A 57092-nucleotide genomic window follows, 5' to 3' on the forward strand; every position below is an offset into this window, starting at 1 on the left:
CGACAACGTGACCATGGACGTCACGCTGATCGTGCCGGTGGCCATGGAGGAGAAGCTGCGCTTCGCCATCCGCGAGGGCGGCCGAACCGTCGGCGCCGGCGTCGTCGCCGCCATCAACGCGTAGTCGCTCGAGCGATTCGGCACGGCCGGCGGTCTTCGCCGGCCGTGTCTCGTCGCGGAGGCCGCGGGATCGGCTCGCGACCCCGTTGTCACCGCCTGACATCGGCATTCCATCCCTCCCTGCCGACCCCGAGCTTGACAGGGAGCCGTCGGTTTATTTTCCTGCCATCCGCGACGAGCCGCGGAGCCCCAGGAATGAACACCGCCATCGGGTTTCCGTGGCCGACGCGCCGCCTGTGGCTCGCCGCCGCCGCGAGCGCGATCCTGATTTGCCCGGCCCGTGCCGACGCCCTGAGCGACGGACGCTTCCGCGACGAGGTGGCGGCCATCCTGCGGGCGATCCGGCCGGGCGCGGAGATCCGCCGCGACCGTGATCCGGGACAGATCCTGGTCGGCCGCAGCACGATCGCCCTCACCAACCTGTATCCGCGGGTCGCCCCGCTCGCCGGCGACGCGCGCAGGCGGATGATCGAAGCGTATCTCGTCACCGCGCTGAAGGACATGGACGCGGCGCCGTCGCCCGGCGAGCCGAGCCTCGCGGCGATCCGGGCGCAGCTGCGCCCGCAGCTCCTGCCGCGCGCGATCCTCGCCCAGGTGCCGGACCTCGCCACGCGGACCTTCTCGGAGACCCTGGTCGTGGCCTACGTCATCGATGGGGCGGACCGGATGCGCTACCTGACCCGGCCGATGCTCGAAGGGTGGGGCGTCGATGCCGCGGCGATCCGAACCGCCATCGAGGTTCCGGCGCTGGCCAACCTCGCCGAGGCCTCGAAGGAGGCCGCGTTCGCCCTCGCGGTCGACGGCGGCACCCCCATCCTCGCCATGACCAATGCCGGCGATGACTACGACGCCGCACGGCTGATGTTGCCCGGCTATCTCGACGAGATCCGCACGGCGCTGAAAGCCGATGGCATCACGGTCGCGATCCCGACCCGCGACCTGCTGATGGCGTGGCCCGCCGACAGCAAGGCCCGCATCGCCCTCGCCGCGGAGGTGCGCGACCGGCTGCGGAAGGGCCCTTACGGCCGCAGCGACGAGCTCTTCCGCTTCGACCGAACGGGACTGCGCCCGCTGACGGCGGCGGAGCGGGCCGATCACGGTCGGTGACGCATTTCCGGCGTTCCCGGCTCTTGCATCCCGGCGCCCGATCGGGCATTGGGCGTCGCGATAGGAGTGTAGCTCAACTGGTCAGAGCGCCGGTCTCCAAAACCGGAGGTTGCGGGTTCGAGTCCCTCCACTCCTGCCAGTCTGCATTTCCTGCCGTTCCAAGCCACGCTCCTGACGCTCGCGACGCGCCGCGGCTGTCGACAACCCCGACGACTTGCGCTAGAGCGGGCGCACTCCGAGATCGATGTCGGCTGTCGGTTCGGGCTCGTTCGGGCGAGCTTCCGAACCCGTCGTCATTCTCGAAACCCGGTTCCTGACGCCATGGCATCGAACGAAGCGACCAAGAAGGCCGATCCGGCGCGCAGCCCGGTCCGCGGCGCGGCTTCCCAGCCGCCGCAGCGCAACGCTCCGCCGGCCCGGCCCGCGCCGAAGCGCGTCGGCCCGCTGGAGTTCCTCGGGCAGGTGCGCGACGAGGGCCGCAAGGTCACGTGGCCGACCCGCAAGGAGACCACGGTCACCACGATTATGGTCTTCGTGATGGTGGTGGTCGCGAGCCTGTTCTTCACGGTGGTCGACCAGGGCCTTCGCTACCTCGTCGGCCTGATCCTGGGCCTGTAGGCAACACACACCGTCCGCGGGCCCCGGCCCGACGCGAACATGCAGGAGTCGATCAGAACCGTGTCGAAGCGCTGGTACATCGTCCACGCCTACTCGAACTTCGAGAACAAGGTCGCCCAGTCCATCAAGGATCAGGCGGCCCAGCGTGGGCTCATGGACCTCTTCGAGGAGGTGATGGTCCCGACCGAGAAGGTCGTCGAGGTCCGCCGCGGCCGCAAGGTCGACGCGGAGCGGAAGTTCTTCCCCGGCTACGTGCTGGTGAAGTGCGACCTCACCGACGAGGTCTACCACCTGATCAAGAACACCCCGAAGGTCACGGGCTTCCTCGGCGCCGACAAGTCGAAGCCGGTGCCGATCCCGGACGCCGAGGCCGAGCGGATCAAGGGCCAGGTCGCCGAGGGCGTCGACCGTCCGAAGCCGTCGATCTCCTTCGAGATCGGCGAGACCGTCCGCGTCGCCGACGGCCCCTTCGCCTCGTTCAACGGCACCGTCGAGGAAGTCGACGAGAGCCGCTCGCGCCTGAAGGTCGCCGTGTCGATCTTCGGCCGCGCCACCCCGGTGGAACTCGAATACGCCCAGGTCGAGAAGGCCTGACGTAGAGCGGATCGGGAGGAGCGAATAGCGGATCGAGGGCACCGCGCCCTTTCGGATCGGCCGATGCGATGCACCGGCCTACCCATTCCGTCTTCGCTGCTTCCTGTTCGCGAAAGCCCGCGGAAGGCCCGCCCGGTTCGCCGCCGGGGCCAACGGTCCGCACCGCGACCTGCAACCGCCCGTCCGACCGAGCCTCAGGCAGCCCGGCGGCGCGCAATCATTTGGGAGCAGTCCCATGGCGAAGAAGATCACGGGCTACGTGAAGCTTCAAGTCCCGGCCGGCGCCGCCAACCCGTCGCCGCCGATCGGTCCCGCGCTCGGTCAGCGCGGCCTCAACATCATGGAATTCTGCAAGGCCTTCAACGCGAAGACCGCGCAGATCGAGAAGGGAACCCCGATCCCGGTCGTGATCACGGCCTACCAGGATCGCAGCTTCACCTTCGAGATGAAGCAGCCGCCGGTCACCTTCTTCCTGAAGAAGGCCGCGGGCCTGAAGATCGGCAAGAAGCCGGCCTCCGGCTCCAAGACCCCCGGCAAGGGCCCGACCGTCGGCAAGGTCTCCGAGGCGCAGCTTCGCGAGATCGCCGAGAAGAAGATGCCCGACCTGAACTGCGATTCGGTGGATGCCGCCGTCGCGATGATCCGTGGCTCCGCGCGGGCCATGGGCCTCGAAGTCACCGCGTAAGGGGAGGGCACCATGGCACACGAAGGCAAGCGCATCCGCGCCGCCCGCGAGGGCATCGACCCGACCAAGCTCTACGGGATCGCCGAGGCGATCGCGATGGTGAAGGCCAAGGCCAATGCCAAGTTCGACGAGACCGTCGAGGTCTCGATGAACCTCGGCGTCGACCCGCGCCACGCCGACCAGATGGTCCGCGGCGTCTGCAACCTGCCCAACGGCTCCGGCCGGACGGTGCGGGTGGCGGTGTTCGCCCGCGGCGCCAAGGCGGACGACGCCCGGGCGGCCGGTGCCGACATCGTCGGCGCCGAGGACCTGCTCGAGATCGTCCAGGGCGGCAAGATCGAGTTCGATCGCTGCATCGCCACCCCGGACATGATGCCGCTCGTCGGCCGGCTCGGTAAGGTGCTCGGCCCCCGCGGCCTGATGCCGAACCCGAAGGTCGGCACCGTCACCATGGACGTGAAGTCCGCGGTCGCCGGCGCCAAGGGCGGCTCGGTCGAGTTCCGCGTCGAGAAGGCGGGCATCGTCCACGCCGGCATCGGCAAGGTCTCGTTCGACGAGGCCAAGCTCGTCGAGAACATCAAGGCGTTCGCCGACGCGGTGGCCAAGGCCAAGCCCGCCGGCTCCAAGGGCACCTACATCCAGCGCATCGCCGTCACCTCGACGATGGGCCCGGGCGTGAAGGTCGAGCCGGGCTCCGTCCTCGGCGCCTGACCGTCCCGCTACGACGACACGATCGAAGCGCCCGGCCCCTGCGGCCGGGCGTTTTTCGTTGCGCGTCGTGCCGGGTCCCGGACAGCCGAAGCATCGGCCGAGGGTGATCCGGGACCCTGCGCAGACAGCCCCGCGGAGCGGCCCCCGCACCCGGCGATCACGATGCAGATTGCCGCGGCGAAGGGGGGCGCCAACGGTCGCAGCTGTGCTAAATAGAGCGCCATGCGATGCAACCTCTCCGTTCAGACCCAGCGACGCATCCTGTGCGTCTTCCCCGCCTACACGCCGTCCTTCGGGACCTTCTCCCACGCCTACCCGCTGATGGGCGGCGTGAAGGCCTTCATGCCGCCCCAGGGCCTGCTGCTGATCTCGGCCTACATGCCCGAGACCTGGGAGTGCCGGTTCGTCGACGAGAACATCAAGCGCGCCACCCCTGAGGAGTTCGCCTGGGCCGACGCGGTGTTCGTGTCGGGCATGCACATCCAGGAGCCGCAGATCCACGAGATCGCCAAGCGCGCGCACGCCGCGGGCAAGGTGACGGTGCTCGGCGGCCCCTCGGTCTCCGGCGCCCCCGAGAAGTATCCCGACTTCGACTACCTCCACATGGGCGAGATCGGCGACGCCACGGACGCGCTCGTCGCGATCCTCGACTGCGACCTGGCGCGGCCCCCGTCCCAGGTCCGGCTCGAGACCAAGGAGCGGCTGCCGCTCTCGGACTTCCCGGCGCCGGCCTACGAGGCGGCCCCGCTGAAGCGCTACCTGATCGGCTCGCTGCAATTCTCCTCGGGCTGCCCCTACCGCTGCGAGTTCTGCGACATCCCGCAGCTCTACGGGCGCCAGCCGCGGCTGAAGAGCCCCGAGCAGATGTGCGCCGAGCTCGACGCGATCATCAGCCAGCCCGGCCACCCGGCGGTGGTCTACTTCGTCGACGACAACTTCATCGCCAACCGCAAGGCGACACGGGACATGCTCCCGCACCTCGTCGCGTGGCAGAAGAAGAACGACTACCCGCTCCAGTTCGCCTGCGAGGCGACCCTCAACATGGCCAAGCAGCCCGAGATCCTCGAGCTGATGCGGCAGGCGAACTTCATGACCGTGTTCGTCGGCATCGAGACGCCGGAGGAGGACGCGCTTAAGGGCATCGACAAGACCCACAACGCCGCCGTGCCGATGTACGGCGCGATCGAGACGCTGAACTCCTACGGCCTCGAGGTGACGTCGGGCATCATCCTCGGCCTCGACTCCGACTCGGACGCCTCCGAGCAGTACCTGATCGACTTCATCGACAAGTCGGGCATCCCGGTCCTGACGATCAACATCCTCCAGGCCCTGCCGAAGACGCCGCTTTGGGACCGGCTGCAGCGGGAAGGGCGCCTCGTCCACGACGCGGCGCTCGAGTCGAACGTCCTGTTCAAGCGCCCGCACGACACCGTGGTGTCGAGCTGGCGCCGGGCGATCGCGCACGCCTACGCGCCGGAGAAGATCTTCGAGCGCTTCAAGCACCAGTGCGCGACGACCTACCCGAATCGCATCGTCACCCCGACGAAGGGCAAGCTGACCTTCACCAACCTGCGCCGCGGGCTGATCCTCGGGTTCAACATCATCACCCGGGTGGGCATCTTCTCGGATTACCGCAAGCCGTTCTGGTCGGCGGCCGTCTACGCCCTGAGGCGTGGGCAGATCGAGGCGGTGTTCAACATGGGCTTCGTCGCCCACCACCTGATCCGATTCACCCGCGAGGCCCTGCGCGGCGAGCACAACGCCTCGTTCTACGCGGCCAAGGCCGCCGAGACCGAGGCGGCGCGGCAGCGCTCGTGGTGGGAGAACGCGCGCAAGCGCTTCGTGCCGGAGCGCGAGGCCGCCTAACCGAGCGGGCCGACCGTCGAGACGTTACCGGGCTGTGTCCGAGACGGCGATGCGGTAGCGCCACGGCGGCGCTCCGAGCCCCAACACCGAGAGCGTGTTCCATCGGGCGAGGAGCCGATGTGCGAGCATCGGGCCCAGGATGCCGAAGGCCGTCCCCGAGATCAGGTAGACCATGGGGTCGGGCGGAACGTGCAGGCGCGTCATGGCCACGCGCAGGCCGGCCGCGGCCAGCGAGTGCATGACGAAGATCGAGAGCGAGAGCAGGCCGACCGTGGCGAGCGCGCCGCCACCGATACGCTTACTCACCCACACGACGCCGAGAATGCCGAGACAACAGGCAGGTAGCGCCGCTAGCGCCATCGGGCTGAAGCCGGAGACCGTCCAGGCCCCCACGACCGCCAGGGCGAAGCCCGTCCAGATGAGTGCGATCCCCGACAGGCTCACCGGCGTCCGCCAAGCCGCCACGGCGTGCCCGGCATAGGCACCTGCGAGATAGAACGGAAGGTTGTGCAGGGTCAGCGCGAGGCTTGGAACCTCCGGGAGTTGAAAGAAGATCACGAATCCCGCCGCCGCGATGGCGGCGAACAGTCTGCGATCGGGAATCATGGCGGCCAGCACGTGGCAGATCAGAAGGGCGTAGAGAAACCAAAGCGGTCCGAGGGGACGGTACGGGAAGGCGAGAAGGTCGGCGGGAGTGACATGCGTGTTGATGTCCTGCGCCAGCAGGATCATCACGCTGCCCTGGATGAACGTCCAGATCACGTAGGGAAGGCCGATCGTCCAGAGCTTGGCTTGGAGAAACGGCACCCGTCCGCGTCGCAGGCTCCCGGGCAGGTTCAGTCCGGCCAGGAAGAAGAACAGCGGCATGTGGAAGGTGTACAGACCGAAATCCACCCACTGGGTCGCGGATGTGTCAGGCACGATCCCCGCCTTGACGGTTCCCCGGAGGACGTGGCCGAACACGACCAGAATGATCCCGATGCCGCGCGCGACGTCGATCCAGTCCTGCCGTTGTACGCGCTGCATGGGACTCGCCTCGAGGTCGGGCTGCGCGGCACACGGCCATGACGACGCCCGAACCTTCAGCGCAATCGGTCGAAATCCCGCAGCCCGGTGGAGAGCTTATCAAGCGTCGGAAAAGGCCGACCATCCGCACCGAATCGCAAATCCAACGCAGAGTCCGTCCGAGAAGCCGCTCGGAGCCATCGACCGGCTCGGGTAGGAGTTCGGCCACCCGAGGACACCGCGCGTTTGCCTAAGTCGGAAAAGTCGCGTCTCGGCCCTTGGCAGGCGGCTTGCTTGGCTCTATACACCGCGCTCCACGCAATTTTCATGTTTGTTCAGGGAGCCCGTCCGCCCGGTCGGGTTCCGTATCGAGACGCCGCCTGGGTGACCGGGCGTCGATGGCCGGCAGGACCTGAGGGGTGAAAACCTTTGAGGGCCGCGTCCGGCCATGTCCTGTCCGAGACTGCAGGTGCCGGTTCGCCGGCTTAATCCCCCAACCTGCACAGACGGGGAAGACCGCATTTTCGAAGCGCCCGACCGATGAGGGACGGCGTGAAGGCATCGGTTTGAACCATCTCAGCCCTTAGGCATCGCACCCCTCGCGGGGGCGGCACCGGGGGACAGGGCCGTGAAGCGTCGTCCAGGACGTTTTCGGCTTCCATGAGGCCGAAGATCCGTCCCGGGCGGCACGTGCAACCGGCGGACCCATTCTCGGGTTCCGCCCAACCGGAGAGAGCCCCAGTGGACAGGACAGCAAAAGCTGATCTCGTCTCGACGCTCAACGGCGTGTTCGCAAAGAGCGCCGTCGTCGTCGTGGCCCACTACAAAGGCCTCACGGTCGCCGAGATGCAGAAGCTGCGTTCGCAGATGAAGCTCGCCGGCGCCACCGTGCAGGTCGCGAAGAACAGCCTCGCCAGCATCGCTCTCGATGGCACGGACGTCGCCTCCATCAAGCCCCTCCTGAAGGGCCCGACCCTGCTCGCCTATTCGAGCGATCCGGTCGCGGCCGCCAAGGTGGCGGTGGATTTCGCCAAGGCCAACGACAAGCTCGTGATCCTCGGCGGCGCCATGGGCGCGACCGCTCTGAACCCGGACGGCGTGAAGGCCCTCGCCTCGCTCCCGTCCCTCGACGAACTGCGCGCCAAGATCGTGGGCCTCGTCCAGGCTCCCGCGACCAAGATCGCCCAGGTCGTCAATGCGCCGGCGGCCAAGCTCGCCCGCGTGTTCGGAGCCTATGCCACCAAGGACGAAGCGGCCTGACGGTCGTTTCCCCTTTCAAACCCATCCCTTCACACCGATATCGTTAGAGGATCATCACCATGGCTGATCTTGCCAAGCTCGTCGACGACCTGTCGTCGCTGACCGTTCTCGAGGCCGCCGACCTCGCCAAGATGCTCGAGGAGAAGTGGGGCGTCTCGGCCGCCGCCGCCGTCGCCGTAGCTGCCGGCCCGGCCGCCGGCCCGGCTGCCGCCGCCGAGGAGCAGACCGAGTTCACGGTCATGCTCACTGCCGCCGGCGACAAGAAGATCGAGGTCATCAAGGAGGTCCGCGCGATCACCGGCCTCGGCCTCAAGGAAGCCAAGGACCTCGTCGAGGGCGCCCCGAAGGCCGTCAAGGAGTCGGTCGCCAAGGACGAGGCCGAGAAGCTCAAGGCGCAGCTCGAGAAGGCCGGCGCCAAGGTCGAGCTCAAGTAAGCCGCGATGGGCCGATCCCCGGCCCGTCACCGCGCGGCCGGTTCCCTCGGGAGCCGGCCGTGACCGCAGCCCGCGGGTGTTCGCACCCGCGGGCTGAGGCCGCTTCGGCGGCCGGCGGACCCTGAGACGGGTCCCGGCTCGGAACGAGCCGATCGAGATCATGAATTCGGGTGGCGCGGTCCGGCGGGACGCGAGCCATGGCCCGGCGCGGGAGTCGGCGAGACTTCCCCGGGCGACCAGGACGCGAAGATGGTGGAGCGAGGTCACATGGCCAATACGCTGGTCGGTCGCAAGCGCATTCGGAAGTTCTTCGGCAAGATCAAGGAAGTCGCCGAGATGCCGAACCTCATCGAGGTTCAGAAGGCGTCCTACGACCAGTTCCTGATGATGGACGAGCCCGAGGGCGGCCGCGGCGACGAGGGCCTGCAGAGCGTGTTCCGGGGCGTGTTCCCGATCTCGGACTTCTCCTCGACGGCGCTCCTCGAATTCGTCCGCTACACGTTCGAGCAGCCGAAATACGACGTCGACGAGTGCCGCCAGCGCGGCATCACCTTCGCGGCCCCGCTGAAGGTGACCCTGCGGCTAATCGTGTTCGACGTCGATCCCGACACGGCGGCCAAGTCGGTCAAGGACATCAAGGAGCAGGACGTCTACATGGGCGACATGCCCCTGATGACGGAGAACGGCACCTTCATCGTCAACGGCACCGAGCGCGTCATCGTCTCGCAGATGCACCGCTCCCCGGGCGTGTTCTTCGACCACGACAAGGGCAAGACCCACTCCTCGGGCAAGCTGCTGTTCGCTGCCCGGATCATCCCGTATCGCGGCTCCTGGCTCGACGTCGAGTTCGACGCCAAGGACATCGTGCACGTCCGCATCGACCGGAAGCGCAAACTGCCGGTGACGTCGCTGCTCTACGCGCTCGGGCTGTCCGGCGAGGAGATCCTGTCGACCTTCTACAACAAGGTCGTCTACGACCGGGACGGCGCCGACTGGCGCGTGCCGTTCGACGCCGAGCGGCTGAAGGGCTTCAAGGCCTCGGTCGACCTGATCGACGCCGATTCCGGCGAGGTCGTGCTCGAGACCGGCAAGAAGCTCAACGCCCGCAACGCCCGCCAGATCGCCGAGAAGGGGACCAAGTTCCTCAAGGCGACCGACGAGGACCTGGTCGGCCAGTACGTCGCCGAAGACCTCGTCGACGTGAACACCGGCGAGATCTGGGCCGAGGCCGGCGAGGAGATCTCCGAGAAGCTGCTCAAGAGCCTCGAGGAGGTCGGCGTCGCCGAGATCCCGGTGCTCGACATCGACCACGTCAACATCGGCCCCTACATCCGCAACACCCTCGCCGTGGACAAGAACTCCGCCCGCGAAGGCGCGCTGTTCGACATCTACCGCGTCATGCGCCCTGGCGAGCCGCCGACCCTGGAGACGGCCGAGGCCATGTTCCACTCGCTGTTCTTCGACAGCGAGCGCTACGACCTGTCCGCCGTCGGCCGCGTGAAGATGAACATGCGCCTCGACCTCGACGCCGAGGACACCGTCCGCACGCTCCGCAAGGAGGACATGCTGGCGGTCGTCATGGCGCTCGTCGAGCTGCGCGACGGCAAGGGCGAGATCGACGACATCGACCACCTCGGCAACCGCCGGGTGCGCTCGGTCGGCGAGCTGATGGAGAACCAGTACCGCCTCGGCCTGCTCCGCATGGAGCGCGCCATCCGCGAGCGCATGTCCCAGGTCGACATCGACACGGTGATGCCGCAGGACCTGATCAACGCCAAGCCCGCGGCGGCCGCGGTGCGCGAGTTCTTCGGCTCGTCGCAGCTGTCGCAGTTCATGGACCAGACCAACCCGCTCTCCGAGGTGACGCACAAGCGCCGCCTCTCGGCGCTCGGCCCGGGCGGCCTGACCCGCGAGCGTGCCGGCTTCGAGGTGCGCGACGTGCACCCGACCCATTACGGCCGGATCTGCCCGATCGAGACGCCGGAAGGCCCGAACATCGGCCTGATCAACTCGCTCGCGACCTTCGCGCGGGTGAACAAGTACGGCTTCATCGAGACCCCGTTCCGCCGGGTCAAGGACGGCGTCGTCACCAACGAGGTCTCGTACCTCTCCGCGATGGAGGAGGCGAAGTACTACGTCGCCCAGGCCAACGCGCAGATGGACGAGAACAAGAAGCTCACCGAGGAGCTGGTGGTCTGCCGCCGCGCCGGCGACGTGATCGTCGTCGGGCCGGAGCGCGTCGACCTGATGGACGTGTCGCCGAAGCAGCTCGTGTCGGTCGCCGCGGCGCTGATCCCGTTCCTCGAGAACGACGACGCCAACCGCGCGCTGATGGGCTCGAACATGCAGCGGCAGGCGGTGCCGCTGGTGCGCGCCGACGCGCCGTTCGTCGGCACCGGCATGGAGGCCGTGGTCGCCCGCGACTCCGGCGCCGCCATCGCCGCCCGCCGCTCCGGCATCGTCGACCAGGTGGACGCCACCCGCATCGTCATCCGCGCGACGGAGGAGGCCGACGCCACCAAGCCCGGCGTCGACATCTACCGCCTGCAGAAGTTCCAGCGCTCCAACCAGTCGACCTGCATCACGCAGAAGCCGCTGGTGCGCGTCGGAGAGCCGGTGAAGAAGGGCGAGATCATCGCCGACGGCCCGTCCACCGAGTTCGGCGAGCTCGCGCTCGGCCGCAACGTCCTCGTCGCGTTCATGCCGTGGAACGGCTACAACTTCGAGGACTCGATCCTGCTCTCCGAGCGGATCGTGAAGGATGACGTGTTCACCTCGATCCACATCGAGGAGTTCGAGGTGATGGCCCGCGACACCAAGCTGGGCCCGGAGGAGATCACCCGCGACATCCCGAACGTCTCGGAGGAGGCTCTGAAGAACCTCGACGAGGCCGGCATCGTCTACATCGGCGCCGAGGTCCATGCTGGCGACATCCTCGTCGGCAAGATCACGCCGAAGGGCGAGAGCCCGATGACGCCGGAGGAGAAGCTCCTCCGCGCGATCTTCGGCGAGAAGGCGTCCGACGTGCGCGACACCTCGCTCCGGGTCCCCCCGGGCGTGACCGGCACGATCGTCGAGGTCCGGGTGTTCAACCGCCACGGCGTCGACAAGGACGAGCGCGCCCAGGCGATCGAGCGCGAGGAGATCGAGCGCCTCGCCAAGGACCGCGACGACGAGCAGGCGATCCTGGACCGCAACACCTACGCCCGCCTCTCGGGCGTGCTGATCGGCCAGGCGCCGATCGCCGGGCCGAAGGGCTTCAAGAAGGAGACCACGCTGACGCGTGAGCTCATCAACGAGTACCCGCGCTCGCAATGGTGGCAGTTCGCCGTCGTCGAGGACCGTCTCATGACCGAGATGGAGGCGATGCAGAAGCAGTACGACGAGTCGAAGAAGCGCCTCGAGCAGCGCTTCCTCGACAAGGTCGAGAAGCTGCAGCGCGGCGACGAGCTGCCCCCCGGCGTGATGAAGATGGTCAAGGTCTTCGTCGCGGTGAAGCGCAAGATCCAGCCGGGCGACAAGATGGCCGGCCGCCACGGCAACAAGGGCGTGGTCTCGCGGATCGTGCCGATCGAGGACATGCCGTTCCTGGAGGACGGGACGCATGCCGACATCGTGCTCAACCCGCTCGGCGTGCCCTCGCGCATGAACGTCGGCCAGATCCTCGAGACGCACCTCGGCTGGGCCGCGGCCGGCCTCGGCCGCAAGGTCGGCAAGGCGGTCGACGCCTACCTGAAGAGCCAGGACATCGGCCCGCTGAAGGAGGAGATGCAGGCGATCTACTCCCCGTCGGAGCTGGAAGGCCTGTCGGACGAGGACATGGCCGAGGCCGCCAACAACGTGCGCCGCGGCGTGCCGATGGCGACCCCGGTGTTCAACGGCGCCAAGGAAGCCGACATCGAGACCATGCTGGAGATGGCAGGGCTCGACCGGTCGGCCCAGTCGACGCTCTACGACGGGCGCACCGGCGAGGCCTTCGACCGCAAGGTGACGATGGGCTACATCTACATGCTGAAGCTCCACCACCTCGTGGACGACAAGATCCACGCCCGCTCGATCGGCCCGTACTCGCTGGTCACCCAGCAGCCGCTCGGCGGTAAGGCGCAGTTCGGCGGGCAGCGCTTCGGCGAGATGGAGGTCTGGGCGCTGGAGGCCTACGGTGCGGCCTACACGCTGCAGGAGATGCTCACGGTGAAGTCGGACGACGTGGCCGGCCGCACCAAGGTCTACGAGGCGATCGTCCGCGGCGACGACACCTTCGAGGCCGGCATCCCGGAGAGCTTCAACGTGCTGGTGAAGGAGATGCGGTCGCTCGGCCTCAACGTCGAGCTGACGTCATCCAAGAAGGCCGCCAACGACGCCCTGGAGCCGCCGGCCGACGCGGCCGAGTAGCCGAAACAAGACACCTCCCGTGCCGGCGCCAGCGCCGGCACGGTTCGAGCGGGGAGGGGCGGAGCCTCCGGACGGGCCGACGGCCAGCGGCGCCTTTGAAGGGCGCGGCGCCGAGTTGATTTCAGGACGTGGACGGCGCCGGCACAGGGCGCGCGTTCCCGTCAAGCAAGGAGCGGATCATGAACCAAGAGGTCATGAACCTTTTCAACCAGCAGGCTCAGCCCCAGAGCTTCGACCAGATCAAGATCTCGATCTCCAGCCCCGAAAAGATCCTCTCGTGGTCCTACGGCGAGATCAAGAAGCCCGAGACGATCAACTACCGGACCTTCAAGCCGGAGCGTGACGGCCTGTTCTGCGCCCGCATCTTCGGGCCGATCAAGGACTACGAGTGCTTGTGCGGCAAGTACAAGCGCATGAAGTACAAGGGCGTCATCTGCGAGAAGTGCGGCGTCGAGGTCACCCTCGCGCGCGTGCGGCGCGACCGCATGGGCCACATCGAGCTCGCCGCCCCGGTCGCCCACATCTGGTTCCTGAAGTCGCTGCCGAGCCGCATCGGCCTGCTGCTCGACATGCCGCTCAAGGATCTCGAGCGGATCCTCTACTTCGAGTCCTACTGCGTCATCGAGCCGGGCCTCACCCCCCTCAAGGAGCGCCAGCTCCTGTCGGAGGAGGAGTATCTGCGCGCCCAGGAGGAGTACGGCGAGGATTCGTTCACGGCGATGATCGGCGCCGAGGCGATCCGGCGCATCCTGCAGGAGCTCGACCTCGACGGCATCGCCGACTCGCTGCGCGAGGAGATCGCCACCACGACCTCCGAGCTGAAGCCGAAGAAGCTCCTGAAGCGCCTCAAGATCATCGAGGCGTTCCAGATGTCGGGCAACAAGCCCGAGTGGATGATCCTGACCGTCGTCCCCGTGATCCCGCCGGACCTGCGCCCGCTGGTTCCGCTCGACGGCGGCCGCTTCGCCACGTCGGACCTGAACGACCTCTACCGTCGCGTGATCAACCGCAACAACCGCCTCAAGCGTCTGATCGAGCTGCGCGCGCCCGACATCATCATCCGCAACGAGAAGCGGATGCTGCAGGAGGCGGTCGACGCGCTGTTCGACAACGGCCGCCGCGGCCGTGTCATCACCGGCGCCAACAAGCGCCCGCTGAAGTCGCTCGCCGACATGCTCAAGGGCAAGCAGGGCCGCTTCCGCCAGAACCTGCTCGGCAAGCGCGTCGACTATTCGGGCCGCTCGGTCATCGTGGTCGGCCCGGAGCTGAAGCTGCACCAGTGCGGCCTGCCGAAGAAGATGGCGCTCGAGCTGTTCAAGCCGTTCATCTACGCGCGCCTCGACGCCAAGGGCTTCTCGGCCACCGTCAAGCAGGCCAAGAAGCTCGTCGAGAAGGAGAAGCCCGAGGTCTGGGACATCCTCGACGAGGTGATCCGCGAGCACCCGGTGATGCTCAACCGCGCGCCAACGCTCCACCGCCTCGGCATCCAGGCGTTCGAGCCGAAGCTGATCGAGGGCAAGGCGATCCAGCTGCACCCGCTGGTCTGCGCCGCTTTCAACGCCGACTTCGACGGCGACCAGATGGCCGTGCACGTCCCCCTGAGCCTCGAGGCTCAGCTGGAGGCGCGCGTCCTGATGATGTCGACCAACAACATCCTGCACCCGGCCAACGGCCAGCCGATCATCGTGCCCTCGCAGGACATCGTGCTCGGCCTGTACTACCTCTCCATCGTCGGCGAGGGCCTGGTCGGCGCGTTCCAGCCCGACCACAAGACCAACCCGATGCAGGGCGTCTACGGCGACATGGGCGAGCTCGAGCACGCCCTGGCCGCCAAGTCGGTGAAGCTGCACTCGAAGATCAAGTGGCGCTGGAAGGGCATCGGCCCCGACGGCGAGCCGCTGACCAAGACCTACGACACCACGCCCGGCCGGGTGATCCTGTCCGGCGCGCTGCCGCTGCACGCCAAGGTGCCCTTCGACGTCGTCAACAAGCTGATGACCAAGAAGGAGATCTCGTCGATGATTGACACCGTCTACCGCCACTGCGGTCAGAAGGAGTCGGTGATCTTCTGCGACCGAATCATGGCGCTCGGCTTCAACCACGCGTTCAAGGCCGGCATCTCGTTCGGCAAGGACGACATGGTCGTGCCGGAGAACAAGTGGACCATCGTCGACACCACGCGCACGCTGGTGAAGGACTATGAGCAGCAGTACAACGACGGCTTGATCACCCAGGGCGAGAAGTACAACAAGGTCGTCGACGCCTGGGCCAAGTGCTCGGACAAGCTCGCCGCCGAGATGATGCTCCGGATCTCGACCGTCCAGAAGGACGACCAGGGCGCCGACAAGCAGATCAACTCGATCTACATGATGAGCCATTCCGGTGCGCGCGGCTCGCCGGCCCAGATGAAGCAGCTCGCGGCGATGCGCGGCCTGATGGCCAAGCCCTCGGGCGAGATCATCGAGACGCCGATCATCTCGAACTTCAAGGAAGGCCTCGACGTGCTCGAGTACTTCAACTCCACCCACGGCGCCCGCAAGGGCCTCGCGGACACGGCGTTGAAGACCGCCAACTCTGGCTACCTGACCCGCCGCCTCGTCGACGTGGCGCAGGATGCGGTCATCCGCGAGGTCGATTGCGGCACCACCAACGGCATCAAGATGCGCGCCATCATCGATGCCGGCCAGGTCGTCGCGACGCTGGCGATCCGCATCCTCGGCCGCGCCACGGCGGAGGATCTCGTCGCCCAGGACGGCACGGTCATCGTCAAGACCGGCGAGACCATCGAGGAGCGCCACCTGCCCGCCATCCAGGCGGCCGGGATCCAGGAGGTGAAGATCCGCTCGGTGCTGGTCTGCCAGACCCGCCAGGGCGTCTGCGCCACCTGCTACGGGCGCGACCTCGCCCGCGGCACGCCCGTCAACATGGGCGAGGCCGTCGGCGTCATCGCGGCGCAGTCGATCGGCGAGCCGGGCACCCAGCTCACCATGCGCACCTTCCACATCGGCGGCGCGGCGCAGATCGCGGATTCGTCCTTCATCGAGTCGAGCTTCGAGGGCACGATCAAGATCCGCAACCGTGCGATCGCCAAGAACTCGGACGGCGACCTGATCGCCACCGGCCGCAACGTGGCGGTGGTGATCGTCGGCGCCGACGGCACGGAGCGGGCGGTGCACCGCCTCCAATACGGCGCGCGCCTGCGGGTCGACGACGGCGACAAGGTCAAGCGCGGCCAGCGCATCGCCGAGTGGGACCCCTACACCCGCCCGATCATCACCGAGACGGACGGCGTGGTGATGTACGAGGACATGGTCGACGGCCAGTCGATCACCGAGACCACCGACGAGTCGACCGGCATCGCCAAGCGCGTCGTCATCGACTGGCGCGGCTCGGCGCGCACCTCGGACCTCAAGCCGGCGATGGTGGTCGTCGATGCCGAGGGCAAGCCGGTCAAGCTGCCGCGCGGCTCGGACGCCCGCTACTTCCTGCCGGTCGACGCCATCATCGGCTACGACCCGGGCGGCTCGGTGAAGGCCGGCGACATCCTCGCCCGCGTCTCCACCGACTCGGCCAAGACCCGCGACATCACCGGCGGTCTGCCGCGGGTGGCGGAGCTGTTCGAGGCGCGGCGCCCGAAGGACGCGGCGATCATCGCCGAGAAGTCGGGCACCATCGCCTTCGGGCGCGACTACAAGAACAAGCGCCGCCTGTCGCTGACGCCGCACGACGGCTCGGAGACGGTCGAGTACCTGATCCCGAAGGGCAAGCACATCCACCTTCAGGACGGGGACGTGGTCGAGCTCGGCGACTACATCGTCGACGGCAACCCGGCGCCGCACGACATCCTGGCGATCAAGGGCGTGGAGGAGCTGGCCGCCTACCTCGTCAACGAGATCCAGGAGGTCTACCGGCTCCAGGGCGTGTCGATCAACGACAAGCACATCGAGGTCATCGTCCGGCAGATGCTGCAGAAGGTCGAGATCACCGACGGCGGAGACTCGGACATCCTGGCGGGCGACCAGATCGACCGCACGGAGCTGACCGAGGTCAACGAGAAGCTCCTTGCCGAGGGCAAGAAGCCGGTCCAGGGCGTCCCCGTCCTGCTCGGCATCACCAAGGCGTCGCTGCAGACGAAGTCGTTCATCTCGGCGGCCTCGTTCCAGGAGACCACCCGGGTCCTCACGGAAGCCGCGGTCAACGGCAAGATCGACCACCTGGAAGGCCTCAAGGAGAACGTCATCGTCGGCTCGCTCATCCCCGCGGGCACCGGCTCGATGGTGGCCGACATCCGCGCGGTGGCACGCCGCCGCGACAGCATGATCCTCCAGCAGAAGGCGTCCGACAGCGGCGCCCGGCCGCTGGGCGAGCTGCCCTCGGCCGCGGCCGAGTAGGCCGCGAAGCGATCCACGACCTGCGAAAGGGCGGCCCGGCGGGCCGCCCTTTTCGTTTCGGGGGCTGGACGATGCCGGCCGAAGGTCGGGGCCGCGGCAAGCGGAACCATGACCTTGGCCGTTCGTTCTGAGATCATGGAACACGTCAAGTCCACAATCCTCACGACCGCCGTGCTCGTTACGGGATTGATCACCGCCGCGCATGTTCTGCATCCGCGCGATCCGGCTTTCGAAACGCGCCGCGGACACCCCGTCGTCGCGTCCGCCGAAGCCGCGACGGCCTGGAGCGATCCGCCGGCGCGCGTGTCGCAGGCCGAGACGGCGGAAGCGACGCTGGCGCGTCCCGCCTCCTTCACCCTCCTGCCCGTCGCGATGACGGCGAGCCTATCGGGGCTCGAGGATCAGCCGCAGGCGCGTCCGGTGCGGAAGGCCGAGCACGTCCATGCCCGCAGGGTGGCGCAGCCCAATGCGAGCGGCCGGCCGGCCGCGGCCCGGATCGAGCAGCAGGCCCCGAGCCCGGTCGCCTCGGCGACGCAGCCGGGCAAGCCGGTGGAGGGCGATCCGATCGGCGACCTGATGAAGGCCCTCGGCCTCAATCGCGACAGCGAGGGCTGACGCACACCTTCACGGCCGGCCCTCGGGCGGACATGAGGATTGCAGGCGGCTTCGGTCGATCCCGCCCCCCGGTGGATCCATTCGCACCGACGTGGGCCGGTTCCTCGCGCGGCCACAGGCAGCGCGGACCTGCGACGGGGTCGTCCGATCCGGCTCGCTCAACACTTCTTGCCGAGCTCGGTGGCGATGTCCTTGATCATGCGCCCGGCCTTGCGGTGCGCCGTGGTCAGCTGGTCCTGCGTCACGCCCCAGCGCTTCACCCAGTACTCGACCGCTTTCCGCTCGGAGAGATCGAGCCGGTCCTTGTCGATGAATCCGCGCTTGTCCTTGAGGCCTGGCATGGTCGCTTTCGAGAACAGGGTCGCCGCCGGGATCGTATCCGCCCGGCATGAGCGACGCAGGGCGGCACGGCGCCGGGGCACGATCCGTCGCGGATGGATCGGGACGACCGGTCGGTCGATGGCGATGTTTCGGCGGTGCGGCGGGACCGGTCAAGGGTTTCACCCTTGACGGGGCATCTCGGACTTCGCCGAAGCCCCGCCGGGTGCCGGAGCCCGGCGCCTGGGCCTCGCGGCGTGCCGAGCGGTGCAAGCGGGCTGCCCGCGCCCCTCGGGCAGCCCTGGCGCCTCTTCGGCTACCAGCCGCCGTAGCCGTGCGGCCGGTCGCAGTGCCAGCGGTCGCCGTATCCGGCGGCGCGATAGCCGTAACCTTCCGCATCCGTCTCGTCGGAGCGCACGACCCGCGTGGTCCGGTAGACCACCTCCTCGTCGTACGCGCGGACGACGCGAGCGGGCCGATAGCGCACCACGGGGCGCGCATCTGCGTAGCCGTAGGCGGGCGCCGCGTGCGCCTCCGCGGCAGCGGCACCGAGGAGTGCGCCCGCGGCGAGCCCGCCGATCAGGCCGGCCGCGAGGGCACCGCCGCCCCGAGCCTCGGCTGCGGTGGTTCCGAACCCACTCGCCGCGAAGAGCACGGCGGCTGTGACGGCAGCAATCTTCTTCATCGCCCATCTCCTGACACGTCGCGGGGCCGGCATTGTGCCGAAGCCCCGGTCTCGACTGTCAGGAGAAGAATGGCAGGGTATCCCTGGACCGACGCTGAAGCCCGTCGGCAGCAAGCGTTCAGCTTCCTCGACCGCGGTGGGCGAACGCCGCCCGGCGGCGCCGAAATGCCGGCGGAGAAGATCGCAGGATAGACGACGTCAGCAGGACGCCGCGACGCATCGGCCGCGCACGAGATCTATCGATCATCGGCGTTTCAGGAGCGCTTATCAGTCAGCCGTGATGTCCGTGCGGAGAATCAGGGCCCGGCGTTCGGGCGCCTTCGAATGCGGGCTCTCGTGTGAGCCGCGAAGGGCGCCGTCGTCGAAGAGCGCGGCCGCCCACAACCCGTTTTCATGCACCGACGCTTCGACGTACGACATCGAAACGTTGGTGCGGCCAAGAGGACTCGAACCTCCACCCCTTGCAGGACTAGCACCTCAAGCTAGCGCGTCTACCAATTCCGCCATGGCCGCATCGGCACCCGTCGGGTCCCGTTCGCTTCTCCGAGATCCGGGTCCGCTGCGGCGGCCGGCGTCTCGGGTGAGCGGCGCAGCGGATACCAGATCGATCCCGATCCGACAAGCGCCGCAGCGCGGCAATTCGGTGCCGCGGCCGAAGTTATGATGCCGGCTCCAGGCGGCTTTCCAGGAACGGCACGGCGCCGTCGCCGATGGTGACGCCCGGCGTGCGCACCGAATCCGCCTTGCGGATCAGCTCCGTCACCTCGATCGAGATGCGGTTGCCGGTCACCACGATCTGGCCGCGGGCCACGGGATGGTCGTTGGCGAGGATCTCGACCAGGTCGGTCTCGGTCGCCTCCAGCTCGATCACCGCGCCGCGTCCCATGCGCAGCAGCATGTGCAGCGGCATGCGGGAGCGCCCGAGCACCACCGTGAGATCGACCTTGAGGTCTTCCAGAACCGCCACGCGTCCACCGCCCCTATGCGCCTTGCCACCGGCACGGACCGGTGGAAGGAGAGCATTCCCGACGAAGGGTGAAGCCTTGGTAAACACCGCGCACCGTCTCGCGATCGCGCCCGACACCTTCCTGCCGCGGGCGGGCTCTCCGCCGGTGGGCTGGCGGATCAGCGACGCGCCGGTCGCGTACGAGGAAGCCGTCGCGTGGATGGAGGCCCGCGCCGAGGCGATCGCGCGCGGGCTGGCGCCGGAATGCGTCTGGCTGCTGGAGCACCCGGCGCTCTACACCGCCGGCACCTCGGCCCGCGAGGCCGACCTCGTCGCGCCGGCGCGGCTGCCGGTGTACCGGACCGGGCGGGGCGGGCAGTACACCTATCACGGCCCCGGCCAGCGGGTCGCCTACGTGATGCTCGACCTCAACCGCCGCCGCACGGACCTGCGCGCCTACGTCGCCTGCCTGGAAGCCTGGATCATCGCGACGCTCGAGGCCTTCAACGTCCGGGCCGAACGCCGCGAGGACCGCGTCGGCGTGTGGGTGCGGCGGCCGGAGAAGGGCCAGGAGAACGGAGACGCCGTCGAGGACAAGATCGCGGCGATCGGCATCCGCGTGCGGCGCTGGGTCAGCTTCCACGGGATCAGCCTCAACGTCGAGCCCGACCTCGCGGACTTTTCCGGCATCGTCCCCTGCGGCATCCGCGGCCACGGCGTGACCAGCCTGGCCGACCTCGGCCGCATCGTCGCGATGCCGGAGGTCGACATGCAGCTGCGGGCCGGGTTCGAGGCGGTGTTCGGGGCGACCGTGGACGAGGCGGAATAGCGATCAGAAATCCGCGTGCAGCCGGGTGGCGAAGAAGTCCGCCGGGCCCCGGTCGCGGTTGTAGGCGGGGTTGATCACCCGCTGATAGTCGAAGGTCAGGGTCACGGTCTTGGTCAGGCCGATGGCGTAGTAGGCCTCGAGCGCCCGCTCGGGGGCGTAGTTCAGGCGCCCGTCGCCGATCAGCAGGCCGAGGCCGCCGGTGGCGAAGTAGGCCTGGTGCGCCTCGGTGAGGCCGTTCACCGTGGCGCCGAGGCCGACCGTGTCGCCTGCCCGGCCCCAGGCGGTCCCCTTGAGCGAGACGCCGCCCGACGCGCTCCGGTCGACGTCGGTGAAGGACAGGCTCTCGTTGCGCCCGTCCGACAGGCTGACGCGGGCGAAGACGCCGAGATCGGCCGTGACCGCCTGCTCGAGGTTGACGTAGCCGCCGGTCTTGCGCCGCGGGCGGCGGGTGGCGGCGACCGCGTCGTTGACGTCGTCGAAGACGCCCAACTGCGTCAGCGCGACGACCTGCCGATAGCGCGCGGTGTTGCCCTGGTTCGAGAAGAAGCCGATCCGCACCCGGCCCGGCTGCTCCAGCGCGGGCAGGACGTAGCGCCCCTCGAACTCGATGTTGGCGCCCTGGCGGTCGAACACCCGCGGGTCGAGCACGTCGCTCGACGGTTCCTTGGGCACCTGCGTGTAGGCGGCGCGCACCGCGAACTCGGCGCGGTTGTACTCGACGTAGACGCCTTGCGTGAAGCCGGGGAGGTTGGCCGGGAAGTCCCAGGCCGAGGCCGCCCAGAGCGACCAGTTCATGAAGTCGACGCGCGGATCGTGGGCGTAGACGTTGCCGTCGAAGAAGTCGCCGAGCGCGAACTTGCCGGCGACCACCGTGATCCGCTCGACGTCGCGGCGCGTGGCGACCTGGTTCGGGCCGTCGGGCACGTCCTCGGTCTCGCCGCCGAGGCCGAAGGTCTGGCGCACGAAGTAGCGGTTCGAGCGCAGCTTCGGGAACGGGGCGCCGGCCTTCTGCGCCTCGCCGTTGACGAAGCCGGCGACGCCCAGGGTCCGCGACAGGCCGAAGCCCTGGCTGAATTCCGGGTTGTAGTAGAGCTCGGTGCCCTCCCACAGCTTGAAGCCGACGAAGGCGGTCGCCGTCGTGGTCGCCTGGGCCTGGTGCGGCACCAGGCTGTTCGGGCCGAGATAGGGCGAGCGGAACCCGGTCACGCCCTGGTTGATGAAGGTGGTCTGGCCGTGGAGCGAGAACCGGCCGGTGTCGCCGTTGTCGGGGTCGTGCGGGGCCGCCTCGTCGGGCTCGGGCGGCAGCCGCAGCCCCGCCGGATACCAGGACAGCCGCGCCAGCATCTGGTTGGAGGTGACGTGCGCCTGCGTCGACACCGGGCCGAGGCCGGGCACCGCGCCGAGGTCGAACCGCCCGGTGCTGCCGAGATCGATGTAGCGGTAGTCGAGGCCGAGGGCGAGGTGCTCGGTGATCGCGTACTGGACGCCGGCCCCGAGGGTGAACCCGAGGGTTCCCCGGTCGGTCCTGGCCGTCACGGCGGGACCGCCGGCACGGTCCGGATAGGTGGCGAGGAACCGCGTCTCGGCGCCGGCGAGGCCGAAGGTCGCGTAGATCAGCGCGCGCTCGAAGGCGAAGCCGAGGCGGGCGCGCAGGGCGCCGTAGAGGTCGGTCTTGGCGCGGATGACGTCGAAGACCGGGTCGAACCCCTCGTAGCCGAAGCCGGCGGCGGTCGAGGCGACTGGGCGCTTGAGGTTGGCGCCGGCGATGTCCGCCTCCAGGCCGTAGAGCCACGGGCCGGCCTGCCAGTTCCAGCCGCCGAACACGCCGCCGACGGCGGTGGTCGCCTCGCGGCTGCGGTCGGCGCGGCCGGTGGCATCCCCGGTCTTGAACGGCGGCACGGGGCGTCCGCCGATCGTGGTCGATTCGAAGCCGAGGGCGCCGAAGGAGCCGCCGGCACTGCCCTCGAGCCCGAGATAGCCCCCCGACCAGTCGACGAAGGCGGGCGCCGGCGCGCGCGCGACCGCGAGATCGGCGCCGAAGGCCTGCGCCGGAAGGAGGCAGGCACCGATCAGCCAGGCCGCGCGGCGACCGGCGACGCCCATCGATCCGGCGCTGTCCGCCTCGCCCCGATGCCGCATCGCCCTGATCCCCCGCACGTTCCGATGCGAGGTATAGCATTGGCTATAACTGCGGCAATCCCGGCCCTGCCGGCCTGCGCATTCCCGATCGCGACGTTGCAAAAATGCCCCGCGCTCGATGACGCGCGGATGACGCCGGTGTCGGTCAGGCCGGGCCCGTCGCGACGGGACGGCTCGGATCGCCCCCCCACTCGGACCACGACCCGTCGTAGAGCGCGCGGGCTGGGCGGCCGAGGCGGTCCAGCGCCAAGGCGACGATCGCCGCGGTGACGCCTGAGCCGCAGGTGGTGACGATCGGCCGGTCGGGGTCGACGCCGTTCTCGGCGAAGACCGCGCGGAGCGCGTCCGGCGCCTTGAGGTGCCCGTCGGTCAGCAGCGCGGCGTAGTGCAAGTTTCGGGCGCCGGGCATGTGGCCGGGGCGGACGCCGGGGCGGGGCTCCGGCTCCTCGCCGCGGAAGCGGGGCGCGGAGCGGGCATCGACCACCTGCGCGGTGCCGCCGGCCAGCGCGCGGGCGACGTCGGCCGCGTCGGCGACGGCGCCGTGGTCGAGCCGGGCGGTGAAATGGCGCCGGTCGCGGACCCGCGGCTCGCCCTCCTCGGTCGGGTAGCCGGCCGCGACCCAGGCCGGCAGGCCGCCGTCGAGCACGCAGACGTCGCGGACGCCGAAGGTGCGCAGCATCCACCACACGCGCGGCGCCGAGAACAGGCCGTGCCCATCGTAGACGACGATGTGCAGCCCGTCGCCGATGCCGAGCGCCCGCATCCGCGAGGCGAACACCTCCGGGCGCGGCATCATGTGCGGCAGGCCGGATTCGGTGTCGCTCATCGCGTCGATGTCGAAGCGGACCGCGCCCGGAATGTGGGCGGCGCGATACTCCGCCTCCGGGTCGCGCCCGGCGGCGGGCAGGTACCAGGAGGCGTCGAGCACCACGATGTCGGGCGCATCCAGGCGCTGGTGCAGCCATTCGGTCGAGACGAGCGCGGTGTCGGCCATGATGCGTCCGGGAAGTCGTTGCGGGCGATGTCGGCGCCACTCAATCACAGGGTGGAGACGGATGCACTCCCCGCCGAACGGTGCGCGGTCGCGAGGGCGGGCTTCGTCGGGAAGCCGGCCCGGGCGTCGCCGATCCGCCGCAACCGTCGCGGATCCCGTGCCGATGCTCCATGCTGCAGGGCAAGACATCGTGTCGCGCCGGTGCCGCCGGCTTACGTCCGCGTCAGACCCTGAAGGCTGTGCGCGGTTGCAAGATGCGCGGGGCGGTCTTGTTTCCGCGGAGAACAAGACCAGTTATAACAACACCATGACACTGTCGCGCCGGCATTTTCGCCGGACCCGTATGGACCGAACGTCTCGAAGGCACGGAGCATCGTGCGTTGCGGGATCGCTCGATACGGTGCGGCGTTCTCTCACCACCCCCCTGCCGGGCGGCCGTCGGCGCCAGCATGAGATTCCGCGAGCTTTAGTGCGATGAACCAACTCGTCCGCATGTCCCAGATCGGCGAAGCAGAGACCATCACCGAGCCGTCCGCCGAGTTGCGCGTGCCGTTCGCGCAGTCGGGCGCCTTCGTGTGCAAGTTCATCATCGGCGAGCCGAACGATCGCGCGATGTGCTGCGGCGCTCCGGTCGCCGAGGGGAAGAGTTGGTGCGCCTTCCACCGCCGCATCGTGTTCGAGCCGACCCGCCCCGGCCGCATCCGCTGAGCCCAGCGGCCGGCTTCGAGGACTGCGCGAGCACGGCGCGGTTGTACGCGGATCCTCGGCGCCCTCGTGATCGAACGAGGGCGCCCGCACGCTAGTCCAGCCCGTCATCGTCGTCGTAGGGCCGGTAGCTGCGCACCATCCGCCCATCCGGATACTGCACCGAGCGGGAACGCACGACGAGGTAGCCGGCGGCCTGCGCCGCCGCGATGCGGCGCATCCGGTCGTCGCCCTCGGCGAAGATCGGGTTGCGCTCGCCATCGCCCGGGCCCACCACCCGCCCGACCGGCAGCGGAGCGTACGGGTAGGGCGGCGCTGAAAACGTCCGGGGCGTGTAGGCCCGCGCGGCGACCCGGCGCATCACCGGCCGCGCCGCCTCGCGACGCTCGACGACGCGCGGGGTCGCGATCCGAGCACGTGGTGTCGCGGCGATCACCTGCGGATGCGTGCGCCGGACCTCGCGCACCCGCTTGCGCACCGGCACGGCCGCCTGGCGGGCCGGCGAGGACGCCGGTGCCGTGGCCTTGCCCGCCGTCTCCGACCGGCTCGACGCGGCTCGTTCGTCCGCCGATCGGCTCGCGCTCGCTGTCGGCTCCGTCACCGGAGCGGCGGGGATTGCCGCGGCCGGCGGCGCGGCGGGCGTGGTGCTGCGCGCCGGCGGATCGGTCCAGGCGCCGTTGGGGGCGGTCTGCGCGCAGGCGGCCGTCGTGCCGAGCGCCAGGCTCAGCATCAGGGTCGCCCTGAGGATTCCACCGGCTCCGATCGACATCGCGCACTCCCTGGCGGATGGCGGCGGCAGCGCGGACGACGCTGCCTGCCTCGGCACAATTCTTACCGAGATCTTACGACAGCGTCCACGAGGATTGTCCTCGCCCGGTGCTGCGCGGCACGCGATCAACAACGTACCCGCGGCGACCAGTGCACGGCGATCGGGCCTGCGCCCGAATGCCGTCCGGCGCTACTCCGCCGGCACGCCGTGCCCGCCCGGCGCCCGCACCGCCGGGGTCGCGGCATCGGCCTTCTCGCCGGCGAGCACGTCCTTGCGGCGGAAGAGCCGCATCACGACCACGAAGAACACCGGCACGAAGAACACCGCCAGGATGGTCGCCGAGATCATGCCGCCCATCACGCCGGTGCCGATCGCCTGCTGGCTCTTCGAGGCGGCGCCGGTGGCGATGGCGAGCGGCACCACGCCGAAGATGAAGGCGAGCGAGGTCATCACGATCGGGCGGAACCGCAGCGTCGCCGCCTCGATCGTCGCGTCGACGATCGAGGTGCCCGGCTTCCACAAGTCCTTGGCGAACTCCACGATCAGGATCGCGTTCTTGGCCGACAGGCCGATGATCGTGATTAGCCCGATCTTGAAGTAGACGTCGTTGGGCAGGCCGCGCAGGTAAACCGCCGCCACCGAGCCGATGACGCCGAGCGGGATCACCAGCAGCACCGAGACCGGGATCGCCCAGCTCTCGTAGAGCGCGGCCAAGCACAGGAACACGATCAGCACCGAGAGCGCGAGCAGCAGCGAGGCCTGGGACCCGGCCTGCTTCTCCTGCAGCGACTGGCCGGTCCAGGTGTAGCCGAAGCCCTTGGGCAGCTGGCCCATCAGCCGCTCCATCTCGGCGATCGCGTCGCCCGACGTGTAGCCGGCGTTGGGCTCGCCGGTGATGCGGACCGACTGGTAGCCGTTGAAGCCGACGATCTGCTGCGGCCCGACGCTCCATTTCAGGTCGGCGAAGGAGGACATCGGCACCATCGTGCCGGAGGCGTTCTTCACCCCGTAGTTCAGGATGTCGGTCGCCTGCATCCGCTGGAGATCCTCCGACTGGACGATCACGCGCTGCATCTTGCCCCGGTTCGGGAAGTCGTTGGTGTAGACCGAGCCGAGGTTGACCTGGATCGTCGCGTTGATGTCCTCGAACTTCACCCCGAGCGCGGCGGCCTTCTCGCGGTCGATGACGAGCTCGGCCTCGGGCGCCGGCGGCAGGCCCTCGATCTTCATCTTCTGCAGCACCGGGCTCTGCATGGCGAGCTTCAGGAGCTGTTCCTGCGCGGCGAGCAGCGCCGAGTAGCCCTTCTGCGCCCGGTCCTGGAGGCGGAACGAGAAGCCGGCGGCGTTGCCGAGGTTGTCCACCGGCGGCGGCTCCTGCGCGTCGACGATCGCGTCGCGATAGCCGGAGAGCGCCTTGTTGGTTCCGGCCACGAGCGCCGAGGCCGCGTTCGCCGCGTCGCGCTCGCCCCAGGGCTTCAGCGTCACGAAGGCCTGGCTGGTGTTCGAGCCCTGGCCGGAGAACGAGAAGCCGTTCAGCATCGTCACCGTGGCGACGCCGGGCTGGGCCAGCAGATGCTCCTCGACCTTGCGCACGGCGGCCTGCGTCCGGTTGAACGAGGCGCCGGGCGGGGTCTGGATGTCGACGGTGAAGAAGCCCTGGTCCTCCAGCGGCAGGAAGCCCTCGGGCAGGCGCGCGAAGGCGAAGGCGACGCCGGCGACGAGCGCGAGGTAGACGATCATCACCCGGCCGGACTTCTTGATGAACCACGCGGTGCCGCGGCCGTAGCGCTTGGTCTCGCGGTCGACGATGCGGTTGAACCAGCCGAACACGCCGCCCTTGGAATGGCCATGGCCCTTCGCGACCGGCTTCAGCAGCGTCGCGCACAGGGCGGGGGTGAGCGAGAGCGCGAGCACCGCCGAGAACGCGATCGAGGTCACCATCGCGATCGAGAACTGGCGGTAGATGATGCCGACCGAGCCGGGAAAGAACGCCATCGGGATGAACACCGCGATCAGCACCAGGGTGATGCCGATGATCGCCCCGGTGATCTGGTCCATCGCCTTCTTGGTCGCGTCCTTCGGCGACAGGCCCTCCTCGGTCATGATGCGCTCGACGTTCTCGACCACGACGATGGCGTCGTCGACGAGGATGCCGATGGCCAGCACCATGCCGAACATCGTCAGCACGTTGATGGAGAAGCCCGCGAGCAGCATCGTGCAGCAGGTGCCCATCAGGGCGATCGGCACGACGATGGTCGGGATCAGGGTGTAGCGGATGTTCTGCAGGAACAGAAACATCACCACGAAGACGAGCACCACCGCCTCGACGAGGGTGTGCAGCACCTTCTCGATCGAGGCCTTCACCGCGGGGGTGATGTCGTAGGGGATGTCCCACTTCAGGCCCGGCGGAAAGAACTGCGACAGCTCCTCCATCTTCTTGCGGATGGCGCCCGCCGTCTCTAGGGCGTTGCCGTCGGGCGCCAGCGTCACCGAGATGCCCGCGGCCTGGCCGCCGTTGAGGCGAGTCGAGAACTGGTAGGCGTCGCCGCCGAGCTCGATCCGCGCGACGTCGCGCAGGCGCACGTTCGAGCCGTCCGAGTTGGCGCGCAGCACGATCGCGCCGAAGTCGTCGACCGAGGCGAGCTGGCCCTTGACGATGATCGGCGCGGTGATCGCCTGGCTGTACGGGCTCGGCTGCGCGCCGACGGCGCCGGACGCCACCTGAATGTTCTGGTTGCGGATCGCGTCCGTCACGTTCTCGGCGGTGAGCGAGAGCCCGCGCAGCTTGTCCGGGTCGACCCAGATGCGAAGGCTGCGCTCGGTCGAGTACAGCGTCGCGCGCCCGACCCCGGGAATGCGGCGGATCTCGTTGATGACGTTGCGGATGAGGAAGTCGCCGAGCCCGATCTCGTCCATCTTCCCGTCGGTCGAGACCAGGGTGATGATGTTGAGAGTGGCGGCCGACGCCTCCTCGACCAGGATGCCCTGCTGCCGGACTTCGGCCGGGAGGCGCGCCTCGACGCGCTTGAGGCGGTTCTGCACCTCGACCGAGGCCAGCGCCGGGTCGGTGCCGGGCTGGAAGGTCGCGGTGATGTTGACCGCGCCGAACGAGTCGCTCGTCGACTCGAAGCTCATGATGTTGGCCGCGCCGTTCAGCTCGTCCTCGATCAGCCGGGTCGTGCCGGTGTAGAGGCTCTCCACCGAGGCGCCGGGATAGGCGGTCGACAGGGCGATCGCCGGCGGCGCGATCACCGGATACTGCGCCACCGGCAGCAGCGGCAGCGCGAGCGCGCCGCCGAGGATGATGAACAGCGCGACGACCCAGGCGAAGACCGGCCGGTCGATGAAGAAGCGTGCCATGGATGTTCCGGATCAGCCTGTCGGGTGGTCGGTCGTCGGCGCGTCGTGATCAGCGCATCTTGCTCAGCGCGTCTTGGCGGCGGCCTCGGCCTTGCCGTCCGAAGCCTTGCCGTCCGAAGCCTTGCCGTCCGAAGCCTTGATCGCGCCGGCCTTCGCCGCGCTCGCCCTAGCTTCGGCGGCCCGGGCCTCGGCGGCCTTGGCCTCGGCCATCTTGGCTTCGGCGACCTTGGCCTCGGCTTCGGCGACCTCGTCGACGTCGTGCGGCATGGCCTCGGCGGTCTCGTGCGGCGGCGTCTTGTCCACCGGCTTCACCTGCTGGCCGGCGACGATCTTCTGGAAGCCCTCGATCACCACCCGCTCGCCGGCCTTGAGGCCGTCGCGGATCAGCCAGTTGGTGCCGACCACCGGGCCGACCTCGACCGGCTGGAGCATGACCTTGTCGTCCGCCTTGACGACCCAGACCTCGGCCTTGCCGTCGTTGGTGCGCTGGATCGCCTGCTGCGGCACCGCGATCGCATCGGAATCGATGCCCTGCTTGATCCGGGCGCGCACGTACATGCCGGGGAACAGCTCGTCGTGCGGGTTGGGGATCTGCACGCGCAGCGTCACCTGGCCGGTGCTCGGGTCGGCGGTGACGTCCGAGAACAGGAGCCGGCCCGCCATCGGGTAGAGGGCGCCGTCGTCCATGATCAGGTGGACGTTGGCGGAATCGCGCTCCAGCCGCGAGAGCTCGCCGCTGGCCAGATCGCGCCGGAGCTTGTTCAGCTCGCCGACCGACTGGGTGATGTCGACGTAGATCGGGTCGAGCTGCTGGATCGTGGCGAGCACGCCGGTGGTGCCGGATTCGATCAGGGTGCCCTCGGTGAGCAGCGCCCGGCCGATGCGGCCCGAGATCGGCGCGCGCACATCCGTCCAGTCGAGGTTGAGCTTGGCCCGGTCGCGGGTCGCCCGGGCGCCGGCGACCTCGGCCTCCGCCTGCTTCTTGCCGGCGAAGGCGGTGTCGTACTGGGCCTGGCTCGCCGACTGGCGGGTGAGCAGCGTCTCGAGGCGCTCGGCCTGCTGGTTGGCGAGGACCAGGGCCGCCTCCTGACGCGCCAGCGCGGCCTCGGCGCTCATCAGATCGACCTGATACGGTGCCGGGTCGATCTTGTAGAGGACGTCGCCCTCCTTGACCTGGCTGCCCTGCTCGAACAGCCGCTTCACCACGAGGCCGGAGACGCGGGACCGCACCTCGGCGATCCGCATCGGCGCGACGCGGCCGGGCAGGTCGCGGACGTAGGGGATCGCCTGAGGCGCCACCGTGACGATGCTGACCTCCGGCGGCGGAGGCGGGACCGGGGCCGAGGCCTGCTTCTGGTTGCAGGCGGAGAGCGCGACGAGAAACACCCCGAAACCGAGCGAGGCAGGGCGCATCCGGCGGGCGGACAGGGAGAAGGTCAAGGTCGGGTCGCTCCTGCGAAACGCATCTCGGGGAAGGCCGAGGCGAGGCTCGGCCGTCCGGTGTGTGTCGGCGGCGCGTGGTGCCGGATCGTTCGGCAACGGTCGCCCGCTCGAGGGGGCGGGGCAACCGCGAGGACAGCGCGAGCCCCCCGCTTTCGCAGGACATCTTGGCGATCCCGCGACGACGGGCGGAAAGTCCGCGCCGTCGGCCCTTCAGGCGAGCCGGGGCGGGCGGTCGGGCGGTGCGGAAGCCCGTGCGCGCACGACGGCGCGGCCGCGCGGAACGAAGGCGGATCCGGACAGGCATCGGAGGAGGTGCGGCAGCGGATCGGCGGAGGCCGGGCGTCCGGCCCAATCGTCGGCCTCGACCGCGTGCGACGCGACCATGTCGACCGAAGCGTCGGCGGCGTCGGCCAGGACCGACCGGGGAGCCGTCAGCGTCGAGCCGCTCCCCGAGACGGTGGCACCGGCCTCCCGAGGGAGACCGACGACGAGCAGCAGCACGCCGACCACGAGAGCGACGAGCACCCGCAGCATCGTGGCACGAGCGGCCACGCGGGCCGGCGCAGCGATTTCAGAGGGGCATGTCACGGCTCCCATAAAGGCTCTGCCCCATCGCGGCACAACCGGCTGCGACATCTTGTCGAGAAGGTTTGCGAGAAATCCGGGAACCAATCGCCCTCCGCCTCCGACCGGGTGGAGGGCTTTCCGGGTCGGCAAGCCGCGATCCGCCCGCAGGAAGTGTTGCGGCGATCCCACAGGCGGCGCGTTCCGGGCCCCCAACGCATCCGACGTCCGCCGCTTGCCGCAATGCCCGCCTATTCGGCAGCGGATCGAACGAACCACCGGAGGACCAGCATGACACGCCGCATCGCCACACTCTGCCTCGCTGCCGGGCTCGCGCTCGGCGCCGGCGCGGCGCACGCGAACCCGTTCGATGCCGGGCCGATCGCCGACTTCATGAACATCTTCCGCACCCAGGCGATCCCGCGCGAGACCATCGCCTGGAAGGGCAAGGAGAAGCCCGGCACCATCGTCGTCTCGACGAGCCAGCGCCGGCTCTACTACGTGCTCGGCGGCGGCGAAGCGGTGCGCTACGGCGTGGGCGTCGGGCGCGAGGGCTTCTCGTGGTCAGGCGAGAAGAGCGTCACGATGAAGAAGGAATGGCCGTCGTGGCGGCCGCCGTCGCAGATGCTCGCCCGCCGCCCGGACCTGCCCCGCTTCATGGCCGGCGGCCAGGACAACCCGCTCGGGGCCCGGGCGATGTATCTTGGCTCCTCGCTCTATCGCATCCACGGCTCCAACGAGCCCGAGACCATGGGCGCCGCCGTCTCTTCCGGCTGCATCCGGATGACCAACAAGGACGTGGTCGACCTCTACGATCGCGTCCGCGTCGGCACCAAGGTGATCGTTCGCAACTGATGGTTGATGGCGGCGGGATGGGGCGCCGGTCTTCGTCCCGCCGTTACGAAGGGCTTCGCCTGGGCAGCCGTCGCCTCGACCGACAAAATTACAATTCAAGATTGTAATTTTAAGTCTTTGACAGCGTTTGCCGTGAAATCCTGCCGTCCGCGCCCGATCGGGCGTCCGGGACGGTTTCGCATGGCGGATGATCGAGTAGGCTCAGCGGCGATGCGCGACGCGCGGACGGCGCCTGTCGAGGCGTCGCTGCAGGGCCTGATCGACCTGGCCGCGGACCTGCTCGAGGCGCCGATCGCCGCCATCCTCGGCGCCGGGGCGCCGATCGGGCCGCGAGCGGAGGAAGCGAACGCGCTCGCGCCCTTCCGCGACCGTGCGATCGCCCGGGGCGACGTCCTCGTCGTCCCCGACGCGGCGATCGATCCGCAGTTCCGTGCCGGCTCCGCCGGCGGCGGCGCGATCCGCTTCTTCGCCGGCGCGCCGCTGATCGACCGCGACGGCACCTGCCTCGGGGTGCTGTGCGTCGCCGACCCGGCGCCGCGGCCGCCCCTGGCCGACCGCACGCGCCGGCGGCTGGCGCGGCTGTCCGACCTCGCCGTCGCGGTGCTGGCGCAGGGGCGGCGGACGATGGCGCAGCGGGACGCGGAAGGGTTCGTCGCCGCCACGAGCTCGGCGCTCATCACCACCGACGCGACCGGCCGGATCACCTTCGCCAACCCCGCCTGCGAGACGCTGCTCGGCTACCCCGCCGGTGCCCTGGCCGGGCGCGACGTGGCCTCGATCGTGCCGCTGCGCCTGCGCGGGCACCACGTCGCCGGCATGGGCGCGCTCACCGCCGGCGGCCCGCCCAAGCTCTCCGGCCGTTCCGTCGAGGTGACGGCTCTGCGCGCCGACGGCGGCGAGGTGCCGATCGAGCTGTCGCTCTGCGCCTGGGGGGAGGGCGCCGCGATGGGCGTCGGCGCGGTGATGCGCGACATCTCGGAGCGCCGCCGCCGCAACGCGCGCCTGCTCCGGCTCGCCCACGAGGACCCCGGCACCGGCCTGCCGAACCGGGTCCGCCTGTCCGGAGAGATCGATGCGCGCCTCGCCGCACGCCGACCGGTCGGGCTGCTGACCCTCGGGGTCGACGGCCTGCGGGCGGTGACCGACGGGTTCGGCTCGGGCATCGGCGCGGCCTTGCTGGAGGCGCTGGTGGTGCGGCTGGCCGGACGCCTGCCGCCGGGGGCGCTCCTGGCCCGGCTCGGCGAGGACGAGCTCGCCGTGCTGCTGGCCGCGACCGAGCCGCCCGGCGAGGCGGATCTCGAGGCCGGCACCGAAGCCTGCGCCGAAGCCCTGTTCGCCGCGCTCGCCGAGCCCGTCACCGTCGGCCACCACGTCCTGCATGTCGGCGCGCGGATCGGCGCCGCGCAGGCGCCGCGCGACGGGGCCGACGCGGCCGAACTGATGGCGGCGGCCGACCTCGCCCTCGAGCGCGCCCGCCACATGGGCCCGCGCGGCTACCGCGCCTTCACCCCCGCGATGCGGGATGCCGCCAAGACCCGGCGCGACCTGCAGGATGCGCTCCTCGACGGCCTCGCCGCCGGCGAGGTCGCCCTGCACTACCAGCCGCAGATCGAGCTCGCGACCGGGCGCCTGCGCGGCGTCGAGGCCCTGATTCGCTGGAACCATCCGACCCGCGGGCTGCTCGCGCCGGCCGAGTTCCTGCCGGCGATCGAGGCGAGCACCCTGGCGACGCGCTTCGGCCAGTGGTGCCTCGACGAGGCCTGCCACCAGGCGGCCGCGTGGCGCAAGGCCGGCCTGCCGCGGATCGGCGTGGCGGTGAACCTGTTCGACGCGCAGATCCGCGCCGGCACCCTGGCCGAGGTGGTGATCCAGGCCCTGGCGCGGCACCGGCTGCCGCCGGAGATCCTGGAGCTGGAGGTTACGGAGATGATCGCGCTGGCCGACGCACCCGCCACGCTGGAGCCGCTGCGGCGCCTGCGGGCCCTCGGCGTCGGCATCGCGCTCGACGATTTCGGCACCGGCTACGCCTCGCTCTCCACCCTCAAGAGCTTCCCGCTCACCAAGCTGAAGATCGACCGCGGCTTCGTCCGCGACGTGCTCCACGACGCCCACGACGCGACCATCGTGAAGGCGGTGCTCGACATCGGCCGCAGCCTCGACCTGATCGTCATCGCCGAGGGGATCGAGACGCCGGAGCAGGAGGCGGCGCTGATGGGCATGGGCTGCCGCTACGCGCAAGGGTACCGCTACGGCCGGCCGGTGCCGGGCGATCTCCTGGGACGTCGCCTCGCCGAGCCCGTTCCCGCCAAAGCCTTCTCCCGCAGCGCCTGAAGCCGGTGCGGGACGCGCCCGGGGCGGGCCGTCACTTCGGCATGAAGGCCCAGTAGTCGAGGTCGAGGATGACGCTCGGGTGGTAGCCGTCGCCCTCGCGGCCGGGATGCGCGGCGCAGGGCTGGTTCTTGGTGGCGACCGTGCGCAGCCGCAGCAGGCCGACGTCGCCGCGACCGGTCTCGGCCGTGTCGAGCACCTCGCTCCAGGCGTAGACCGTGTCCCCGGCAAACAGCGGCGCCACGTGCCGGCCGGCGTTGATGCCCGCGATGGCGAAGGCGTTGGCGAGCCCGTTGAAGCTCAGGGCGCGGGCCAGCGAGATCACGTGGCCGCCGTAGATCAGGCGCCGGCCGAAGCGGGTCTCCTTGCAGCTCAGCGCGTCGAAATGCACTTTGGCCGTGTTCTGGTAGAGGCGCGTCGCGATCTGGTGCTCGGCCTCCTCGACGGTCATGCCGTCGACGTGGTCGATCTTCTCGCCGACCGCGTAATCGGAGAACCGATGCGGGCTGCCGGCGAGGTCGAGATCGTAGGCCGAGACGTCGAGCGGGGGCAGGGCGCCTGCGAGGTCGGCCGGGTCGACCACCTTGGCGAAGCTCGGCACGTGCTCCTCGGCGATCGCGGCTTGCGGGTCGCGCTTGCGCACCAGCACCCAGCGGCAATAGCTCAGCACGGTCTCGCCCTTGGCGTCCGAGCCGGTCGAGCGCACGTAGACGACGCCGGTCTGACGGTTCGAGCTCTCCTTGAGGCCGATCACCTCGGAGACGGTGGACAGGGTCTCGCCCGGATAGACCGGACGGCGGAACCCGCCCTCGGCGTAGCCGAGGTTGGCCAGCGCGTTGAGCGAGATGTCCGGCACGGTCTTGCCGAACACCACGTGGAAGGTGAGCAGGTCGTCGAGCGGGCTGCGCGGGTAGCCGATGCCTTGCGCGAACGCGTCCGACGACTGCACCGCGAAGCGCGGGCCGTAGAGGGCGGTGTAGAGCGCGACGTCGCCGGTGGTGACCGTGCGGGGCGTGGCGTGGCGGATGGTCTCGCCGAGGCGGTAATCCTCGAAGAAGCGGCCGGGATTGGTCTTCATGGGGCTCGGGGATCTCCGCGTCCGGGCGCGACGGTTTCGAGGACGGTGTGCGGCGGGTCGGCCGCCGGCGCGCGGGTCCCACGATCCTGAGGATCGCGGGACCGGCCGTCAGCGGGCGTAGACGTAGGAGTCGGCCGGCACGAACTCGTGCAGCAGGCGGCTCACGAACAGCAGCAGCAGGATCAGGATGATCGGCGAGATGTCGACGCCGCCGAGGTTCGGCAACAGGTTGCGGATCGGGCGCAGCACCGGCTCGGTGATCCGGTAGAGCACCTCGCCGATCTGCGAGACGATCGGGTTGCGCACGTTCACCACGTTGAAGGCGACGAGCCAGCTGAGGATCGCGCTGGCGATGAGGACGTAGATGAAGAGCTGGACGACGGTGTCGAAGAGCCAGATCAAGGAATTCATGCGCGAAACACGTGTCCTCGTGCGCCCGCGCGGGACGCCGGAACGGCGACGCGACGGCGGCGGGAATCGGGAATTGACAGTTCGATCGGCGCAAGCCTAAAAGGCCGGCGCCTTGGACGGGGCTGTAGCTCAGATGGGAGAGCGCCGCAATCGCACTGCGGAGGTCAGCGGTTCGATCCCGCTCAGCTCCACCAGGCTTTCCTGGTGGTCGATCGTCAGGTGAGGTCCGGCCGCGATAACGCCGCCGCGACAACGGGTTGAGGCCCGCCATCAGCATTTCTGCGATCCTGCGGATCGGCGGCGCGCACGCGCTCCGAGCCTGTCGGCCGGCGGCGTTCCCGCCGTCCTGCGAGCCTTCGGTCGACGCAGGGTCTGAAGGCGTCGCGACCGCTCCCGGCACGGGCCGCCGAAGCGTGCGGGCGGGACCGAAGCCCGATCCTCGCGCCGCGCTCTACGGAGCGGTCCGGCCGATCACGGCGCGCAGCGGATCGCCCGGGGCCCCCTCCGGCAGGACGACACGGGTCTCGACGGTCGGGAAGCCGGCCTGGCGGAGATAGAGATCGATCAGCCGCGCCTGGTCGTCGCCGCCGAGGGCCTGCCAGATCGCCACGGCCTTGGTCGGGAAGCAGCGATTCGAGAAGGTGATGATCACGGGTGCGTCCGGGCGCAGCACCCGCGCGGCCTCGCGCAGCACGGCGACCGGATCCTGCAGGTACTGCACCCCGACGCAGACGAGGACGGCGTCGATGCTGCCCGCCTCCAGCGGCAGGGCCGGGTCGCCGTTGAGGTCCTGCACGAACGAGGCCGTCAGGCGGGGATTGGCCGCGAGCTCGCGCCCGTTGAGGCCGTGCCCGATCACGGCGGCGTAGGCCATCTCCGGAGGCAGGTGGCTGACCCAGCTCGACATCAGGTCGAGGAGGTGGCCGCCGGCCGGGAGCAGGGCGCGGTAGAGGTCCGTCACGGCCGCGATCGCCGCGTCGTCGATGTGGGTGACGAACCGGGGCTGGGCGTAGAACAGGGCGTCCGGCGCCTGGTCCCGCTTGAGGAACGCCTCGGGCGGAAGCTGGGGAAGGCTCGTCATGGCGTCACTCCGTTCGGGATCTCGTCGCGCCTCGCGCCGCCATGCGACGGCGCCGTGCGCGGTGGCATCCATCGCCCGGCCCGACGAAGGCCGCTTGCGCGAGAGGCGATGCCGTAAGCTCAGATGTCCTGCCGGAGGTGTTCGCCGGGCGGCCGGAAGGGAAGCGCCAGCACCTTGCGTCCCTTCAGATCGTGCACGCTCACCTGCCACTCCGCCCAATCCGTCTGCCCGTCGAGCGTGACCATCAGGGCTTCGGCGACACCACGCGCCTTGGCGGGCAGCCTGTGCGGCAAGCGGATGTCCTTGCCGACCGTGTCGACGACGCATTCCAGGCCGTTCGTGCAATGGAAACGGTAGCGTGCCATGGCGGTGCAACTCCCTGAGCGACCGGGTCGAATCTCGTTCATGATATGTTCTGAAATCCGTCGAAGGCAAACGGGTTCCGGTGCGAACAGCGTCGCGCGGTCACGACGGGGTGGATAAGCACCTCGACGGCATCGCCCTCGCCGGCGCGCCGGCGCCCCGCTTCCAGGCGACGCTGGTCCCGCGCCCGCATCAGGCCGCGGCCGCCGACGCGATCCTGGCCGCGCGCGCCGCCGGCCGTCCGGGCTTCCTGCTCGGCGACGCGACGGGCCTGGGCAAGACGCTCTCGATCTGGAGCGCGCTCGCGCGGATGCCCGAGGGCGAGGTGCTGATCGTCTGCCCGAAGGGCGCGATGCCGCAGTGGCGTCGCACGATCGCCGGTTCGGGATTGCCGGAGAAGGCGGTGACCCTCGTGAACTACGAGCGCACCAAGTCCCTGATGGCGCCGCCGCCCGCGAGCACCCGCCGGTCGGCGCGCGCCAGGAACAACGCGCTGGCCAAGAACGGAAGCCTGCGCCGGACCTGGCCCCTCGTCGTGTTCGACGAGAGCCACCGGCTGCGCAATCCCCACAGCCAGCAGAGCCTGGTGTGCCGCCACCTGGCCGACGCGGCGGTGTTCACCGGCTACGTGAGCGCGACGGCCGGGCAGGCGCCCCACGAGCTCTCCTATCTCGGACGCCTCCTCGGCGAGGCGGCCGACGCGCCGACCGCGACCCTCGCCGAGTTCCGGACGCTGATGCAGCGCCTCGGGATCGGCCGGGCCAAGGGCCGTTGGGTGAACTGGTCGTGGACCAGCAATGCGCGCGACTGCGCCGTCATGGCCGACCTGCTCTACACCGGCCCGCGCGCGATCGGGCTGCGGCGGCGCCCGGGCGACATCGCCGGCTGGCCGGAGGTTCAGCGCGCCCTGGCGCCGACGGCCCTGACGGCGGAGGCCCGCCGCCTGTACCAGGCGACGTGGCGCGCGTTCCGCCAGGAATTCGGGTTGCTCGGCGGCAGCCACCGGCGCCCGGCCGGGTGGGCGGCGGATCTGCGCTTCCGGCAGAAGGCGAGCCTGCTGCGCGTGGCGGGAACGTGCGACTTCGCCGAGCTTCTCCTCGGCGCGGGCGAGCAGGTCGCGATCTCCGTGGCGTTCCTCGAGACCGGTGCGGCGCTGCAGGCGGCCCTGGAGCAGCGCGGCTGGCGGGTCGGCACCATCGACGGGCGGCAGGATGCCGAGGCGAACGAGGCGGTGCGCCGGGCCTTCCAGACCGGTCGGCTCGACGTCGTCGTGTTCACGGTGACGGAGTCGATCTCGCTCCATCAGGACGAGCTGCCGGGCGGCGAGCGCACGCGGGCCCTGGTGATCCACGACATGCGCCACAGCGCGATCCAGCTCGCTCAGATCGAGGGACGCTGCCACCGGGACGGGCAGGCGGCGACGATCCACTACGCCTATGCCGAGGGCACGGTCGAGGAGGAGATCACCGCGACCGTGGTCCAGCGCATGGCCGCGATGGGCGCCATGGTGGGCGAGGATACCGGGATGTTCGAGGCGATCGCGCGCCGCCTGGCAGCCGACGGCCCCGGCGCCTGAGGGACCGCCGGGACGCCGCCGACGACGACGCGCCCCACGGGCCGGCGCCGGCTTGATGGTCGCCTGATCTATCGCACATCCGACAAATCAGGCCTCTGTAGGCTCGCTTGACGCCTCGCGACTGTCAAATCGCGGCTACCATTTCGAATGACCTTGCCCGCGATAGTAAGGCATGACACGCAGACTCACGAGCCGCCAGGACCTGCCCGACGACGTGCAGACCGAGCTCGTCTTCCTGCTGTACTCGTCCCTGCCGCAGGTGGCGATCCTCGCGATCACCGTGTCGGCGGCCAGCCTCGCCTTCGCGCTCGCGACCGGCGGCCTCGTCGAGGCGGCGCTGGGCGCGCTCGCATCCGCCGCCACCCTCTGCCGCGTCGCCTCGATCCGGCGGTTCAAGCGCACGCGGACGCAGGACATGACGTTTCGCGTCGCGCGGGCCTGCGGCCGGACCTTCGGCGCGATGATGGTCGGCATTGGGATCTGCCTCGCCCTGCTCGCGCCGCGCGCCGCAGCGATCGATCGCCTGGACTTCTTCATCCTGTTCTTCGGCATCATCCTCAGCTTCTGCGTCGGCGCGGCGACCCGCTCCTCCGTGATCCCGTGGATCCCGGTGACGACCGCCTACATCATGCTGATCGCCTGCATCGTCGCCCTGACCCGGCGGCCGGAATTCGGCTGCTGGTTCGGAGGCTGGTTCCTGATCCTGATGCTGGTGGCCTACGCCGAAGCCTGCCTGCACCTGGAGGGCACCGTCATCGACAAGATCCTGGCACGGCGCGCCGTCGCCTGGACCGCGGCGCATGACGGCCTGACCGGCCTGCCGAACCGCGCCAGCTTCGGCACGCAGCTCGATCGCGCCTGCCGCCGGCCGGGCGGCACGGGCGAGCCCTGCGCGGTGCTCTACCTCGACCTCGATCGCTTCAAGTCCGTGAACGACACGATGGGCCACGCCGCCGGCGATACGCTCTTGGCTCGGGTCGCCGACCGCCTTCGCCAGGCCATCGAAGGGCAGGCGAGCGCCTATCGTCTCGGCGGCGACGAATTCGCCGTGCTGCTGGAGGTCGACGCGACGCCCGAACGGGCGCGCGCCCTGGCGTCTCGGATCGTCGCGGAGGTCGGCCGCCCCTACCGGCTGTCCGGCGGCAGCGCGGAGATCGGGATCTCCGTCGGCATCGCCCATGCGCCGGAGGTCGGGGCCGATCCGCAGGAGGTCCTGAACCGGGCCGACCGCGCGCTGTATGCCGCCAAGGGCGGCGGGCGCGGGCGGTGGATCGCGGCAGATCATCCCGGGGCGCTCGCCGCCTGAGCCGGCGTTCCGTGCCGCCGGCGTGACCGGCCGGCGGAGGACGAGGCCTCAGGCGACGGGAAAGGCCGTCGGCTCGGCGATCTCGACCCGGTTGTTGCGGGACCGGTATTCGCGGGCGGCGGCGTAGGCCGGGCGCCGGGCTCGCATGATCGAGCCGAGCGGCCGGTGCGCGGCCAGGCCGGTCCACGGATTGAAGGCCAGGCGGTCCTCGACGGCGGCGCGCATCGCGTCCGACCACGTGTCCTGCGGCGCGGCGGTGATGCGGGCGACGGGGCGATAAGGGCTCTCGTCCTCGGACCACATCGCCGCGGCGTCCTCGACCGGCATCGCCTCGATGTCCGTCGCCAGCTGCACCCGCAGCTCCCAGACGGCCGGGCAGGTGCGGAAGAAGTCCCGGACGGCCTCGCGGATCCCGTCGGGACGGCCGGCGAGGTCGAGGGGCCGCTCCGACAGGGCGACGAGGTCGGAGGAGACCGGCGAAAGCGCCACCTTGCCGAAATACGCGCCGTGCAGGAGCGCGGCCTGGGAGAAGAAGCTGTCGCCCAGAAGATGGGTCTTCGCCTGGCCGGCCAGGGTGGTCAGCGTGGCGGACTTGCCCCCGACCATCTCGAGCGCGGCCTCCGCGGTGCGCGTCACGGCCGACACCGCCCGCTTGAGGGGCTCGGCACGCCCGGTGGTCGCGGCCAGCGGCCTGAGCTGCCGCAGGAAGCCCTCGGCGGTGCCGATTTGGAACGCGGGCGAGTTGCCGAGCACGTAGTTCTGGGTGGTCTCGCCCTCGCTGCCCGGCAGGCGCGGGCCGGGAACGCCCAGGACCTTGAGGGCGGCCCCCCGCGGGGTGGAGACCCGGTCGTCCAGGATGTCGCCCGGCGTGGTGCTGAACCGCAGGATGGCCTCGTAGCTGGCCGGCGCCGCGAACAGGCCCTGGGCGAGGGCCGGCGGAAGGCCGGGAAGGACCTCGAATCGTGCCTTCAAGTAGCCGTGTGCCTTGGCGTGGACGGCTCGGTGGGCGTAGCCGGTGTCGGCATGCGTCTTCCGCTGGATCGAGAGCATGGCCTCGGTCAGGCCCCGCTGGATCTCGTCCTCGTCCGCCGGGACGGTCTCGAAGGAGGGGTCGAACCGAAGCGGAGGTTGCTGGGTCATGCCCTTAAACGTGGGGCGACTCGCGGAAGTTGCCCGACCGGGCGAGATGCCGCGTCCTCGACTGGGCCGCCTCGGCCTTGGAACGCCGGCCGCCCTCGGTTCGGCCCCGCCCCGATCCGCTCACGGGGCGGGGGAACCCCGGATCTCACCAGCCTGGGCCGAAACGCGACGCGGCCCGGATGCGGGATACCGCGATCGGATTTAAGCGCGCGTAGGATCGGACCATGCCCGGCTGTCCCGTATCGAGACGCCGGGCCGTCTCGGGTCGGGTGGGCGCCCCCCCCCCCCCGACCGGCGCGTCGGCTTTCGGGGCGGATTGTACCGAAAAGACCGTGCGACGCGGCCGAGCGGGCGTGCGAGTTCGAAGCGTCGAGCGGCGGCGCTCGACGATCGCCCACCGGTCGGAACGACAGGCGAGCGGTCATATTTCCGCCGTCGCGCACCGACTCTGAGAGACCGACCAGACCGTTCCAGATAAAATCGGTGACATGAATCGTCCCCCCGCCCGCGAGACGGAGGCCGCGCGTCTCGGCGCCCTCGATCGCTATCGCATGCTCGATACGCCGCGCGAGCAGGATTTCGACGAGATCGCGGAAGCGGCCGCCGAGCTGTGCGAGGTGCCGATCGGGGTCGTCAACCTGATCGGCGACGGGCGCCAGTTCTTCAAGGCCGAGGTCGGGCTCGGCGTCCGCGAGACGCCGCTGGAGAGCTCGTTCTGCCGGCAGGCGATCCTGCAGGAGGACTTCCTCTACGTCCCCGACGCGCGCCACGACCCGCGCTTCGAGGACAACCCGCTCGTCGTCGGGGACCCGGGCCTGCGCTTCTACGCCGGCGCCCTGCTCAAGACCGCCGACGGCCATCCCATCGGCACGGTCTGCGTCCTCGATACCAAGCCGCACCAGCTGACCGAGCGCCAGCGCAAGGGCCTCGCCCGCCTCGCGCGCCAGACCATGGCGCAGATGGAGCTGCGCCGGTCGCTGCGGGCGCAGGAGGAGCAGCGCCTCCTGCACGAGCGCATCGTCGACGGCGCCACGGACTACGCCATCGTCGCGACCGACGCGGCGGGCCGCGTGACCCGCTGGAACACGGGCGCCGAGCGCACCCTCGGCTGGACCCAAGCCGAGATGCTGGGCCGGGCGGTGGACGCGTTCTTCACGCCGGACGATCGCGCGAGCGGGCGGCCGGAGATCGAGATGCGGCTCGCGGAAAAGAACGGCAGCGCGCCCGACGAGCGCTGGCACGTGCGCAAGGACGGCAGCCGGTTCTGGGCCTCGGGCAAGATGATGCCCCTCCGGTCGGACGACGGGCGAACCGTCGGCTTCCTCAAGATCCTGCGCGACCGGACCCGGGAACGCGACGCCGGTGCGGCGCTGGAGGCGAGCGAGCTGCGCTACCGCTCCCTCGTCGAGGTCAGCCCTCAGGTGGTCTGGTTCGGCGACATCGACGGCAACGTCACCTACTGCAACGCCTACTGGTACGCCTATACCGGACTGCCCGCGAACGAGACCGGGGAGACGAGCTGGATGGGCGTGATCCATCCCGACCACCGCGACGCGACCCGTCGCGCCTGGCTCGCCGCCTCCCGCGACGGCCGGGACTACGAGGTGGAGTTCCTGCTGCGGCGGGCCGACGGGATGTACCGCTGGTTCCTGTCCCGCGCACGCCCAATCCGCGATGCGGACGGGACCGTGCGCAGCTGGATCGGCACCTCGCTCGACATCCACGAGCGCAAGGTCGCCGAGGCGCGCTTCCAGACCCTGACCCAGCTCGCGCCGACCGTGATCTGGTTCGGCAATCCCGACGGCAGCCTCAGCTACCTGAACGAGCGCTGGTACGCCTATACCGGGCAGACGGCGGAGCACGCGCTGCCGCTCGGCTGGGCCGAAGCGATCCATCCCGACGACCGGCCGGGGCTGTTGGAGACGTGGGAGGCGGCGCGCACCCGCGAGACCGTCTACGACACGGAGGCGCGGCTGCGTCGGGCCGACGGCGCCTATCGCTGGTTCCTGATCCGGGCCGAGCCGATGCGGGACGGCGCCGGATCGGTCGTGGGCTGGCTCGGCAGCACCAGCGACATCCACGACCGCCGCCAGGTGGAGGAGGACCTGCGCCGCGCGCGCGAGCAGCTGCGCCTCGCCGTCGAGGCGACGGGAACCGGGATCTTCGACTACGACCTCGTCGCCGACGTCCTGAAGTGGGATGCCCGCACGCGCTCCTTCTTCGGCCTCGGCCCCGATGCCGCGGTGAACCTCGACGTGTACCTCGCCCGCCTGCACCCGGACGACCGCGCCGCGGCGGACGCGGCGGTCGGCGCCGCGATCGATCCGGCGGGCGACGGGACCTACGACATCACCTACCGCACCGTGGCGCCGGAGGACGGCATCGAGCGCTGGGTGTCCGCCAAGGGGCAGACCCTGTTCGAGGACGGGCGGCCGCTGCGGCTCATCGGGACGGCGCGCGACATCACCGTCGCCCGGCGGGCCGAGCAGGTCCTGCGCGAGACCGAGGAGCGCTATCGGCTGGCATCGCGCGCCACCAACGACGCGATCTGGGATTGGGACCTCGCCAGCAATCACGTGCTGTGGAACGAGGCGCTCCAGGCCGCCTACGGCCACGCCCCGGACGCCGTCGACCCGACGGGGGATTGGTGGATTGGGCAGATCCATCCCGAGGACCGCGGCCGCGTCGACGCCGCCATCCACGCGATCATCGACGGCACCGGCACGGCCTGGACCGACGAGTATCGCTTCCTGCGCGCGGACGGCTCCTACGCCTACGTCCTCGACCGGGGTTACGTCATCCGCGACGCGACCGGCCGGGCGGTTCGGATGATCGGCGCCATGCTCGACATCTCCGAGCGCCGGAAGGCCGAGGAGCACCAGCGCCTGCTGACCGGCGAGCTGCAGCACCGGGTCAAGAACACCCTCGCCCTGGTGCAGGCCATCGCCAGCCAGACCCTGCGCGGCTCGACCGACGTCAACGAGATGCGGGAGGCGTTCGCCGCCCGGCTGATCTCGCTCGGCCGCGCGCACGACATCCTGACCGCCGCGAGCTGGACGGCCGCCCCGATCGGGGACGTCGTGGACGGGGCTCTGAGCGTGCATCTCGGGGCGATGGCCACGCGCCTGCGCACCAGCGGGCCCAACGTGCTCCTGGCGGCCAAGCCCGCCCTGTCGCTCGCCCTGTCCCTGCACGAGCTCGCCACCAACGCCGCCAAGTACGGCGCGCTCGCGAACGACGCGGGCGTCGTCGACCTGCGCTGGCACGTGGCCCATGCCGGCGACGCCCCGCGGTTCTCCCTAGTCTGGTCCGAGCAGGGCGGCCCGCCGATCCTGGTCCAGCCGGCGCGCCGCGGCTTCGGATCGCGCCTGATCGAGCGCAGCTTCGCCGCCGAGGTCGGCGGAGAGGTCACGCTCACCTACGCGCCGACGGGCCTCGTCTGCCGGCTGGAGGCCCCCCTCGCGTCGATGCAGGAGATCCCCGATGCCGCCGCGGCCTGAGGTGCGGGCGGGTGCGGCCCGCGCGTGCATCGCGCCTTGGCGCGGCGGCCGGCCGGCCTATCTGTGCGGTCACCGCGCCGCGATGCCCATCGCGCGCAGCCCGAGCGCTCGGCCGATCCCGTCATGTCGCTGACCAAACGCATCGTCGGCCTCGTCACGCTCGCGCTCGTGCCCGCCCTCGCGATCCAGGGCTACAACGAGTTCGCGTTGCGTGCCGCGCGGGGCGAGGCCGTGCGCGACGAGGCGATGCGCGCCGCCCGCAGCGTCGCCGCCGACCTCGGCCAGTTCGGGCGCGGCACCCGGCAGGTTCTCGGCATCCTGGCCGAGGTCCCGGAGATCCAGGGCAAGGACCCCGAAACCTGCACGGCCTATCTCAGGACCCTGCTCGGGAAGGTCCCGGGCGCGTTCTTCTTCGGGGTGGCGGATGCCGACGGCACCGTCGTCTGCAACACCCTCGGCTCCCCGCGCGGCGCCTACACCCTGGCCGACCGCGGCTACTTCCGGGACGCGATGCGCACGGGCGGCTTCGCGGTCGGCGGCTTCGTGACGGGGCGGATCACCCGCAAGCCGACCTGGCAGTTCGCCCAGGCCATCCCGGGAGCCGGCGGCCGGCCGACCGGCGTCGTGGTGGCCAGCATCGACCTGGACCACCTGGCCGGACACCAGGCCCGGGCCGGGCTGCCTCCCGACGCCGCGCTGATCGTCGCGGATCGGGACGGCGTCATCCTGCTCCGCCTGCCCGACCACGCCGCATGGGTCGGCAAGCCGCTGCCGCAGCCGTTCTGGTCGGCGCTCTCGGAGAACCGCGGCAAGGTGATCGACTTGGCGGGCCTGCGCGGGACGATGCGGATCACCGGAATCGCGGCCGTCACGCCGGACGACCTCGAAGGCGTGACCGTCGCCGTCGGCCTTTCGCCCGCGGCCGCCTTCGCCGACATCGACGCGGCGACGCAGCGCGGCGTCATCCTCATCGTCCTCGGCGCCCTCGGCGCCCTCGTCGCGGCGCTGCTGGCGGGGCGCGCCTTCATCCGCCGTCCGGTGCGCCGCCTGCTGCAGGCCGCGTCCGCCTGGCGGCTCGGGGACCTCGGCGCGCGGTCGAGCCTGTCCGGTCCGTCCGAGTTCGGGCAGCTCGGCGAGGCGTTCGACGCCATGGCGATCTCGCTGCAGAAGCACGAGGGTGAGCTGCGCTCGGAGATCGCGCGCAGCCATCTCCTGCAGGAACGGCAGACGATGATGCTGCACGAGCTCAACCACCGGGTCCGCAACACCCTGACCACGGTGCAGTCGCTCGCCCGCCAGTCGCGCCGCACCGACGAGACCGGCGAGCGGCTGGAGGGGCGCATCATCGCCCTGTCGAAGACCCACGACCTGCTCTCGCGCGACGACTGGGCGGGCGCCCCGCTCCGGACGGTGCTGGAGAACGAGCTGGCGCCGTTCAGCGAGGGCCAGGCCGACCGCTTCCGGCTCGACGGCCCCGAGGTCGACCTTCCGCCGCGCTACGTGCTGGCGCTCGGCATGGCGCTGCACGAGCTGACCACGAACGCCGCCAAGTACGGCGCCCTGTCCGGCGGGACCGGGCGCGTCGACATCGCGTGGCGGACCGCGACCGCGGAGGGCGGCACGCGCCGGCTCGTGCTGGACTGGCGCGAGAGCGGCGGCCCGCCGGTCGTCGCGCCGCAGCGGCGCGGCTACGGCACGCGGCTGATCAACGGCGGCATCGGCCATGAGCTCGGCGGGACGGTGCAGCTCGAGTTCGACCGCTCGGGGCTTCGCTGCACCCTGGACGTGCCGCTCGACGCGCAGGATCGCTTCACCTCGTTCCACCCGGAATCCGGGATGCCGATGTCGGCGGCCTGACCGCGCGCCCCCGGCCGGGACCGGCCGGAGGCGGCAGACCATGAACGGCCGCGTGCGGATCCTCCGCGGATCCCCTCGATCGGCGGGGTCGGGTCCGGATCGCGGCTCGGCGACGACGAGCGAGACGCCGGGGTGTCCCGCGACAGCGGGCGCGTCGCGGCTCCCCAGAGGATTGCGCATCGATGCTCGAGGCTTTCTTCGACCGCCCCGCGGCCGCCGTCGCGCAGGATCTGATCGGCGCGCGACTCTTCGTCGAGGCGGTCGGCGGCCTCGTCGTCGAGACCGAGGCCTACGACCGCGCCGATCCGGCGTCCCACAGCTTCCGGGGGCCGACGAAGCGCAATGCCAGCATGTTCGGGCCGCCCGGCCACGCCTACGTCTATCGCTCCTACGGCCTGCACTGGTGCCTCAACCTCGTGTGCGAGCCCGGCAGCGCGGTGCTGCTGCGCGCCATCGAGCCCACGCAGGGCATCGCGGCGATGCAGGCGCGCCGCGCCACGGCGGAACCGCGACTGTTGTGCGCGGGGCCCGGCCGCCTGTGCCAGGCGCTGGGCGTCACCGATGCGCTCGATGGTCGTTCCCTCGCGGGCCCGCCGTTCCGCTTCGCGCCTCGGGGCCGGCCGGTGCCCGTCGTCGTCGACCGGCGCATCGGCATCACGCGCGGCGCCGAGACGCCCTGGCGTTTCCTGCTCGCCGGATCCCGGTACGTCAGCCGCCCCGCACGGCGCATCGCCGCAACGGACGCCTGACCTCGGGCGCCCCGCACCCCGAAGGCGAGCGGAGGTCCGGCCCGGTCGCGGGCAGGGGAGGCCCACGCTCATAGGCCCCGGCCCGACCGGCATGCGGCGCTCCGCGTCACAGGGCCAGCGGCGCGTTGTCGACGACCTCCTTCATCACGAAGAACGTCCGCGTCTGGCGCACGCCGGGCAGCGCGATCAGCGTGCTGCTGTGCAGGCGGTTGAAATCCCCCATGTCGCGCACCCGGATCTTGAGGAAGTAGTCGAAATCGCCCGCCACCAGGTGGCAGTCGAGCACGGTCGGCATGGCGCGGGCCGCCGCCTCGAAGGCCGCGAAGCTCTCCGGCGTCGAGCGGTCGAGCACCACGCCGACGATCACCAGCGCGCCGAGGCCGACCTTGTCCGGCGCCACCTGGGCGCGGACCGCCTTGACGTAGCCCTCCGCGAACAGCCGCTGCGTCCGGCGATGGCAGGTCGCCGCGCTGGTGCTCACGCGCTTGGCGATCTCGGCGTTGCCCATCCGCCCGTCCGCCTGCAGCAGGCGCAGGATCTTCAGGTCGATCCGGTCGAGCCCCGCGTCGGTGGACGAATCTCTCATGACCCCGCCGCCTCACGATCGATCGAGCGCCATATGCCGGCGATCAAGGGAACACGGCGGCAAAGCGCGCGCCACCCTTCGAGAGAACCTTCCGGGACGGCTGACGCCCACCGCAAACGGCCGAGACCGTTGGCGGCGCGCCGACGTCTCAGGCGGCGAGGGCGGCCGCGATGTCGCGATCGAGCGACGCGGGCTTGGCGGTCGGCGGATAGCGGCCGATCACCCGGCCGTCGCGGCCGACGAGGAATTTCGTGAAGTTCCACTTAATGCCGGCCGTGCCGAGGAGGCCGGGCTTCTCGCTCTTGAGATGCCGGTAGACCGGGTCGGCGCCCGCCCCGTTGACCTCGACCTTCGCCAGCAGCGGGAAGCTCACGTCGTAGGTCAGGCTGCAGAACTGGGCGATCTCGGTGGCGTTTCCCGGCTCCTGCGCGCCGAACTGGTTGCAGGGGAACCCAAGCACCACGAGCCCGGCCGCGCGGTGCTTCTTCCACAAGGCCTCCAGCCCCTCGTATTGCGGGGTGAACCCGCATTTCGAGGCGGTGTTGACGACGAGCACGACCTTGCCGCGGTACTGCGCGAGGGGATGCGGAGCGCCGTCGGCGCCCTTCGGCGCGAAGTCGAACAGCGTCATCGGGCCGCCGTCCGCCGCTCGACGAGGCGGGCCAAGTACGCGGACCCGATCGGGATGATCGTGTCGTCGAAATTGTAGCCCGGGTTGTGCAGCCCGGCTCCGGTCGAGGCGCCGATCCAGGCATAGGCGCCGGGCACCGCCATCGCCATGTCGGCGAAGTCCTCGCTGCCCATCTTCGGGCTGGAATTGAGGTCGACCCGCTCGGGCCCGAACAGCTCGGTCGCGGTGTCGATCGCGGCCTGGGTCTGGTCGGGGGCGTTCTCCAGCACCGAGAACTTGTCCTGGATGTCGACCGTGATCTCGGCGCCGTAGGCCGCGGCGTAGCCCTTGGCGAGCTCCCGCATCCGGTCGTGGCTGAGCTTGCGCAGGTCGCGGTCGAAGGTGCGGATCGTGCCGGCCATGTGCGCGGTGTCGGGGATGACGTTGTAGGCCGAGCCGGCGTTGAACTGGGTGATCGACAGCACGATCGACTTGAGCGGGTCGGCGTTGCGCGAGACGATCGACTGCAGCGCCTGCGCCAGGGCCGTGCCGACGACGATCGGGTCGATGCCGCTGTGCGGCTGCGCCGCGTGGATGCCGCGGCCCTTCACGTGGATGTCGAAGAAGTCGGCCGCCGCCATGATCGGGCCGGGGCGCAGCTTGATCATGCCGTGCGGGCCGCTCGGCTGGTTGTGCAGGCCGTAGATCTCGTCGCAGGGAAAGCGCTCGAACAGCCCGTCGGCGAGCATGGCGCGGGCGCCGCCCAGCCCCTCTTCCGCCGGCTGGAACACGAACACCGCCGTGCCGTCGAAGTCGCGGGTCTCGGCGAGGTACCGGGCGGCGCCGACGAGCATGGTGGTGTGGCCGTCGTGCCCGCAGGCGTGCATCTTGCCGGGGATGGTCGAGCGATAGGGGAGGTTGGTCTCCTCCGCGATCGGCAGCGCGTCCATGTCGGCGCGCAGGCCGATGCGACGGCCGTTGTCGCTGCGGCCCTTCAGGATGCCGACGACGCCGGTGCCGCCGACGTTGCGATGGACCTCGATGCCGAAGCCCTCGAGCAGGTCGGCGACGATGCCCGAGGTGCGCACCTCCTCGAACCCGATCTCGGGATGGGCGTGCAGGTCGCGGCGGAGCGCGGTCAACGCGTCGGCGTAGGTCGTAATGCGATCGATCGGGCTCATGGGCGTCAGGACTCTTCCGGGCTGGGCCGTCGGAACGGCGTCAGGGTGTCGAGCTCGTCGACCATGGCTTCGACATGGGCGCGCTCGCGCTGCAAGTAGTCGGCCACCGCGCGGCGCAACGACGGGTCGGCGATGTCGTGCGCGGAGTGCATCAGCACCGGCCGGTAGCCGCGTGCGAGCTTGTGCTCGCCCTGCGCCCCGGCCTCGACCCGCTTCAGGCCGCGCGCGATCGCGAAGTCGATCGCCTGATAGTAGCAGACCTCGAAATGCAGGAACGGGTGCTCCTCGATGCAGCCCCAGTTCCGGCCATAGAGCGCCGTGTCGCCGATCAGGTTGATCGCGCCGGCGACGTAGCGGCCCTCGCGCTTGGCCATGATGAGAAGCACGCGCTCGGGCATCCGCTCGGACAGGAGCGAGAAGAAGCGCCGGTTGAGGTAGGGCCGGCCCCATTTGCGCGCGCCGGTGTCGGTGTAGAATTCGTAGAACGCGTCCCAATGCGCCTCGGTGAGGTCGGCCCCGGTCAGGTGCTCCACCGTGATGCCGGGCGACAGCGCGTCGCGCCGCTCGCGCTTGATGCTCTTGCGCTTGCGCGAGGCGAGCGCCGCGAGGAAGTCGTCGAAGCCCGCGTAGCCGGCGTTCTCCCAGTGGAACTGCTGGTCGGTGCGCTGGAGGAAGCCGGCGGCGCCCGCCCGCTCCCATTCCGGCTCCTGCATGAAGGTGACGTGGATCGAGGAGGCCTTGGTCTCGGACCGCAGCGCCCGCAGGCCGGCGACCAGGGCGGCCGTCGCGGTCTCCGGGTCGGCGCCGGGCGCGATCAGGAAACGCGGGCCGGTGACGGGGGTGAACGGCACGCTCACCTGCAGCTTCGGGTAGTAGCTCCCGCCGGCGCGCTCGAAGGCGTCGGCCCAGCCGTGGTCGAAGATGTATTCGCCCTGGCTGTGGGATTTCAGGTAGCACGGCACGACCCCGAGCAGCGTGTCGTCGCGCTCCACCGAGACGTGCAACGGAAGCCACCCGGTCCGGCGCGAGACGCAGCCCGAATCCTCGAGGGCCGAGAGGAAGGCGTGGCTGACGAAGGGGTTGTGGGTCTCGTCGCCCGAGCCCAGCGTCTCGGCCGACGTGGCGCAGGCGTCCCAGGCCGCGGCCCCGATCTCCTTCAGGCCGGCGAGCGCGCGGACCTTGAGCAAGGTCTCGGAGGTCGCAGGCTCGTGCGGAGCACCCGGTTTTTCCATGCACGACAATCTAGCCCGCCGGACAGGGGGGACAAGGCGGAGGCGTGCATCCTGCCGTCGCAGCGTGGGGCATCGCCGTCTTCCGGTCTTGCCAAGCCGCTCACCACCTTCCAACGGTCCGCATGGGAATCGACGGTCCCCTGAGAGTCGAGCCAATGCGCCTCAGCCACCCGCTCGCCTTCCGAAGGCGGACGCCGCCGGATGATTTCATCGAGGATCATCCGATCGAGATGTCGAACCTCGACGAGGCGGACCCGCATGTGCCGGGCACGATCTTCGCGTCGACGGCCCTCGGCTCGCACGGCCCCCAGGTGAAGTGGTATCCCGACCGTGCAGGGCGGACGTTACCGTGCCTCATCGTCTCGATCGGACCGAATCCGAGCGTCCGTGACGATTTCCTGCCGCCAATCGTGTCACGGGCCGCGGCCCCGAAGGTCATCGCGTGGGTGCGACCCAACCACGTCGCCCTGCTGGACTTCTGGACGAACGGCGCATCCTGGAACCGCCGTGAGGTCGCCGCCTTCCTCGATGGGCTGCTTCCCCCTCCCTGATCGAGCCTTGCCCTAATCGAACCCTGCCGTGACCGAACGGATCAGGCCGAAAACCCCTCGAACACCATCTGGTCGGCATGCATCTCGGCGAGCCGGCGCTGGTCCGGGTTGCGCACCGTCCAGGCCATCACCGGGAGATGGCCGAGCACGCGGGCGAGATGCGTCGCGGCGCAGGGCAGGTCGTCGACCCGCCAGGACACGAAGCCGGGCCGCGTCTCCGCGATGTGCAGCAGGTCCGAGAGCCGGCGCCGCGCCGAATCGGTGAGGCCGGCATAAGCCGGGTCGTCCTGGTTCGTCTCGCCGACGATGCCGCGCGGGATCGTCTCGGGTACCAGCCCGCGCAGCGCCGCGACCACCTGCGGGTCGAAGGATTTCACCGCCACCGGCCCGGCGTATTCGCACAGGATGTCCGCGACCCGGCGGGTCAGGGTGAGGTCGCCGGAATAGGACGACTTGATCTCGACCACGAGCGGCGTCCGCCCGGCGATCTCCGACAGGAAGGCCGGCAGCGTCGGGATGGTCTCCGCCGTGCCCGCGACCGTCAGGCGAGCGAGGTCGGCGCCCCGCATCGCGGCGACGGGGTCGGCGACGCCCGTCAGCCGCCCCAGCGCCGCATCGTGGAACACCATCGCCTCGCCGTCGGCGCTGATCTGCACGTCGCACTCGATGGCGTAGCCGCCGGCGATCGCCGCGCGGGCGGCGGCGACCGTATTCTCGGGGCGGCCCGCCGCGCGGTCGTGCAGGCCGCGATGGGCGATCGGCCGCGCGACGAGCCAGGAGATCCCGGCGGGCCGGCCCATCACCGCACCTCGAACATCGCCTCGACCTCGACGGCGGCGTCCAGCGGCAGCTCGGCGACGCCGACCGTGGAGCGGGCATGGCGGCCGCGGTCGCCCAGCACCGCGACCATCAGGTCGGAGGCGCCGTTCATGATGCCGGCGAGACCGGCGAAGCTCGGCACGCAGTTGATGAAGCCCCCGAGGCGGACGCATTGCACCACCCCGCGCTCGAGGTCGCCCACCGCCGCCTCGACCTGAGCCAGCACGTTGAGCGCGCAGAGCTTGGCCGCGGCGATGCCGTCCTCCGCCGAGACCTCGGCGCCGAGCTTGCCGACATGCGCCGGCCCGAGCTTGCCGTCCGCCCCGAAGCAGATCTGGCCCGAGATCACCACGAGGTTGCCGGTCCGCACGAACGGCACGTAGTTCGCGACCGGGGCCGCCGCCTTCGGCAGGGCGAGCCCGAGGCTCTCGAGGCGTTCCTTAACCGTGCTCATGGAGCGATTCCTCTGGTTCGTCGTCGGCGATGCGCGGGTTCTGGAGCACGGGCAGCACCTGCCGCGCAAGCGGCCCGTGCGAGGCATGTCGTAGGCAAGCCGGCAAACGACGCCTGTTTTGCAGGCATGTCCGGCACGAAGGCCGGCCCCATCATTGACAGCGCGGCCTCGTTTCATAGTAATCGCGCGCGTGCCGCCCCGGTGACGAGGCGGCACTTTCGTTTTTGCACGCAGGGCACACGTCCTGCACGCAACCTTCAACGCTGGGTCGTCGCCCGGCACGCCGACACGGAGACGGGATCGTGACATCCGCCCTTCTGCCGACCTATGCCCGGGCCCCCATCGCCTTCGAGCGTGGCGAGGGCGCATGGCTGGTGGCGCGCGGGGGCGAGCGATACCTCGATTTCGGCGCCGGCATCGCGGTGAACGCGCTGGGCCACGCCCACCCGCACCTCGTCGAGGCCCTGACCACCCAGGCGCAGAAGCTCTGGCACACCTCGAACCTGTTCGAGATTCCCGACGGCGAGCGCTTCGGGCAGCGCCTCGTCGACGCGAGCTTCGCCGACGTCGCCTTCTTCTGCAACTCGGGCGCCGAGGCCAACGAGGCCGCGATCAAGATGGCGCGGAAGTACCATGCCGCGGGCGGCCACCCCGAGCGCTACCGCATCGTCACTTTCGAGGGCGCGTTCCACGGGCGCACGCTGGCGACGCTGGCCGCCGGCGGCCAGCAGAAGTACATCGAGGGCTTCGGCCCGAAGGTCGACGGGTTCGACCAGGTACCCTTCGGCGACCATGCCGCGCTGCGCGCCGCGATCGGCCCGGAGACGGCGGCCGTGATGATCGAGCCGATCCAGGGGGAGGGCGGCGTCCGGCCAGTGCCGCCGCAATGCCTGCGGGGCCTGCGCGAGCTCTGCGACAAGCACGGCCTGATGCTGATCATGGACGAGGTCCAGACCGGCGTCGGCCGCACCGGGCGGCTGTTCGCCCACGAGTGGTCGGGCATCGCCCCGGACATCATGAGCGCGGCCAAGGGCATCGGCGGCGGCTTCCCGATGGGCGTGTGCCTGGCGACGCACGAGGCCGCCCGCGGCATGGTCACCGGCAGCCACGGCACCACCTTCGGCGGCAACCCGCTCGCGATGGCGGTCGGCAACGCCGTGCTCGACGTGGTGCTGGCCGACGGTTTCCTCGATCACGTCCGGCAGGTCGCGCGGGTTCTGACGCAGAAGCTCGGGGCCCTTCGCGACCGCTATCCCCACGTCGTCACGGCGATCCGCGGCGACGGCCTGATGCTCGGGCTCAAGCTCGGCGTGCCCAACACCGCGTTCGCGGCCGCCGCGCGGGCCGAGCACCTGCTGGTGATCCCGGCGGGCGACAACGTGGTGCGCCTGCTGCCGCCGCTGATCGTCACCGAGGCCGACGTGACCGAGGCCGTCGCGCGCCTCGAAGCCACCGCCGCCGCGTTCGACGGCGCGATGCGCGGCGCCGCCGAGTGATCCTTCCTCGGCTCCCGAAGGCGGAGCCGCCGACCGAACCCGGACATGATGTGTTGAGATGACTGCCCCAGCGAACGGCCAGAGCAGCGGCCAGACGGCCGGCGCGAGCGCGCCCCGCCACTTCCTCGACCTGTCGGACTTCTCCGGCGCCGACCTGCGCCGGGTGCTCGACGCGGCGGCCGCGATCAAGGCGCGCCGCCGCAAGGGCGAGGTCGCCGTGGAGCGCCCGCTCGCCGGCAAGAACCTCGCGATGGTGTTCGACCGGCCCTCGACCCGCACCCGCGTCTCGTTCGACGTGGCGATGCGCGAGCTCGGCGGCGAGACGCTGATGCTGACCGGCTCCGAGATGCAGCTCGGCCGCGGCGAGACCATCGGCGACACCGCGCAGGTGCTCTCCCGCTTCGTCGACGCGATCATGATCCGCATCCTCGATCACGCGCTGATGCTCGAGCTGGCCGAGAACGCCACGGTGCCGGTGATCAACGCGCTGACCAAGCTGTCGCATCCGTGCCAGATCATGGCCGACGTGCTGACCTTCGAGGAGCATCGCGGGCCGATCAAGGGCCGCACAGTGGCGTGGTCGGGCGACGCCAACAACGTGCTGACGAGCTGGGCGCACGCGGCCGCACGCTTCGACTTCACCCTCAACGTCGCCTGCCCGCCCGAGCTGGCGCCCCCGCCCGCGCTGATGGCCTGGGCGCGCGCCGAGGGCGCCCGCGTCAACGTCACCACCGACGCGTTCGCCGCCGTCGAGGGGGCCGACGCGGTCGTGACCGATTGCTGGGTCTCGATGGGCGACGAGGACGAGAGCCACCGCCACAACCTGCTCAACCCCTACCAGGTGAACGCCGAGCTGATGCGCGCCGCCGCCAAGGACGCGGTGTTCATGCACTGCCTGCCGGCCCATCGCGGCGAGGAGGTCACCGCCGAGGTGATGGACGGCCCGCAATCGGTGGTGTTCGACGAGGCGGAGAACCGCCTCCACGCCCAGAAGGGCATTTTGGCGTGGTGCCTGCGGGCGAACGGGCTCTGAGCGGACGGATCGCCGAGGCCGTTCGGACGCAGGACCCGTGAGGTCCGCGGGCCTTGACCGTATGAACATCGTGTATACGTTCACGGCGTGAGATACCGATCCCGACCCGGTTGTGAGAGGCTGTCGCCGTGAGCATCGATGGGCTGAGCAACGTCCCGGTGCGGCGCGGGACGACGATCAACCTACGCGTCGAGGCCGAGACGCGGGACCTGATCGATGACGCCGCATCGGTGCTCGGCAAGACGCGGACCGAGTTCATGATCGACACCGCGCGTCATCACGCCATCGACGTGCTGCTCGATCAGCGCCTGTTCGTCCTGGACGACGCGCGGCATGCCGCGTTCGTCGCGGCCCTCGACGCGCCGCCGGTTGCGAGACCGAGGCTGAGCGCGCTCATGGAGAGGAAGCCGGCCTGGGAGCGATGATCGGCCCGCCGGTTCCGCTGGGTCCGGAGCACGGCCTCGATGGGTTCTCGTGCGGCAAGCCGGTGCTCGACGATTGGCTGAAGCGGCAAGCACGCCGCAGCGAGGGCCGGTTCGCCCGGACCTATGTGATCTGTGCGGACGGCACGGTGGTGGGTTATTACTGCATCTCCGCGGGAACGGTCGCCCGGGCGGATGCTCCGGGACGGATTCGACGCAACGCGCCGGAGCCGATCCCGGTCTCGATTCTGGGTCGGCTGGCCGTGGATCGGCGTTGGGCCGGGCGTGGGCTCGGTGCCGACCTCCTGGCCGATGCACTGCGCCGGATCGCCAATGCCGCCGAGGTGATCGGCATCGGCGCCGTCCTGATCCACGCGCTCGACGACCAGGCGCTGACATTCTACCGCAGCCGGGCGGAATTCCTCGCGTTCCCGGACAACTCGCGCACCCTGTTCCTGCCGATCGGCGCGCTGACAGACAGACGATGACGACCCGAACGCTTCCAAGCCGAACGTTTCCAGGCCAATTGCTTCCAGGATCGAATTGAGCACCATGACCACCGGACACGACACCACCCCGATCAACGAAGGCAACGGTCACGACGGCGCCGACGACTGCGTGCTGCCGTTCTCCGTCGAGGCGCTCGACGTGCGCGGGCGCGTCGTCCGGCTCGGGCCGTCCGTCGACACGATCCTGCGGCGGCACGGCTACCCGGATGCGGTGGCGCGCCTGCTCGGCGAGGCGGCGGCGCTCACCGTGCTCCTCGGCTCGTCCCTGAAGTTCGAGGGCCGGTTCCAGCTCCAAACCAAGACCGACGGCCCGGTCGGGATGATCGTTGTCGACTTCGAGGCGCCCGACCGCCTGCGCGCCACCGCCCGCTTCGAGGCGGAGGCGATCGCGGCTCTGGGCACCGGTCCGCACAAGGCCGCCGAGTTGATCGGGCAGGGGCACCTGGCCATGACCATCGACCAGGGCTCGGCCGCGAGCCGCTACCAGGGCGTCGTCGCGCTGGAGGGACAGAGCCTGGAGGAGGCGGCGCACCAGTATTTCCGCCAGTCCGAGCAGATCCCGACGCAGGTGCGCCTCGCCGTGGCCGAAGCCTTCGAGGACGGGCAGAGCCGCTGGCGCGCCGGCGGGCTGCTGGTCCAGTTCCTGCCGCAGTCGATCGACCGGGCCCGCCTGGCCGACCTGCCGCCGGGCGACATCCCGGAGGGCCGCGTCCACCTCGACGAGAACGGCACCCAAGAGGACGACGCCTGGGTCGAGGCGCGCGCCCTGGTCGGCACGGTCGAGGACCACGAGCTCGTCGACCCGGCGGTCTCGAGCGAGCGGCTGCTCTACCGGCTGTTCCACGAGCGCGGCGTGCGGGTGTTCGAGGCGCAAGCGGTGCACGAGCAGTGCCGCTGCTCTCGCGAGCGGGTGATGGGCATGATCCGCTCGTTCTCGCCCGAGGAGCGCCGCGAGATGGTGGCCGACGACGGCCGCGTCGTCATCACCTGCGAGTTCTGCTCGCGCCGCTACGACCTCGACCCGGCGGAGGTCGAGGCGGAAGTGGGCGGCACGCCGAAGCAATAGAACGCCGCGCCGACGCGACGACGGCCAAGCTTGATCGAGCGATAGACTGAACTTCAGTTCATAAAAATCAGTTTCGAGGCGTGAAACGGTTTTCGAACCTTCGGCGTTTCGATGCTTCCAAGAACGTCGGAGGAAGCATCCTGAAAAGGATCGCCATCGGGCTCGCAGCCCTGCTGCTCAGCACGTCGGTCTACGCCCAAGGCGCGGCCGGAAACGCGGCCGGCGCCGGGCCGGGCCGCGCGAATACAGGTTCGACGGACGCGACCGGCGGACGGCCGGGCAGCGACCGCGCATCGGGCGCGTCGTCCGGCGGCCGGATGTCGGACACGCGGGGCGAGG

General features: G+C 70.3%; 48 protein-coding genes, 3 tRNA genes and 1 pseudogene (1 of these 52 running past the window's edge). 29 read left to right on the plus strand and 23 right to left on the minus strand.

From position 1 onward, the window contains the following. From FV227_RS08545 to FV227_RS08580, 8 genes and pseudogenes are all read left to right on the plus strand, one after another. A pseudogene (locus FV227_RS08545) lies at positions 1-124 on the plus strand (elongation factor Tu); the annotation flags it as partial. Positions 125-315: 191 nt separating this feature from the next. Continuing rightward, positions 316-1227 carry a hypothetical protein gene (locus FV227_RS08550; RefSeq protein WP_147727675.1) on the plus strand — a complete coding sequence of 304 codons (912 nt, stop codon included), beginning with the start codon at positions 316-318 and terminating at the stop codon, positions 1225-1227. A gap of 62 nt (positions 1228-1289) precedes the next feature. After that, positions 1290-1366, plus strand: a tRNA-Trp gene (locus tag FV227_RS08555). A 182-nt stretch (positions 1367-1548) separates the two neighbouring features. Next, positions 1549-1845, plus strand: coding sequence for a preprotein translocase subunit SecE (gene secE / locus FV227_RS08560; protein WP_147727674.1), 297 nt, complete (start codon positions 1549-1551; stop codon positions 1843-1845). Positions 1846-1905: 60 nt separating this feature from the next. Further along, positions 1906-2439, plus strand: a complete 534-nt coding sequence (gene nusG / locus FV227_RS08565) for a transcription termination/antitermination protein NusG (RefSeq protein WP_147727676.1) — start codon at positions 1906-1908, stop codon at positions 2437-2439. A gap of 235 nt (positions 2440-2674) precedes the next feature. Next, entirely contained in the window at positions 2675-3124 is a 450-nt protein-coding gene (gene rplK / locus FV227_RS08570) for a 50S ribosomal protein L11 (protein WP_147727673.1), read from the plus strand. 12 nt (positions 3125-3136) lie between these two features. Continuing rightward, positions 3137-3835, plus strand: coding sequence for a 50S ribosomal protein L1 (gene rplA / locus FV227_RS08575; protein WP_147727672.1), 699 nt, complete (start codon positions 3137-3139; stop codon positions 3833-3835). A 222-nt stretch (positions 3836-4057) separates the two neighbouring features. Continuing rightward, on the plus strand, positions 4058-5701 hold the full coding sequence (locus tag FV227_RS08580) for a B12-binding domain-containing radical SAM protein (protein WP_147727671.1): 1644 nt from the start codon (positions 4058-4060) through the stop codon (positions 5699-5701). A 24-nt stretch (positions 5702-5725) separates the two neighbouring features. Here FV227_RS08580 and FV227_RS08585 read toward each other — a convergent pair whose 3' ends face one another. Next, entirely contained in the window at positions 5726-6727 is a 1002-nt protein-coding gene (locus tag FV227_RS08585) for an acyltransferase (RefSeq protein WP_147727670.1), read from the minus strand. Positions 6728-7447: 720 nt separating this feature from the next. Between FV227_RS08585 and rplJ the strand changes: the two genes are divergently transcribed. The 5 genes from rplJ (at position 7448) to FV227_RS08610 (ending at position 17798) form a co-directional block, all read left to right on the plus strand. Continuing rightward, positions 7448-7966: a 50S ribosomal protein L10 gene (rplJ, locus tag FV227_RS08590; protein WP_147727669.1), complete on the plus strand. Its 519-nt coding sequence runs from the start codon at positions 7448-7450 to the stop codon at positions 7964-7966. Positions 7967-8025: 59 nt separating this feature from the next. Beyond that, positions 8026-8400: a 50S ribosomal protein L7/L12 gene (gene rplL, locus FV227_RS08595; protein ID WP_147842158.1), complete on the plus strand. Its 375-nt coding sequence runs from the start codon at positions 8026-8028 to the stop codon at positions 8398-8400. A gap of 267 nt (positions 8401-8667) precedes the next feature. Further along, positions 8668-12792, plus strand: a complete 4125-nt coding sequence (gene rpoB / locus FV227_RS08600; protein WP_147842157.1) for a DNA-directed RNA polymerase subunit beta — start codon at positions 8668-8670, stop codon at positions 12790-12792. Between the two features lie 179 nt (positions 12793-12971). After that, positions 12972-17183 (plus strand): DNA-directed RNA polymerase subunit beta', encoded by a 4212-nt coding sequence (gene rpoC, locus FV227_RS08605; RefSeq protein ID WP_147727147.1) that lies wholly within the window; start codon positions 12972-12974, stop codon positions 17181-17183. Between the two features lie 114 nt (positions 17184-17297). Continuing rightward, positions 17298-17798 (plus strand): hypothetical protein, encoded by a 501-nt coding sequence (locus FV227_RS08610; protein ID WP_147858737.1) that lies wholly within the window; start codon positions 17298-17300, stop codon positions 17796-17798. Between the two features lie 158 nt (positions 17799-17956). Here the strand turns inward: FV227_RS08610 and FV227_RS08615 are convergent, their stop codons facing one another. From FV227_RS08615 to FV227_RS08630, 4 genes are all read right to left on the minus strand, one after another. Then, positions 17957-18139, minus strand: coding sequence for a DUF3606 domain-containing protein (locus FV227_RS08615; RefSeq protein WP_147858738.1), 183 nt, complete (start codon positions 18137-18139; stop codon positions 17957-17959). Between the two features lie 293 nt (positions 18140-18432). After that, entirely contained in the window at positions 18433-18801 is a 369-nt protein-coding gene (locus FV227_RS08620; protein ID WP_147858739.1) for a hypothetical protein, read from the minus strand. 428 nt (positions 18802-19229) lie between these two features. Further along, positions 19230-19314, minus strand: a tRNA-Leu gene (locus FV227_RS08625). 145 nt (positions 19315-19459) lie between these two features. Continuing rightward, the gene (locus FV227_RS08630; RefSeq protein ID WP_147728794.1) at positions 19460-19768 is read right to left on the minus strand and encodes a FliM/FliN family flagellar motor switch protein; all 309 of its coding nucleotides are present in this window, start codon (positions 19766-19768) and stop codon (positions 19460-19462) included. 76 nt (positions 19769-19844) lie between these two features. Here FV227_RS08630 and lipB point away from each other — a divergent pair, with 76 nt between their 5' ends. Beyond that, complete coding sequence (gene lipB / locus FV227_RS08635) at positions 19845-20576, plus strand: lipoyl(octanoyl) transferase LipB (RefSeq protein WP_147728793.1); 732 nt, start codon at positions 19845-19847, stop codon at positions 20574-20576. Between the two features lie 3 nt (positions 20577-20579). On the opposite strand, the gene FV227_RS08640 is transcribed toward lipB, so the two are convergent. Together FV227_RS08640 and sseA are read right to left on the minus strand one after the other, a co-directional pair. Further along, positions 20580-22679, minus strand: coding sequence for a carbohydrate porin (locus tag FV227_RS08640; RefSeq protein WP_147858755.1), 2100 nt, complete (start codon positions 22677-22679; stop codon positions 20580-20582). A gap of 181 nt (positions 22680-22860) precedes the next feature. Next, on the minus strand, positions 22861-23709 hold the full coding sequence (gene sseA / locus FV227_RS08645) for a 3-mercaptopyruvate sulfurtransferase (protein WP_147858740.1): 849 nt from the start codon (positions 23707-23709) through the stop codon (positions 22861-22863). Positions 23710-24183: 474 nt separating this feature from the next. Between sseA and FV227_RS08650 the strand changes: the two genes are divergently transcribed. Next, positions 24184-24417 carry a hypothetical protein gene (locus FV227_RS08650; protein ID WP_147729797.1) on the plus strand — a complete coding sequence of 78 codons (234 nt, stop codon included), beginning with the start codon at positions 24184-24186 and terminating at the stop codon, positions 24415-24417. Positions 24418-24508: 91 nt separating this feature from the next. Here FV227_RS08650 and FV227_RS08655 read toward each other — a convergent pair whose 3' ends face one another. From FV227_RS08655 to FV227_RS08670, 4 genes are all read right to left on the minus strand, one after another. After that, entirely contained in the window at positions 24509-25183 is a 675-nt protein-coding gene (locus tag FV227_RS08655) for a hypothetical protein (protein ID WP_147858741.1), read from the minus strand. 189 nt (positions 25184-25372) lie between these two features. Continuing rightward, positions 25373-28543 carry a multidrug efflux RND transporter permease subunit gene (locus tag FV227_RS08660; protein WP_147728075.1) on the minus strand — a complete coding sequence of 1057 codons (3171 nt, stop codon included), beginning with the start codon at positions 28541-28543 and terminating at the stop codon, positions 25373-25375. Between the two features lie 63 nt (positions 28544-28606). Then, positions 28607-29956 (minus strand): efflux RND transporter periplasmic adaptor subunit, encoded by a 1350-nt coding sequence (locus FV227_RS08665; RefSeq protein ID WP_147728076.1) that lies wholly within the window; start codon positions 29954-29956, stop codon positions 28607-28609. 240 nt (positions 29957-30196) lie between these two features. Further along, entirely contained in the window at positions 30197-30511 is a 315-nt protein-coding gene (locus FV227_RS08670) for a hypothetical protein (protein WP_147728074.1), read from the minus strand. Between the two features lie 330 nt (positions 30512-30841). On the opposite strand from FV227_RS08670, the gene FV227_RS08675 reads away from it, so the two are divergent. Then, entirely contained in the window at positions 30842-31405 is a 564-nt protein-coding gene (locus FV227_RS08675) for a L,D-transpeptidase (protein WP_147728073.1), read from the plus strand. A 210-nt stretch (positions 31406-31615) separates the two neighbouring features. Next, entirely contained in the window at positions 31616-33736 is a 2121-nt protein-coding gene (locus FV227_RS08680; protein WP_187274729.1) for an EAL domain-containing protein, read from the plus strand. 31 nt (positions 33737-33767) lie between these two features. Here FV227_RS08680 and FV227_RS08685 read toward each other — a convergent pair whose 3' ends face one another. Both FV227_RS08685 and FV227_RS08690 read right to left on the minus strand, forming a co-directional pair. Further along, positions 33768-34811: a MaoC family dehydratase gene (locus tag FV227_RS08685; protein ID WP_147728863.1), complete on the minus strand. Its 1044-nt coding sequence runs from the start codon at positions 34809-34811 to the stop codon at positions 33768-33770. 108 nt (positions 34812-34919) lie between these two features. Then, positions 34920-35222 carry a YggT family protein gene (locus FV227_RS08690; RefSeq protein ID WP_147728864.1) on the minus strand — a complete coding sequence of 101 codons (303 nt, stop codon included), beginning with the start codon at positions 35220-35222 and terminating at the stop codon, positions 34920-34922. A gap of 118 nt (positions 35223-35340) precedes the next feature. On the opposite strand from FV227_RS08690, the gene FV227_RS08695 reads away from it, so the two are divergent. Next, positions 35341-35416 (plus strand) — tRNA-Ala (locus FV227_RS08695). A 257-nt stretch (positions 35417-35673) separates the two neighbouring features. On the opposite strand, the gene FV227_RS08700 is transcribed toward FV227_RS08695, so the two are convergent. Together FV227_RS08700 and FV227_RS08705 are read right to left on the minus strand one after the other, a co-directional pair. Then, positions 35674-36303: a methyltransferase domain-containing protein gene (locus FV227_RS08700; protein ID WP_147728865.1), complete on the minus strand. Its 630-nt coding sequence runs from the start codon at positions 36301-36303 to the stop codon at positions 35674-35676. Positions 36304-36422: 119 nt separating this feature from the next. After that, on the minus strand, positions 36423-36668 hold the full coding sequence (locus FV227_RS08705) for a hypothetical protein (RefSeq protein ID WP_147728866.1): 246 nt from the start codon (positions 36666-36668) through the stop codon (positions 36423-36425). 110 nt (positions 36669-36778) lie between these two features. Here FV227_RS08705 and FV227_RS08710 point away from each other — a divergent pair, with 110 nt between their 5' ends. Next, on the plus strand, positions 36779-38242 hold the full coding sequence (locus tag FV227_RS08710) for an SNF2-related protein (RefSeq protein ID WP_246686399.1): 1464 nt from the start codon (positions 36779-36781) through the stop codon (positions 38240-38242). Positions 38243-38414: 172 nt separating this feature from the next. Beyond that, on the plus strand, positions 38415-39548 hold the full coding sequence (locus tag FV227_RS08715; RefSeq protein ID WP_147727959.1) for a GGDEF domain-containing protein: 1134 nt from the start codon (positions 38415-38417) through the stop codon (positions 39546-39548). A 48-nt stretch (positions 39549-39596) separates the two neighbouring features. Here the strand turns inward: FV227_RS08715 and FV227_RS08720 are convergent, their stop codons facing one another. After that, positions 39597-40688, minus strand: coding sequence for a catalase family protein (locus tag FV227_RS08720; protein WP_147727958.1), 1092 nt, complete (start codon positions 40686-40688; stop codon positions 39597-39599). A gap of 488 nt (positions 40689-41176) precedes the next feature. Here FV227_RS08720 and FV227_RS08725 point away from each other — a divergent pair, with 488 nt between their 5' ends. The 3 genes from FV227_RS08725 to FV227_RS08735 all read left to right on the plus strand — a co-directional run bounded on the left by FV227_RS08725 (position 41177) and on the right by FV227_RS08735 (position 46794). Continuing rightward, a complete protein-coding gene (locus tag FV227_RS08725; protein WP_147858743.1) occupies positions 41177-44188 on the plus strand; it encodes a PAS domain S-box protein in 3012 nt (1003 codons plus the stop codon). A gap of 123 nt (positions 44189-44311) precedes the next feature. Then, positions 44312-46045 carry an HWE histidine kinase domain-containing protein gene (locus FV227_RS08730; protein WP_147858744.1) on the plus strand — a complete coding sequence of 578 codons (1734 nt, stop codon included), beginning with the start codon at positions 44312-44314 and terminating at the stop codon, positions 46043-46045. Between the two features lie 182 nt (positions 46046-46227). Continuing rightward, positions 46228-46794, plus strand: a complete 567-nt coding sequence (locus FV227_RS08735) for a DNA-3-methyladenine glycosylase (RefSeq protein WP_147858745.1) — start codon at positions 46228-46230, stop codon at positions 46792-46794. Between the two features lie 106 nt (positions 46795-46900). Here FV227_RS08735 and FV227_RS08740 read toward each other — a convergent pair whose 3' ends face one another. The 4 genes from FV227_RS08740 to FV227_RS08755 form a co-directional block, all read right to left on the minus strand. Continuing rightward, the gene (locus FV227_RS08740; protein WP_147726998.1) at positions 46901-47380 is read right to left on the minus strand and encodes an Lrp/AsnC ligand binding domain-containing protein; all 480 of its coding nucleotides are present in this window, start codon (positions 47378-47380) and stop codon (positions 46901-46903) included. 148 nt (positions 47381-47528) lie between these two features. Next, the gene (locus tag FV227_RS08745; protein ID WP_147726999.1) at positions 47529-48011 is read right to left on the minus strand and encodes a glutathione peroxidase; all 483 of its coding nucleotides are present in this window, start codon (positions 48009-48011) and stop codon (positions 47529-47531) included. Continuing rightward, positions 48008-49171, minus strand: a complete 1164-nt coding sequence (locus FV227_RS08750; protein WP_147727000.1) for a M20 aminoacylase family protein — start codon at positions 49169-49171, stop codon at positions 48008-48010. Before FV227_RS08750 ends, FV227_RS08745 begins: the two co-directional genes overlap by 4 nt. Before the next feature lie 5 nt (positions 49172-49176). Then, positions 49177-50403, minus strand: a complete 1227-nt coding sequence (locus FV227_RS08755; RefSeq protein ID WP_147727001.1) for a GNAT family N-acetyltransferase — start codon at positions 50401-50403, stop codon at positions 49177-49179. 230 nt (positions 50404-50633) lie between these two features. Here FV227_RS08755 and FV227_RS08760 point away from each other — a divergent pair, with 230 nt between their 5' ends. Then, the gene (locus tag FV227_RS08760) at positions 50634-50954 is read left to right on the plus strand and encodes a hypothetical protein (RefSeq protein WP_147727002.1); all 321 of its coding nucleotides are present in this window, start codon (positions 50634-50636) and stop codon (positions 50952-50954) included. 41 nt (positions 50955-50995) lie between these two features. Here FV227_RS08760 and FV227_RS08765 read toward each other — a convergent pair whose 3' ends face one another. Together FV227_RS08765 and FV227_RS08770 are read right to left on the minus strand one after the other, a co-directional pair. Beyond that, positions 50996-51754 carry a glycerophosphodiester phosphodiesterase family protein gene (locus FV227_RS08765; RefSeq protein WP_147727003.1) on the minus strand — a complete coding sequence of 253 codons (759 nt, stop codon included), beginning with the start codon at positions 51752-51754 and terminating at the stop codon, positions 50996-50998. Then, positions 51754-52227, minus strand: a complete 474-nt coding sequence (locus FV227_RS08770) for a RidA family protein (RefSeq protein ID WP_147858746.1) — start codon at positions 52225-52227, stop codon at positions 51754-51756. Before FV227_RS08770 ends, FV227_RS08765 begins: the two co-directional genes overlap by 1 nt. 302 nt (positions 52228-52529) lie before the next feature. Here FV227_RS08770 and FV227_RS08775 point away from each other — a divergent pair, with 302 nt between their 5' ends. The 5 genes from FV227_RS08775 (at position 52530) to FV227_RS08795 (ending at position 56753) form a co-directional block, all read left to right on the plus strand. Then, positions 52530-53723 (plus strand): aspartate aminotransferase family protein, encoded by a 1194-nt coding sequence (locus FV227_RS08775; RefSeq protein ID WP_147727005.1) that lies wholly within the window; start codon positions 52530-52532, stop codon positions 53721-53723. A 58-nt stretch (positions 53724-53781) separates the two neighbouring features. Further along, positions 53782-54756, plus strand: coding sequence for an ornithine carbamoyltransferase (gene argF / locus FV227_RS08780; RefSeq protein ID WP_147727006.1), 975 nt, complete (start codon positions 53782-53784; stop codon positions 54754-54756). A gap of 128 nt (positions 54757-54884) precedes the next feature. Then, positions 54885-55181: a DUF1778 domain-containing protein gene (locus FV227_RS08785; protein ID WP_147727007.1), complete on the plus strand. Its 297-nt coding sequence runs from the start codon at positions 54885-54887 to the stop codon at positions 55179-55181. Continuing rightward, complete coding sequence (locus FV227_RS08790; protein WP_147727008.1) at positions 55178-55666, plus strand: GNAT family N-acetyltransferase; 489 nt, start codon at positions 55178-55180, stop codon at positions 55664-55666. The genes FV227_RS08785 and FV227_RS08790 overlap by 4 nt, the downstream gene beginning before the upstream one ends. 64 nt (positions 55667-55730) lie before the next feature. Next, complete coding sequence (locus FV227_RS08795; RefSeq protein ID WP_147858747.1) at positions 55731-56753, plus strand: Hsp33 family molecular chaperone; 1023 nt, start codon at positions 55731-55733, stop codon at positions 56751-56753. A gap of 53 nt (positions 56754-56806) precedes the next feature. On the opposite strand, the gene FV227_RS30440 is transcribed toward FV227_RS08795, so the two are convergent. Next, positions 56807-57092 carry the 3' portion of a hypothetical protein gene (locus FV227_RS30440; RefSeq protein ID WP_348642583.1) on the minus strand. Its footprint extends 191 nt past the window's final position, so only the last 286 of its 477 coding nucleotides appear in the window; the start codon falls outside the window, past its right edge — the gene reads right to left on this strand; it ends in the stop codon at positions 56807-56809.

This window comes from Methylobacterium sp. WL119, assembly GCF_008039875.1.
Classification (GTDB): Bacteria; Pseudomonadota; Alphaproteobacteria; order Rhizobiales; family Beijerinckiaceae; genus Methylobacterium.

Bases quoted from the DNA above. Each gene is read 5' to 3' on its own strand.
- FV227_RS08550 (WP_147727675.1), top strand. From the start codon at position 316: ATGAACACCGCCATCGGGTTTCCGTGGCCGACGCGCCGCCTGTGGCTC.
- secE (WP_147727674.1), top strand. From the start codon at position 1,549: ATGGCATCGAACGAAGCGACCAAGAAGGCCGATCCGGCGCGCAGCCCG.
- rplK (WP_147727673.1), top strand. From the start codon at position 2,675: ATGGCGAAGAAGATCACGGGCTACGTGAAGCTTCAAGTCCCGGCCGGC.
- rplA (WP_147727672.1), top strand. From the start codon at position 3,137: ATGGCACACGAAGGCAAGCGCATCCGCGCCGCCCGCGAGGGCATCGAC.
- FV227_RS08580 (WP_147727671.1), top strand. From the start codon at position 4,058: ATGCGATGCAACCTCTCCGTTCAGACCCAGCGACGCATCCTGTGCGTC.
- FV227_RS08585 (WP_147727670.1), bottom strand. From the start codon at position 6,727: ATGCAGCGCGTACAACGGCAGGACTGGATCGACGTCGCGCGCGGCATC.
- rplL (WP_147842158.1), top strand. From the start codon at position 8,026: ATGGCTGATCTTGCCAAGCTCGTCGACGACCTGTCGTCGCTGACCGTT.
- rpoB (WP_147842157.1), top strand. From the start codon at position 8,668: ATGGCCAATACGCTGGTCGGTCGCAAGCGCATTCGGAAGTTCTTCGGC.
- rpoC (WP_147727147.1), top strand. From the start codon at position 12,972: ATGAACCAAGAGGTCATGAACCTTTTCAACCAGCAGGCTCAGCCCCAG.
- FV227_RS08615 (WP_147858738.1), bottom strand. From the start codon at position 18,139: ATGCCAGGCCTCAAGGACAAGCGCGGATTCATCGACAAGGACCGGCTC.
- FV227_RS08620 (WP_147858739.1), bottom strand. From the start codon at position 18,801: ATGAAGAAGATTGCTGCCGTCACAGCCGCCGTGCTCTTCGCGGCGAGT.
- FV227_RS08640 (WP_147858755.1), bottom strand. From the start codon at position 22,679: ATGGGCGTCGCCGGTCGCCGCGCGGCCTGGCTGATCGGTGCCTGCCTC.
- sseA (WP_147858740.1), bottom strand. From the start codon at position 23,709: ATGGCCGACACCGCGCTCGTCTCGACCGAATGGCTGCACCAGCGCCTG.
- FV227_RS08650 (WP_147729797.1), top strand. From the start codon at position 24,184: ATGAACCAACTCGTCCGCATGTCCCAGATCGGCGAAGCAGAGACCATC.
- FV227_RS08655 (WP_147858741.1), bottom strand. From the start codon at position 25,183: ATGTCGATCGGAGCCGGTGGAATCCTCAGGGCGACCCTGATGCTGAGC.
- FV227_RS08660 (WP_147728075.1), bottom strand. From the start codon at position 28,543: ATGGCACGCTTCTTCATCGACCGGCCGGTCTTCGCCTGGGTCGTCGCG.
- FV227_RS08665 (WP_147728076.1), bottom strand. From the start codon at position 29,956: ATGCGCCCTGCCTCGCTCGGTTTCGGGGTGTTTCTCGTCGCGCTCTCC.
- FV227_RS08675 (WP_147728073.1), top strand. From the start codon at position 30,842: ATGACACGCCGCATCGCCACACTCTGCCTCGCTGCCGGGCTCGCGCTC.
- FV227_RS08680 (WP_187274729.1), top strand. From the start codon at position 31,616: ATGCGCGACGCGCGGACGGCGCCTGTCGAGGCGTCGCTGCAGGGCCTG.
- FV227_RS08685 (WP_147728863.1), bottom strand. From the start codon at position 34,811: ATGAAGACCAATCCCGGCCGCTTCTTCGAGGATTACCGCCTCGGCGAG.
- FV227_RS08690 (WP_147728864.1), bottom strand. From the start codon at position 35,222: ATGAATTCCTTGATCTGGCTCTTCGACACCGTCGTCCAGCTCTTCATC.
- FV227_RS08700 (WP_147728865.1), bottom strand. From the start codon at position 36,303: ATGACGAGCCTTCCCCAGCTTCCGCCCGAGGCGTTCCTCAAGCGGGAC.
- FV227_RS08705 (WP_147728866.1), bottom strand. From the start codon at position 36,668: ATGGCACGCTACCGTTTCCATTGCACGAACGGCCTGGAATGCGTCGTC.
- FV227_RS08715 (WP_147727959.1), top strand. From the start codon at position 38,415: ATGACACGCAGACTCACGAGCCGCCAGGACCTGCCCGACGACGTGCAG.
- FV227_RS08720 (WP_147727958.1), bottom strand. From the start codon at position 40,688: ATGACCCAGCAACCTCCGCTTCGGTTCGACCCCTCCTTCGAGACCGTC.
- FV227_RS08725 (WP_147858743.1), top strand. From the start codon at position 41,177: ATGAATCGTCCCCCCGCCCGCGAGACGGAGGCCGCGCGTCTCGGCGCC.
- FV227_RS08730 (WP_147858744.1), top strand. From the start codon at position 44,312: ATGTCGCTGACCAAACGCATCGTCGGCCTCGTCACGCTCGCGCTCGTG.
- FV227_RS08735 (WP_147858745.1), top strand. From the start codon at position 46,228: ATGCTCGAGGCTTTCTTCGACCGCCCCGCGGCCGCCGTCGCGCAGGAT.
- FV227_RS08740 (WP_147726998.1), bottom strand. From the start codon at position 47,380: ATGAGAGATTCGTCCACCGACGCGGGGCTCGACCGGATCGACCTGAAG.
- FV227_RS08745 (WP_147726999.1), bottom strand. From the start codon at position 48,011: ATGACGCTGTTCGACTTCGCGCCGAAGGGCGCCGACGGCGCTCCGCAT.
- FV227_RS08750 (WP_147727000.1), bottom strand. From the start codon at position 49,171: ATGAGCCCGATCGATCGCATTACGACCTACGCCGACGCGTTGACCGCG.
- FV227_RS08755 (WP_147727001.1), bottom strand. From the start codon at position 50,403: ATGGAAAAACCGGGTGCTCCGCACGAGCCTGCGACCTCCGAGACCTTG.
- FV227_RS08760 (WP_147727002.1), top strand. From the start codon at position 50,634: ATGTCGAACCTCGACGAGGCGGACCCGCATGTGCCGGGCACGATCTTC.
- FV227_RS08765 (WP_147727003.1), bottom strand. From the start codon at position 51,754: ATGGGCCGGCCCGCCGGGATCTCCTGGCTCGTCGCGCGGCCGATCGCC.
- FV227_RS08770 (WP_147858746.1), bottom strand. From the start codon at position 52,227: ATGAGCACGGTTAAGGAACGCCTCGAGAGCCTCGGGCTCGCCCTGCCG.
- argF (WP_147727006.1), top strand. From the start codon at position 53,782: ATGACTGCCCCAGCGAACGGCCAGAGCAGCGGCCAGACGGCCGGCGCG.
- FV227_RS08790 (WP_147727008.1), top strand. From the start codon at position 55,178: ATGATCGGCCCGCCGGTTCCGCTGGGTCCGGAGCACGGCCTCGATGGG.
- FV227_RS08795 (WP_147858747.1), top strand. From the start codon at position 55,731: ATGACCACCGGACACGACACCACCCCGATCAACGAAGGCAACGGTCAC.